Consider the following 52,301-nt stretch of genomic DNA (forward strand, 5'->3'; position numbering starts at 1 on the left):
GTCGGAGGCAAAGACCCAGTTCGCCGTCATCTTCGGCGAGCGGTTCGTCATCTGATGACGATAACGGCCTCCCGCACAGAATTCCTGACACTCCCTGGACAACGTCTTCATCGAGCGACTCTGGCGCTCCCTGAAGTACGAATGCGTCTACCTCCATGCCTTCGAGACCGGTTCGGAGCTGAAGGCTGGTCTTGCTCGATGGATTACCTATTACAACACCCAGCGTCCGCACTCGAGCCTTGCCGGCAGAACGCCGGCCGAGGCCTATCGACGGAACGGGCAATCAGATCATGGGGGGCATGCCCCCCATGATCTGATGATCAAGCAGGCGGCATGAACGACAACCGGGTTTAGCTTAACTCAGCCGCCAAACTGTCCAAGAAGGCGGGACCACCTCAGATCGTCCTGAGCTTGTCGAGCTTATCGGCGTAATCGTCGAGCGTGTCATCGAGCGCTTCCGCAAAATCGCTCGCGACTTCGGCCTGGGCCTGTTCGTCGTTCTCGATTGGCTCGCTTCGATCGAGCCGCGCGGTGGAAACATAATCCAGATACTTCTCGCGAGCGCTTTGCAAGGCAGCCGTTTCAAGCGAGAGCATCGTGTCTCGAACGTGATCCTTGTTCCAATGCATGACAACCTCGTTTGATTTCGCTTGCGTAGACCGAAGAGAGCAGCGAGCTGCTCGCCGCACCAAGTCCGCTACTCGTCTGTGACGACATCTTCGCCCTGGTACGGGATGCGGATGAGGCGCGGGTCACGAATGATGCTCGTGACCAGCCATACGTAGGTTTGCTCTGCGGTGTCGAAACCTAGGATGCTGAAGGCGCCGCCGAAGGGGCAGGCAGGGAAATCCGGAAAGCCTTCGCGCAAGACGTATCGCTCGGGATCGCTGTCGAACTCGGCCTTGTAGACCTTGCGTAGACCGTGCTTGCTCGGCACATCTTCATCGCCTGCCGGCATCGTTTCGCGCTGCTCTGAAAGACGTTCGGCCAGATCGCGGTAGCAGATTTCGTCGAAGACATCGAAGGCATCGATCAGCAACCCCTTGTGCTGGGTTGCGGGATCGGTGATCGCGTAAATGTTGGAGGCGTCTTCGGCATCGTCGCCACTTTCCAGACGCAGTGCGGCATCTACCTGAATCGCGCAGGCATCCAGGGTCGATCCGAGCTCGAGATCGACCAGGCGTCCTTCCTTCACGCGATACTCCCGATCGTAGCCCTTCGCGACGAATGACTGCACGGCTTCCAAAACGTCGGAGACCTGAGAATTCATGAGTGCACCTTTGCCTCTTTTATGATCCGGATCGCGTGAGCGTGCGCCGCACCTTGGCAGCGAGCGCAGGTGAAGGAACGTGCTTGAGCGGCGCTCACAGCCATTTCACCTTTTTGAAGCGCAGGAACAGGAAGACGCAGAACAACGTCATCACCCCAAGCACGACGAAATAGCCATAGGCGGTGTCCAGTTCGGGCATGTGCTTGAAGTTCATGCCGTAGATTCCGGCTATCGCCGTCGGTACGGCGAGGATCGCCGCCCAAGCTGCGAGTTGACGGGTGATAACCCCGGTCCGCTGCGCTTCCAGCAGGCTGCTGAACTCGAAAACGGACGACAGGACCTGCAGGAGGCCGTCGACCATGGTCTGCACTCGCGAGACATGATCCGCGACATCGTTGAAGTACGGCCGGACCTCGGTGCTGATGCAGGGGAAGTGCCCGCGGACGAGCTTGCGCACGAGCTCCGCCATCGCGCCCAGGGTCCGCTGGAATCTTGTCAGCTCGCACCTCAGGCCGAAGATGCGAGCGACTTCCTTGCGGCCGAGGAAGTCGTCCAGCGATTTGCGCTCCATGGCCAGAACGTCGTCCTCGATCATCTCGAAGATCGGGAGGTACTGATCGACGATGCGGTGCAGGATCGCGTGCAGGACGTAATCGACGCCTTTGCCGAACAGCGTCGGCGAGGCTTCAAGCTGCTCCCGGAGATTCCCCAAGGCGCCAGGCGTGCCGTGTCGCACGGTGATGAGATGATTGTGGCCCATGAAGATGGCCGTCTTGCCGTAACGGATGCGGTCGCCGTCCAGTTCGGCCGTTTTGGCGACCACGTATAGCTCGTCGTTGTAGACCTCGAGTTTTGGAGGACATTGCGGGTGCATCGCGTTGTCGATGGCCAATGGATGCAGGCCGTAGGTTTCCTGAAGCGAACGGAGTTCGCCCGTCGTCGGTTCACTCAATCCTATCCAGCAAAAGCCCGAACGGCTCTTATCCAGCGCGACACATTCGTCGATCGCGACTTCTCGTACGCGCTTTCCTTCGTTGTAGTAATAGCTGGCGATGACGCTCATGCGGTTCTGGCCGGAACGAGCAGCCCGCGCTTCACCGCCGGCCGCGCGAGACCGCGCTCGAGCCAGGCCTCTATGTTCGAGAAATCGCTAAGTCCGAGAAGGTCGCCGGCGTTATATGTTGTGACGAGCGCGTTCACCCAGCCGAGCGTCGCAATGTCAGCGATCGAGTATTCGCCAACGATCCAGTCGCGGTCATCCAGCCGGCGATCGAGGATCTCGAGCAGTCGCTCGGACTCATCCGCGAAGCGCTGCTGAGGGCGCTTGTCCTCGAAGTCCTTGCCGCCCCATCGCAGGAAGAAGCCCAACTGACCGAACATGGGCCCGATCGCCGACATCTGGAAGAATACCCAACTCAGCGTCTCGTAGCGCGCAGCCGGAGCGATCGGGATGAACTGGCCGGTCTTCTCCGCCAGATAGACCAGAATGGCTCCGGACTCCCAAACGCCGATCGGCGTGCCGCCCGGGCCGTGGGGGTCGATGATCGCCGGTATTCGGCCGTTCGGATTGAGCGATACGAAGGCCGGGTCCTTTGACTCGTTCTTGGAGATATCAACGAAATGCGGCTCGTAGGCGAGCCCGGTCTCCTCGAGCATGATCGAGACCTTCACGCCGTTCGGCGTCGGTGCCGCGTAAAGCTGCACCCGGTCTGGATGTGCCGCTGGCCATCGCCGCGCGATGGGGAACGAGGAGAGTTCTGGCATACGGCTGCGATCCTCGGGGCAGGCTTGGTCCGAATAGGTGCCGGTCAGGCTTCAATTCGAGGACCGCATCGCACGGCGATGCGGTCACGAAGTATGCGGCCTCAGTCGGCGATGGCGCGTGAGGGCTGCGGCCTATTCCGCTCGGGCAGCGACCGCGGCTTGCGCATCGCCGTCATTCTGGCGCTTCGGAAGCACCCAGTCTTTTCGCTCGAAGTGACAGGTGTAGCCACCCGGACGCTTCTCGAGATAGTCCTGATGCTCCGGCTCGGCTTCCCAGAAATCGCCAACGGGCTTGACCTCGGTGACGACCTTGCCGTTCCACAAGCCCGATGCATCCACGTCGGCGATCGTATCTTCGGCGACGCGCTTTTGCTCCTCGTCGACGTAGTAGATGCCTGAACGGTAGGAGAGCCCGCGATCGTTGCCCTGACGGTCCCTCGTGGTCGGATCGTGGATCTGGAAGAAGTATTCCAGGATGTTTCGATAGCTCGTCACCTCTGGGTCGAAGACGATCTCGATCCCCTCGGCATGCGTGCCATGGTTGCGATAGGTGGCGTTGGGGACGTCGCCGCCGGTATAGCCCACGCGGGTCGAGATGATGCCGGGTTTCTTGCGGATCAGATCCTGCATGCCCCAAAAGCATCCGCCGGCGAGAACAGCGCGCTGTTGCATGTTAAGCCTCCTCTATCTGGTCGAGATATTCGCCGTAGCCTTCCGCCTCCATCTCATCGCGCGGGATGAAGCGGAGCGCTGCCGAGTTGATGCAATAGCGCAGGCCGCCCCGGTCGGCGGGGCCATCCGGGAAGACGTGGCCAAGATGGCTGTCGCCATGCACCGACCGAACTTCCGTCCGCACCATTCCATGCGAGCTGTCTCGCACTTCGTTGACGTGCGCCGGAACGATCGGCTTGGTGAAGCTCGGCCAGCCGGAGCGCGAGTCGAACTTATCGGTCGAAGCAAAAAGCGGCTCGCCCGAAACGATGTCAACGTAGATGCCCGGCTCCTTATTGTCGTTATACTCGCCAGTGAAGGCCCGCTCGGTGCCGTGCTCCTGGGTAATGCGACGCTGCTCGGGAGTGAGGCGGTCAATTGCCGCCTGTGTCTTCTCAAACTTCATGATCCGATCTCCAATGCTAAGTCTAGAGGGCCAGGCGCACTATGTTCAGCTTGACTGATCTGTCGTCACATCAACTATCGCAGTGACGACATCACTTATCCAATACGCTGTAAGCATAGTTTCCATAGCTTTGACGCTTTGCTCCGCGTGGCTCACTGCCACACATGTCGGGCCGCGAGCTGCGCGACCTTCCGGATTTCGACCGGAGCCGTCGAACCGGAAACCGTTGCGATCACCACCTCTCTTTCCAGGGTGAACCCTTCGATCGGTCGCGTGACCAGACCGGTTTCTGCGGCCGATCGTTCCGGCACGATGCATATCGCGCGACCTTCGGCGACGATGCGGTGAACCCAGTCTTCCCGTTCTGCACGGAAGCGCGGACGCATCACCACGTCGCGTCGTGCAAAATGCTCCAGTATCTGATCACGAAACTCACACTTCAGACGATCGACCAAGGGATATCTCGACAAGTCCTCTCCACGAACGACGTCCACCGTGGCCAACGGATGCTCGACCGCGCAGGCGAGCACGAACCGCTCTCGAAAGAGGGTGCGGACATCGAGCTTGCGATCCGGGCGAGTTTCACGCGGCAGAATGCAAGCGTGGTACTTGCCGGACAAGACCTCCGACGTGTCTTCGCTCGATTGAAGCGAATGCAGCCTGATCTCGATCGACGGCACCTTGTCCAAGGCAACTTCGAAGAAAGCTGCGAACGCCTTGGGTCCGACGGTAGGCGCCACGGCGATGTCCAGGACGCGGTGCCGCCCCATCGTCCAGTTCTCGGAATGATCGCGCACGCTCCTCAACGCCAGGAGCATCCGCCGGAATTCTGCCTCGACATCCTGGCCCAGCCCCGTGAGACGGCTGTTCTTTCCGTCACGATGGATCAGCGCACCGCCGAGTTCCTCTTCCAGGCGACGGATGGCGCGGGTCAGGCTTGGCTGAGACACGCCGCTCAGCCGAGCTGCCTCGGTGAAATTCAGCGTCTCAGCCAAATTAATGAAATAGCTGACCTGATTGAGTTCCATCACCCTTCGGCCCATGTGTCTGCAACACGCTTTCCCGCAGCGCCGACCTGGACCGGCCGCTTTGGAAAAGTATGCGTGACGCATATAGTTTTTGGGTTAGGGCTTGTCTATATGCGTGACGCATATAAAAAGCATGTCCTGTGGTGATAGGTGCCGATGCCCGATGCTGTGCGGCCCAATGAAACGCGAGGCGGTGGCGATGCCCCTCTCGCGGGCTGGCAGAGATCGTCGATCAGCGCCCTGATATGACGGGAGGTATCGACGTGCCGGGCAGATCGTTCACGTTCGAAAACGAAGAGGGCAGGCTTCTCTCCGGGCTCCTGGAGTCGCCGGAAGGGACGCCCCGTGGATGGGCAATCTTCGCCCATTGCTTCACGTGTGGGAAAGACAGCCGAGCGGCTGTCCATATATCCCGTGCGCTTTCGCGGGCGGGCATCGGCGTCCTGCGATTCGACTTTGCTGGCACCGGGATAGGTGGCGGCCAAGGCGAGGCAGTCAGTTTTGCCTCGGACGTCACGGATCTCAAATCCGCAGCGAACGCGATGACGGCCGCGGGAATGACCCCTTCCCTCCTCATTGGGCATAGCCTCGGTGGAACTGCCGCATTGGTGGCTGCGGCTGATCTGCCGGATATCGTCGCCGTGGCGACCATCGGCGCTCCGGCGGAGCTCCAGCATATCCTGAAGGTCTTCAAGGCCAGCGATCTCGACACGGTCAGGCGCGATGGAGAAGCATCAGTCGAAATAGCCGGCCGGCCCTTTCTCATTCGTCGCAGCTTCATCGACGCCGTCGAGGAGGTGGACGTGGAGAAGACGGTCGCTGCCCTGCGTCGCCCCCTGCTCGTTCTGCACTCCCCCGTTGATCAGGTGGTCGGGATCGAGCATGCGTCGCGCATCTTCGTCGCTGCTCGCCATCCGAAGAGCTTCGTGTCGCTCGATATGGCCGATCATCTCCTCGCCGATGCGGCCGACGCGAACTTCGCTTCAGCGATGGTGGCAAGCTGGGCGAACCGCTACCTGCCGCCCCTCGTAGCCGAGCTTCCGCAGGTTGAGGCCGCGGGCGGGGTCGAGGCCATCGAAACGCTGGCAGGCAAGTTCCAGCTCAAGGTCCGCAGCGGCGAGCATACGATCTACTCGGACGAGCCAGCCTCGGTCGGCGGACTGGGGAGCGGTCTGTCGCCATATGAGCTGGTCTCGGCAGGTCTTGCTGCCTGCACCGTGATGACGATGCGCCTCTATGCGAACCGGAAGGGCTTTCCGCTTGAACGGGCGAGCACGAGGGTGGAGCACAAGAAGGTGGCGGACATGATGCCGCCGGACAGGTTCACGCGCACGATCATCCTCGACGGCCCTCTCGATGACGAACAGCGCGCTAGGATACTCGAGATCGCCGATCGCTGCCCTGTCGATCTGACGCTCATTCGCGGATCCGATGTGCAAACCGAGCTCGTCGATGCGCCCAGCCGCGATCCCACCTCACAGTCGGTCGCATGACCATGGCATCCGGCGAGGAGCACCATGATCGATCAGGAAGCGAGCGGTCTGTGAGCGACGGTGTTGCCCGAGGCGGGGCGAGCCGTACGGAGCGAGCGATACTCGCCGGCGGCTGCTTTTGGGGCATGGAGGATCTGCTGCGCCGAGAACGGGGGGTCATTTCGACACGCGTCGGATACATCGGCGGGGAGACGGCGGACCCGACCTATGATGATCATCATGGTCACGCGGAGGCTGTGGAAGTGGTCTTCGACCCGGCCGTCCTGAGCTTTCGCTCACTGCTGGAACTCTTCTTTCAGATCCACGATCCCACGACGTACGAGCAGCAAGGCAGCGACGTCGGTCCGAGCTATCGCTCCGCAATTTTCTATACCGACAAGCGTCAGATGGACGTCGCCCTGGCCACCATCGACGAGATCGAGGCGTCAGGACGATGGCCAGGGCCGGTCTTGTCCGAGATCAATCCAGAAGAGCCTTTTTGGGAAGCCGAGCCGGAGCATCAGAAATACCTCGTCCGGCACCCAAGGGGGTATAGCTGCCACTTCGCGCGGCCCAATTGGCGCCTGGATCGATAACGGTGAGGATGTGGCAACGCCGCCAGTCACGCGCGCGTTCGATCGCCGGTGGATGCACAAGCGAGCGATCCCGCGCCTCGCCATCATCTGAAGGAGGCTGAGCGTCAATGGGCTCTCCTGTTTCCCCGATCCCTGAGTACGTTATTGCCGGTCTGTGGGGCCTGGTGTCCGGTAGCGGGCTGCTTTTGGGCGCGATCGTTGCGGACGCCTTCTTCGGCAAGCTCAGCCATCGGATGGTTGCGGCCGTCATGGGCTTTGGCGGCGGGGTCTTGTTTGCCGTGATAGCCACTGAACTCGTCGTCCGGCCGGATGCGGCTGGGGCGGATTTGTGGCCAACCGTCGCCTTGCCGGCAGGTGCGGCGGTTTTCAGCAGCATAAACTGGTATCTCGCCAGCCGCGGCGCGAAGAACCGGAAGCGCTGCGGCGAATGCGTCGAGCAGCCGAACGAGGCAGAGCATCACGGCAGCGGATCGGCGATCGCAGTAGGCAGCGTGCTTGACGGCATCCCTGAGGCTCTGGTGATCGGGATGTCAGTCGCCGGCGGCGGCGCGATCAGCCTGGCGGTGATCGCGGGCTTCTTTCTGGCGAACGTGCCCCAGGGGCTGTCGAGTACCTCGGGCATGAAGCAGGCCGGCCGCTCGCGTCGGTACGTCTACACGATTTGGATCGGGATACCGCTGCTCATCGGGGTCGCCGCCGCCATCGGGAATTTCCTGCTCGGTTCGGCGTCGGCGCAGGAGCCGGCGATCCTCCTGTTCGCGGCCGGAGCCGTACTAGCAATGCTGGCCGAAGCCATGATCCCCGAAGCATTCGAGAATGCGCCTCCCTTCATAGGCCTGATCACGGTTCTTGGCTTCCTGGCCGCGTACCTGATCGCGCAACACTAAGCCGGCACGTATCCGGAAGGAGGTGGCCCCTACTCGCGGTCCTGCCCCCGCTCGTGCAGCTCGGCGTCGATAGGGCAATCGGTACAGCCTTTGTAGCAGCACAGGCGGCAGATGCGATACGAGTGCTCGAGGTTCTCCAGGCGGGCGCGCAGCACGCGCTCGGCGATGTCAGCCAGAAACTTCATTTCGCCCTTGTTGAGGATCGACAACCCCTCGGCGATTACCTCATCTCTCGCGGCCAGGACCGCGGCGCTGGCCTCCTGACCGGCCGAGGTCAGATACAGGGAGCGGACCCTCCCGTCGGTCGAAGTCGCCCGGCTCTCGATCAGTCCCTGGTTGGTGAGGCGATCTGCAAGTCGGACCGCCGCCGCGTGCGACAGGCCTACGCCAATCGCGAGCATTCTGACCGAAAGCCCGGGCTTGTGCGCAATCAGCGCGAGCGCCGAAGCGGCAGGTCCTTCTTCGGGCGCCCGCGATGAACTAGCGCGAACGATGTCCTCGCTGATCATGAGTGCGAACGCCCCGAACACGTTGCGGTCTCGAGGTCCATCCATCCGCGCCGTTATATGTGCGTGGCGCATAGACAGCAAGCTTCGCCGCGGTTTGACACACGTGGCTCGAATGCGAGTAAGTGCAATAATATCAGGCTTTTACGTCGATTTGGCAGCCGTCTGGCTCTCCAGAATTTGCGACGGGCTGTCGAGCGGCGTGATACGCGGCGGCTATGACAGCTAAGTGAACGCCTGGTCTCGTGCGGTTTTCCTCCGCTTCGTCGACGATGTGGCGGTGTGATCGATCGATGCAAGCCGTCGGGTTGGCTTCACGACCGCTCCGCGTGCCGGAGCTCGACCGTGCCGCCGCGGGCAATAACGACGGTGTCGATCTCAGAGAGGAAGAGGCCGTGTCCGGCGACGCCCGGAATGCATGAAATCGCGAGCGCGGTCTGCTGACAATCCGCAATAGACCCAAGCGCAACGTCCAGGATGTGGTTGCCCTGATCGGTCAGGAATGGATGGCCGTCCTTCATTCGGAGAGAGACCTGGCCTCCGAGATCAGCAAGGCGCGTTCCGACGAATTCGGTAGCAAATGGAAAGGCCTCGACCGGTAGCGGAAAGCGGCCCAGCCGCGTCACAAACTTGCTGGAATCAACCACGGCTATGACGCGGGCCGACGCGGCAGCGATGACTTTTTCCTGCAGCAGGGCGCCCCCGCCTCCCTTGATCGCCTGCAAACGCTGATCGATCTCGTCGGCGCCGTCGATCGTGAGGTCGATTGAGCTGAGACCTTCCATGGAGGTCAGCGGTATGGCCAGTTCGTGGGCCAAGACTTCGGTCATTCGGGAGGTTGCCACCGCCGTGATGCGGAGCCCGCTGGCAATCCGTTCGGCCAGGCATCTTACCGCATAGTTTGCCGTGCTGCCTGTCCCTAAGCCGACAAGCATGCCGTCCTGGACTTCATCAACCGCTCGTCTGGCCGCGAGAACCTTTTCTGCTTCAAGGTCAGACACCACTCACGTCTCCTGTTCTGTCCTCGGGCCATCACTTCGCGTGATGCCTGCCAGCGCAACGGTAGCGAATGAGCTATCGGGCGTTCGCCTCGGTCGTTCGTCCGCCTTGCGATATTGACCTGCTAGGCGCTGACGATTAGGTCTATGCGTCACGCATATATATACTGCGTCGGCTCAAGTCTCAAATCTCTTCCGAACGGTGGCGAGGCGATGCCCGCTGCCAGCGACCATTTCTCGGCAACTGAAGGAAATGCGCATGACGGTCAGGGTCGCGATCAACGGTTTCGGGCGCATCGGTCGCCTGACATTGCGCTCGATGGTCGAGCTTCGCCGTCAGGATATCGAGGTGGCGGCAATCAACGACCTCGCATCGGTCGGCACCCTGGCGCACCTTCTCAAGTACGATTCCATTCATGGTCCCTTCCCGGGCGAAATCGAGATCGGCGCCGACTGGATCGACGTCGGCTCCGGAAAGATCGAAGTTACCATGGAACGCGACCCTGCGGACTTGCCTCATCAGCGGTGCGGGGTCGACATAGCGCTGGAGTGCTCGGGCTTCTTCACTTCAAAGGACAAGGCGAGCGCACATCTTCGCGCCGGCGCGAAGCGTGTTCTCGTCTCCGCGCCCAGCGAGGGCGCCGACAAGACGATCGTCTTCAAGGTCAATCACGATACGTTGACCCCCGAGGATGTGATTGTCTCGAACGGGTCCTGCACGACGAACGTGCTCGCACCCGTGGCGAAGGTTCTGAACGACCTGTTCGGTATTGAGCGCGGTTACATGACGACGGTCCACGCCTACACCGGGGACCAACCCACGCTGGATGCCGTCCACTCGGATCCATATCGAGGCCGTGCTGCCGCTCTCTCGATGATCCCGACGTCGACGGGTGCGGCGAACGCCATTGGCCGCGTACTGCCGGAGTTGAAGGGCAGGTTGCACGGATCGTCGATAAGGGTTCCGACCCCCAATGTGTCGGTCATCGACCTGGCTGTGTCCGCCATGCGCGACGTCACCGTCGAGGAAGTGAACGAAGCCATCCGGCATGCTGCCGATGGATCGATGCAGGGCGTGCTGGCCGTCACGACCGAGCCGCTGGTCTCGATTGATTTGAGCCATCGGACCGAATCGTCGATCGTCGCACTCCCCCAGACCGACGTTGTCGACCGGCGATTGGTTCGTGTGCTCGCTTGGTATGACAACGAGTGGAGCTTTGCGACCCGCATGGCCGACACTGCGCTCGAGATGGGTCGATTGGACAGCTGACCGGACGACGAGACGCCGACGCTGAACACACACGGTCCGGCCGTCGTCTCTGCGCCCGGCTCGCGATCCTCAAAAAGCTCATCCGACGAGAGGTGTTCCGAACAATCGGCGCAACTATTTCCGGTTCTAACTCGACATGGGCTGATTGAAAGTGTATGCGTGGCGCATATATCCCGTCGAGTCATGCTGATGATGGACGAGCCCTCAGATCGACTGATCAATGTCTTCGGCGCGCTCTCTCAGGCCGTGTCCGATCGGGTGCGGATCGCGATAGCCGAGGCGTTTACCGCGGGCGGGGAAACCGCAGCCGCGCTGATTGCGATCGGTCACGAGCCGGGGATGTCGATTGACCAGATCAGCCGGATTCTTCGCCTCTCGCACGCCGGAACGGTTCGCGTGGTCGAGCGGCTGGATGATCAAGGCTTTGTGGGAAAATCACAGTCGCCGTCCGATCGCCGCGTCGCCCATATCACGCTGACGCGGCGGGGTCAGGCCGAACGAACCAAACTTCTCGGTCTGAGAAATGCAGCGGTCGCCGGCTTGTTGGTTCGAGTTCCCGAAAACGACCGGGCGGTCTTGGAACGGATCGCAGACACCATTCTCACATCGCTGCTCGACGATCCGCAGAGCGCACTGTCGACATGCCGCTTCTGCGATCAGGCACGATGTCTCGGCTGCCCGATGGGCGCGCGGCGCCATTGATTCACTCGTCCCACCATAACCGACATAATATTTAATGAGGAGTTTCAGATGCCGTTTCTGAACCGATATCGCTTTCATGTTGCTGAGAAAGGCCGAAAGGACCTGGCGCTGCTGAGATGGGCGCTCGTCCTGGTCTTTCTGTGGTTCGGTGGCATGAAGTTCACTATGTACGAGGCTGACGGAATCGCTCCGTTCATCGGGCACAGCCCGCTGATGAGCTGGCTCGGCATGTTTGGAACGCAAGGGCAGAGCTACTTCATCGGGATCATCGAACTCTCGACCGCTGCGGCACTTGCTATCGGCGCGTTTCGGCCGATCTTCTCGGCACTGGGTGCGCTGATGTCCGTTGCCACCTATCTGATCACGCTGACATTCTTCGTGACGACGCCGGGCGTCGCCGAAGCCAGCGCGGGAGGCTTCCCTGCCATTTCAGCCGCACCGGGCCAGTTCCTGCTAAAGGACGCCGTCCTCCTCGCAGCGTCGCTCGTTCTGTTCTTCAACTCGGTCGAGCGGCGACCGGCGCAGTTGGCGTGACGGACGCCTGCTCGCGCTTCAGGTCATAGGCCTGAAGCGCGTCAGCGCGTGTACAAGACGCTGGGAGACGGTTCGTCGTGATTGAAGGGCCTGGCCTCCTTCAAAGTCTGAGCGGCGCCTGGCAGCTTGATCGCGACATCAAAGCTGCCGGCGCGCAGCTACGGGGCGAGGCGATCTTCGAGCCCGAACCTGATGGCGCCTTCGGATACCGGGAGTGTGGAACGCTTCGATTGCGAGACGGCCGGGAGTTGTCGTCTCACCGGCGCTACACCTATCGGCCCTCCGAAAGAGGCTTCACGGTCGCCTTTGCCGATGGGCCGGCGATAGGCAGCGACTTCGTGCGCCTGATCTTCGATGCCTTGGACGGCGAACGCCTGGTAGCTGACGACGTCCATCACTGCGGTGACGACATTTACGAGGTTCGTTACGTTCTTGCGCTGCCGAGTGCATTCGAGACCGTCATCGACGTGACAGGACCAGCCAAGGCCTATCGTCTGATCAGCAGCTATGTTCGGTGAGGATCGATGCGCCCGCCGCGGGTCAGTCTGCGGCGTCCGATCAAGCCAAGCAATATGGTAGCGGTCATCGTGAGGACAGCCGCGAATCCGGCTGGCGACAGCGCAGGTATCGCCGACAGGATCAAGCCGTCGTTTCCGCCGGGGATGAGTGCGATCCCAATTCCCATGAGAAGGCCGCCGCCGAAGGTGCGGACGAGGTCACGAGCCGAAGGCGTCTGCAGGCGGATGGTGCCTTGACCCACCGAGGCGGCCAGTGCGCCCAAGACCGACGCAGCAACGGCCGGAAATGCGAAAATTCCGGTGCGCATATCTCCGAGCAGAAGGCTGTGCTGCAACAAGTGCGCGAGGGTCCAGGCTGGCGACAGCGCAAAAAGCGCGCCGCCGGTCGTTCCAAGGACCAGCATCGATAATGCCAGTGGCCATCGTGTCCTAGGTAGCAGAGGCTCGGTGGCCGTTAGCTTGATCGATGCCAGCGTCAGGACGATCAGAAAGCTCAGCAGGCAGACCGTACCCAGCAAGCTCGGCGTCGAAAGCGGGCTCGGCCACGTCGCGAAGGGAGCAAGTCGCGCTTGGTCAATGAGCAGCATGCCGGCCGACAATCCGAAAGGCAGTGCCAAGAGCCGTATTTCCCCGTCCCCTAAACGAGCGAGCGAACCCAACAGGCACGCGTCGTTGACGAGGGCTCCGATGCCGAAGGCAGCGGCTCCCGCCACGAGCGGAATATGGATGCTGGCTGCGGTGATCGATGGTCCGTCGGTCGCCGCGGTCCATGCGAGCGGCACGGCAGTGAGGCCGGCAGCCGCAGATGCTGCGATAAGTCCGATGAGAACTCTTGGGGGGCGTCGTCGGACCAACTCGTCAGCAGCCGCGACCAGGCACGTGCCCCCCTGGTTGGCGGAGAAACCGAAGCCGAAGGATAGCGCACACAGAGCGACATCGAGCCACGACAGCATCATGCTAGGCCCCGCAGTGCAAGCGGCGCATTTTCGACCATGGGACGCCGATCAATGCAATCTCCTTAAGCGCGGAAGAGCCCTTGCGAGCCAGGGTACGGCAATGCCGCGCCTCATATGGGCGAAACTATATGCGTGGCGCATAGACATTGCTCGCTAATGGGTGTATGCGTGACGCATATAAATCGAGATTTGCGACATGGCTATCTTGCCGTGCGGGATGTTCCCTCGTCCCGCTGAACGAAAGCGGCGCGCTCCTCGCGATATGCTGGTCAGCCAGCGTAGTGGAGGCCGGGCGCTAGGCCGATGGGCCGTCGTCGCGCTCGAAAGGCGCGTGACGTTGCGGATGAGTAGCAGCTGGCTCCTACATACAGAAAAGCAGCATACGGCGAACGGCTCGGCGAGCGGCACTCCTGTTGACCGGCGCTAGCGTATGTCCAGGGACGACCTAGCTGATCTGGTTGCCTTCGCCGCGGTGGCTGAAATGGGCAGCTTCACGAAAGCCGCATCGCGGCTTGGCGTATCGCAGTCGGCATTGACCCGGGCAGTGCAGCAACTGGAGGGTCGGCACCGGATTCTGCTGCTTGAACGGACTACCCGTCGTCTGTCGCTAACTCCTGCCGGGGAGGCACTGCTCGACGTCGTTCGCCCTGCGCTGCAGACCATTCAGAACCAGCTCGCGCTTCTCGAAAGTCAGCGGGAGCTGCCTTCTCCTTGAGGCGGCGGTTACGCTGGCTTTGCCCGCGCAACGAGACGCCAGCCGGCAGCCGATTTACTGGCGCTGGATGGTAGGTCGATTATCGGCGTAGGGCTGCGAGCGCGTCGGGTACGATCGTATAGACTGCCTCGCGCTGTGCCCCACGGTTTTCATGATCGACACGGTAGCCTTGATAATGGCGCCGTAGCAGCCCGGCCCGAACAAGGTCAGAGACTGCCCGGCTGACGTTGCAACGACCAGAGCGGCGGACGCGCTCACGCACCTTCTGCTCGATGAGAAGATCGGCTTTGGTGGCATCAAGAGGAAGCGCGTTCGACTTCTCGAGGTCCTCGCGCACCGCTTGGACCGTTGAGCGTCGGCGTGCGTCGCGCTGCGCCATCGGGACTAGACCGTCGCAAAGCCAATCCCGCACCGGCATCGCCGCGCCGTTGACAGCAACGCTCGGACCTGCCTGGCCTTTTTCGTCGGCAATCTCAGCGATCAGCTGAAGAAGCATGTAGGCGAACTTGGGTCGCTGCGAGGCGCCGGCGATCGTCGCCAGCAGCATCGGCGTATCCATGGCGCGCCTTGAAGGCCGCAGCTGGTCGAAAAGGTCTGCCTGATGGAACATAGCAGGAATCTACGCGACGCCGAGTCGCGTGTGAATCCCCTTTGTCGCCTTGCTCAGGCTTTCTTGCGCGCCTTCGCACAGGTGAGCCGGCGAGCGTTGCCGGTGGCGCTGCGGTGGACAGGGGCGAGCGCCCTCCCCGCTGCCTTGGCGCTCCGCTCGATTATCGTCGCCGTGCGAGACGTCATGGTCCCGACCTCGGCCGGCGTAGCTGCACGGCCTTTGAGCGCTATGCCCATCATCATCTGCCAGTTAGCGATCGCCTGCGCTTGGACCGCCTGAAGATCGTCGACCGCGGAAGCCCCGGCCCTTGCGAATGCCGCGACCTTTTCCGGCACCATCCGGCTGAGCTCGGCATAGTCGCCGTTCAGGGGATCGCGCGACGCCGCCAACATCGCCTGTGATCGGGTTTTGATGACGGTGCGCGATGCATCGGCCATCTGCGCCATCTTCATGCCGGCGTCGGCCATCGCCTGCCCGCTACGCCACATGCCGGTCCAGAAGTCGAAAGGGGTCAAAGCCGTGCTCCGCTGGTGCTCCCCTCCTAACGACCAGCACTGCCGGATGGCTTCAACCCGGCTTCACCAAAGTACGAAATGTGATCGACCAACGCGCTTCTTCGAGCGCAGCGATGCTGTGTTCCCACAAATGGCGGGCCTCACCGGTCAGATGGTAGATCGAGCGCGGCAAGAGCGGCGCGATTGCGCGCGTAAACCCGGCAGCACCGCGCTGCCGAAACCGCATCTGAGCCGTCGCGCCAAGCGAGATGCCGATGATGTGCTCGAACACCGGACGATCTCTGTGCCACCCGATGCCGGCACCCGGGTCGTAGCGGATGAGCAGGGCCTGGGCGATGTCAGTGGGCTCGAGGCCGGCGAAGGCGGCTGCGCGTATCTTGAGGGGTTCCAGCCATTCCGGGATCGGTTCGGCCGTCCCGAAGCGGCCGGTTTCGAAGTCGTAGGACCATCCATAAGAGCAGGTCAGCCGCTTGCCGGTCCATTGCTGGAAGCGAAACGGGGATAGCTCGGCGCCATCGATGTGGGCGATCAACGCCTGTTCTTCGGCTTGCGCGAGGAAGTCGGCTGCTAAAGCCAGACCAGGCAGCAGCGGCGGGGTGAACAGGTCGGTCTGCATCGCCCCGCTCATCGGCCGCCCTCAAGACCACCGCGGCCGCGCAATAGATTGCCGAGCGGACGCCCGTCCAAGCTGCAATGCGCCACAACGCGGTCATAGCTCCGTCGGCCGGCGTGGCAGGTGAGAGACCGCCCCATGACGATGCTAGCGAGCAATCGCTTCGCACGCTGGCCACCTGGCTCGTTCAGCTCCGGGGCGTCGAAGTCGGCGAGGCGCACCTCGATCCACCGGTCGGGCCGTCCCGCAGGTCCGATGCAAAGCCCGTCGCCATCGCCGACATAACGAACGACACCGGAGAAGGCGGCGCCGCGAGCGGGCAGAACACCCTCGCACGGATCGGCCAATGCGGGTGTCGCCCAGGAAAATGAGGCAACGACCACGCCGAGGACCAATGCCCGACGCAGATTAGGAAAGTTCGGCTCGAACCGTCTCGGATACATCACCACGGTATGTCGTCGTCCGTAATCGCATCGGTCGCCTCCGGCGCGGAGGGTTGGCCAGGCCAAAGGCGTACGCCCGCGTCGGCACGGCGCCTCAGCTCGGCTATGATAGCCACAGCCATGTCCCGATCGCCGTCGTAGCTCGCTATCGTTCGCTCGAATGACGCGGCGAGGTCGGCGGGGGATGTTTGAGGATATTCGAGCAGGATCTCATCGGCCTCTTGGGTCAGCCAATCTTCTACGTCCGCTAGCGCGTCCATGCTCATCCTCCTTTCTTTTCGGTGGTCACAGGGCGAGTTCCGATTGGCTGGTCCCGCCGCCTAGGAGCCGCTCGACGAGGAATGTCCGCTCTGGCGGCGTCTGCAGCAGGTCGATCTCCGGAACGGTAGCGTCGAGCCATTGCATCCGGTGCCGTCGTTCGATGATCGCGCCATGCCGTTCCTGGTAGCGTGCAACCTCCGCGTTCGCCGCGACCGTGATGATACGGAAGCTGAGCGGCCACTCGCCCATCGCCGGCTCCCAGATGGCGGCAAGATAGAAGAAGTTGCCGCTTTCGAGGGTCGCGCGGTAGCGCTTGTCCCCCACGCGCATGTGAAACTCGCTGGCTGGAACCAGGCAGCGATGGCGCGGGAAAGTGCGGCCCTCCGAGCGAACGAACCGCAACGAGGCACCATCGCTGAACCGGGGGTTCGACCCCCATGCCGCCTCGACCATCTCGATTTCGCTGGCGTCATCCGGATTTCGCCTGATGATGGGACGTCTGCCCCCCGGCGGGGCATCGATATCAAATGGTATGGGCGACTCCATCGCGCCGGAACATACTGGGAACGACGACAGGTCGCAAGAAAGGCTGGGGCGCGTGTGCAATGACTATCGGCTTGAGGTGGACGTCGCCTCGATCATGGAGGACTTCGAAGACCTCAAGATCAAGATCAAGACCCCCGAAGGCACGCCAAACGTGGCAGCTCGTGAGGATATCAAGATCAGCGATTCAGCCCCGATAGTACGCGGTGTCGATGGCGAACGTGGCGTGGGCGAGCTGGTCAGTCGTAGATGGAGCTGGCCAGGGCAAGGCGGCAGGCCCGTCTATAACTTCCGCAGCGAAGGTCGCGAATTTTCCTCCGGCCGCTGCCTAATCCTCGCCGATGGCTTCTATGAGTTCACCGAACCGCAGCCAGGTCAGAAGCGCAAAACGAAGTGGCTATTCACGTTGAAGGGACACGACTGGTTCTGCATCGCCGGCATCTGGCGCACAGCGCCATCCGGCGAAGCCTGGACCATGCTGACCATGGAGCCGGGCGAGGATGTCGCGCCATATCATCATCGTCAGATAATGCCACTGACACGCGACCAGTGGGCCGACTGGCTCGATCCGTCGGTGCCGGCGAAGGATGTGCTGCGAGCGTTGCCGAAAGGCAGCTTGCCGGTCACGCGCGTGTTCCCGGCCGCAGAACCGGCGCTGCTCTGACATGCCGGGGACCAACTCGCTCGACCGCTTCGTCGAGGCTCAAACCCTCAGCTACAAGACCGCGCTCGCCGAGATCCGGCGCGGGGCCAAGCGCTCGCACTGGATGTGGTATGTTTTTCCACAGTTCGCCGGGCTCGGGCGCAGTTCGACCGCGCAGCATTTCGCCGTCCGGTCGCTCGAAGAGGCCCGCGCTTATCTCGACCACGCCGTATTGGGTCCGCGCTATCTCGAATGCGTCGCTGCGCTGCAGGATCTCGCGACAAGCAATGCCGAGGCTGTGTTCGGCGACATCGATGCCACGAAGCTGCGCTCATCGCTCACTCTGTTCGAGGCAGCCCGTCCCAACGCGCTCATCGCCGCGGCGCTCGACCGTTGGTTTGGCGGCGAGCGCGACCCGTTAACGCTGCGGCTGATCGGGGACGAGGCGCCCACAGGCTAAGCCGCTACATGTTAACGCCCGAGAGACGGATAGCTTGGGCGATCGAACCCGCGAGTTGCGTATCGAAGTCATGCGGCTTGGTAATCAATCATCCGGCTTGACGAATCCCAAGAGTAAGCGGAACATAAAAGGAACAAGTGAGTCGATGCTGACCGATGCCCGTACCTTCGTCGTCCCCCGATCGGCCCGGTGCCGATCAAATAGCCGCGCTTCGCGCGCAGCTTGCGCAGGCCCAGAGCCAGCGCGGGCCGGTGCTGGCGTTCGGACTGGAAGCGGTCGATAGCCAGATTGCCGGCGGCGGGCTCGACGGCGCCGGGCTCCACGAGATAGCCGCTGCCACCGCCTCGCTGAACGACGACGCGGCCGCCACGCTGTTCGCAGCCGGTATCGCCGCCCGATTCGCAGCACAGCCAGGATTCACAGTGCTGTGGGCGCTGAGCCGCTATGACCTTTATGCGCCGGGGCTGGAACAGGTCGGGCTCGGCCCTGAGCGTATTTTCCACGCCGAGGCGGGCAAGGATGCCGAGGTGCTGGCATTGGCCGAGGATGCGTTGCGGTTCGGCTCGCTTGCCTGCGTGGTCGCCGAGGTGAAGTCGGCCGACCAGACCGCGACCCGCCGGCTCCAGCTCGCCGCATCGGATGGCGGGACGCCGATCCTGCTCTACCGCCGGCATCGCTCGCTCGATCGCTGTCCGCTCGGTCAGCCCTCGTCGGCGATGACCCGCTGGCGGATCGGCTGCGTGTCGTCAGCCAGGCTGCCCTACCCCGGCGTCGGTCGTCCGCGCTGGTCGGTCGAGCTGGTCCGGCAGCGCAACGGTAATCCCTTCTCCCTCGAACTCGATGCGTGTGATGACCAGGGTCGCCTCGCTCTACCTGCCCCAGCTCGCCATCGAGCGGTTGCGGCGGTCGGAGCGGCCAGCCAAGCTGCCTGAGGCGCTGCCGGCCCCCACACGCTCGAGGTTCGCACCGCCGATCGATGACGATCCTGGCGCCTGCTCGGTGCCGCGCGGCGGCGGCTGGCGGCCGGGCGCCCGCTGGGCGCTCGTTGATCATGGCGCCGCGGCCTGGCCACGCGACGGCGCTCCGCCGCGCGCGTCGGTCGAGGACGCGATCGCCTCGCTGCCCGCGCATCAACAACCGCCCAAGCGCATGCTCGGCCGGCGCAGCGAACCTGCCGATCATCCGTTCAAGGCAATGCCGCCCGACGAAGGTGCCCCGGCGCGCAGGCCTGCCATGCCGGCCCCGATCGCTCAGACATGGGGTCGCCCGACCGTCCTGATCGAGCGGATCGGCCAGAAGGACGTGTTGACCGCCACGTGCCCGGCCGCACTCGAGCTGGGCCTGCGCCCCGGCATGGCTGCGGCCTATGCGCGCGCGCTCGTCGCCGATCTCGACGTGCGCGACGCCGAGCCCGATGAGGATCGCGCTTGGCTCGACCGGCTGGCGCTTCATGCGGTCGGCCATTGGACGCCTTCCGCCAGCGTCGCCGGACCGGATGGCTTGTGGCTCGATCTCACCGGCACCACCCATCTGTTCGGTGGCGAGCCGCACTTCTGCCGCCGGTTACTGCGCTTCCTCCAGCGCATCGGCTTCACCGCCAGCATCGCGATCGCCGGCACCCCGGGCGCAGCGCATGCGCTGGCGCGCTACGGCGACAAGCCGGCCACCATCCTGCCACCTGGCACCGAAGCCGAGACCCTCGCCGACCTGCCGCTTGCCGCGCTGCGACTGACGCCGGAGGCGTTGCATGCGGCCGCCAGGTTCGGGCTGGAGCGGATTTCCGACCTCTATCCGATGCCGCGCGGTCCGCTCGCGCGCCGGCTCGGCATGGCGACGGTCACTCGCCTCGACCAGGCCCGCGGCATGGTCGCCGAGCCGATCGTCCCGGTGGTACCCTTCGAAGAGCCGCGCGTGATGCGCCGGCTGCTGGAACCGATCGGTACAGCTGAGGCGATCACCCAGGTGATTGGCGATCTCGTCGACGACATGGTGGCGGTGCTGCAGGCACGGGGGCTCGGTCTTCGCGCCGCGGTGCTGACCTGCTTGCGCGTCGACGGCGACGAGCAGCGTATCGGTCTTGGTACCGCGCGGGCAACGCGCGACGCGAAGCATCTCACGCGGATGCTGGCGATGCGGGTCGAACGGATCGATCCGGGGCTGGGTATCGAGGCGGTGGCGCTTGCCGCCCCGAGGATCGAAGATCTCGCACCGGTGTCGCTCGGTGCGGCGCTGGTTGGCGACGATCGTCCCGCCGACATCGCGCCGCTGGTCGACCAGCTTGCCGGACGCGTCGGTGAGGCCGCATTGTTCCGGGTTGGCGCAGAGGAGAGCGACGTACCCGAACGCGCAACCCGGCGGACAGACGTGCTCGCGACACCGGTTGGCTGGCCGACGTGGAAGCGGCCCGTGCGGTTGCTACGTCGACCAGAGCTGCTCGGCGACGTCGTCGCGCTGTTGCCGGATCAGCCGCCGCGGCGGTTTGCGTGGCGCGGCAGCGGCTATCGCGTCGTCGCCGGCGATGGCCCGGAACGCATCCATGGCGAGTGGTGGCGCAACGAGCGCGAGATGTGGGCGGTGCGGGACTATTTCCGGGTGGAAGCTGAGGGCGGTGAGCGCTTCTGGCTGTTCCGCCGCGGCGACGGCGTCGAGACAACGACCGGCGACCTCAGCTGGTACATGCATGGGCTGTTCGGGTGATGGAGAGGCCCGCGGCGACTTATGTCGAGCTTCAGGTGACGAGCCACTTCTCGTTCCTGCGCGGCAGCAGCTCGCCCGAGGAACTGTTCTCCGCAGCCGCGCTGCTCGGTCATCATACGCTGGGGTTGGTCGATCGGGGTAGCGTCGCGGGCGTCGTCCGCGGCTGGGATGGGCAGAAAGCTACCGGTGTGCGCATGATGCCCGGCGCCCGGGTCGACCTGACCGACGGCCGCGCGGCGCTGCTTTATCCGACCGACCGCACCGCCTGGTCGCGGCTGACGCGCCTCCTGTCGATCGGCAAGGCGCGCGGCGGCAAGGGCCGTTGCGTCCTCGACTGGAACGACGTCGCAGCGCATGCCGACGGGCTGGTGGCGATCCTCGTGCCGGATATGCCAGACGACGCCACCGCCGCTCGCCTTGATGAGCTGCGCGCGGTGTTCGGATCGCGCGGCTATCTCGCACTGTCGCTTCGCCGCCGGCCCGATGATGCCCAGCGACTTTACGAGCTGGATGCGATGGCGCGTGCTGCGGGCGTGCGGAGCGTCGCTACCGGGGATGTGCTCTATCACACCGGCGAGGCGCGGCCGTTGCAGGACGTGATGACCGCGATCCGCGAACGGACGACGATCGATGCGCTCGGGTTCCGGCGCGAGCGCTACATGGACCGTGACCTGAAGTCCCCCGCCGAGATGGAGCGGCGGTTCGCCCGATTCCCGGACGCTGTTCGGGCCAGCGCCGACATCGCGGCGCAATGCCGGTTCGACCTTGGCGAGATCCAGTATCAGTACCCGTATGAGCAGATCATAGCCGGGCGAACGGCGCAGGAGGCGCTAGCGGCACTAACCGAAGAGGCGGCCGCTCGCATGTTTCCCGGCGGCGTGCCGCAGGCCTATCGGTCCCAAATCAATCACGAGCTGAGATTGATCGCCCAGCTAGGTTACGCGCCCTACTTCCTCACGGTAAACTCGATCGTCGGCGAGAGCCGCCGCCGCGGTATTTTGTGCCAGGGTCGCGGAAGCGCGGCGAACAGCTGTGTCTGCTTCCTGCTCGGCATCACGTCGATCGATCCAATCAAGCACGAATTGCTGTTCGAACGCTTCGTCAGCGGCGAGCGCAAGGAGCCGCCCGATATCGACGTCGATTTCGAACATGAGCGACGCGAAGAGATCATTCAGTGGATTTACGAGACCTACGGACGTCATCGCTCCGCCCTTACGGCCGTGGTAACCCGCTACCGTACCCGCGGCGCGGTCGCCGACGTCGGCAAGGCGCTTGGCCTGCCGCGCGACCTGACGAAGATGCTGACCGGGCTCGTATGGGGCTGGTCGGTCGATGGCATTACCGATGAGCAGATTGCCAGTCTCAACCTCAACGCCGGTGATCACCGGCTCAAGCTGACGCTTCAGCTTGCCCGTCAGCTGATCGGTCACCCGCGCCACCTGTCGCAGCACCCCGGCGGTTTCGTGCTGACCCAGGACCGGCTCGACGATCTCGTGCCGATCGAGCCTGCCCGGATGGAGGATCGTCAGATCATTGAGTGGGACAAGGACGATATCGACGCCCTGAAATTCATGAAAGTCGACGTGCTGGGCCTGGGCATGCTCGGCTGCCTCAACCGCGCGTTCAACCTGTTGGAGCAGGAGAAGGAAATCAGCGTTGGAATGGCCGACCTTCAGGACGATGACCCTGACGTCTACTCGATGATCCAGAAGGCCGACACGCTCGGCGTCTTCCAGATCGAGTCCCGCGCCCAAATGAACATGCTGCCACGCATGAAGCCCAAGGAGTTCTACGATCTCACCATCGAAGTCGCGATCGTGCGGCCGGGGCCGATACAGGGTGACATGGTCCACCCCTATCTTCGGCGCCGCGAGGGCAAGGAGAAGCCCGAATATCCCAAGCCCGAGCTGCGCGCCGTCCTCGAGAAGACCCTCGGTGTGCCGCTCTTTCAAGAGCAGGCGATGAAAGTCGCCATCGTCGGCGCCGGTTTTACTCCGCAAGAGGCCGACCAGCTCCGCCGCGCGATGGCCACCTTCAAACTCACGGGCGGCGTCAGCCACTTCTATGACAAGTTGGTCAGCGGGATGGTGGCTCGCGGCTATCCGAAGGACTTTGCGGAAAGGACGTTCAAGCAGATCGAGGGTTTCGGTTCGTACGGCTTTCCCGAAAGCCATGCCGCCAGCTTCGCCAAGATCGCCTATGCGTCGTGTTGGATGAAGCACCATCATCCCGACGTGTTTTGCGCGGCGCTGCTCAACGCGCAGCCGATGGGATTCTACGCTCCCGCCCAGATCGTCGACGACGCCCGCAGGCATGACGTCGAGGTGCGGCCCGTGTCGATCAACCACAGTCACTGGGACTGTACGCTTGAGCCAACCGGCAGGCGCTATATGGCGGTGCGGCTCGGGTTCGGGCAAGTCCGTGGGCTCGCCAACGTTCACGGTGCCACGATTGCTGCGGCACGCGGGCCAGCGCCTTACGAAAGTGTCGAAGAAGTCTGGCGGCGCGCCGGCGTGCCTCGTGCCGCTATCGAGCGTCTGGCCGAAGCCGACGCATTCCAGTGCCTCGCTAAAAACCGCCGCCAGGGACTATGGAAGGTGAAGGGGCTCGGCGAAACGCCGCTGCCGCTGTTCGCTGCCGCTGACGCGCGTGAGGACAGGTTCTCGCCCGAGGGGCTGGAGCCGTCGGTGGCGCTCCGCGCGATGACCGATGGCCGCGAGGTGGTCGAGGATTACCGATCGCTTCAGCTATCGCTGCGCGGCCACCCGATAAGCTTCCTTCGCGGTCAGCTTGATACGATGCGCGTCCTGCGCTGCGCCGATCTCGCGTCGGTGCGCGACGGCCGCAACGTAGAGGTCGCCGGCGTGATCCTCGTCCGGCAGCGCCCAGGCTCCGCCAAAGGAGTCCTGTTCATCACTATCGAAGACGAGACCGGAATCGCCAACGGCATCCTGTGGCCCGACCGGTTCGAGATTTACCGCCGCCAGGTCATGTCCGCCTCGATGATCGCGATGCGCGGCAGGGTGCAGAAGGAGGGCGAGGTCATCCACATCATCTGCGACCGAATCACCGACCATGACGACATGCTGCGATCGATCGGGAAGATGGATTTCACCGTTGCGCCGGGACGCGGCGATGGCGCCAAGAATGGAGCCGGTCCCGATCCACGCGATCCGAGCTGGCCACCGCGAGGGCGAACGCTCGCCTATCCGCCGTTCAATGCCGTTCCGGACGAGGAAGAGCTGATGCGCATCCGTAGCCATGACTTTCATTGACCCTGCCGGAACCACGTCAACTCTTAGCTCTTCGAGGCTGTCATCAATGACACTTTACCTCTCGCTTCCGGGTAAAGTGTCACGGATGACAAACCGCTTAGCGAGATTGGGGTATTGGCTCGGCCGCACAATCTCGGTTGGCGGTTGAACCGCAGTATGGGCTCTTGCCCAACCGGCAGGCGGTCAAGATCATCTTGCCAGCCCAGCTATGCCCCCCTCGGAAACCTTCCCGAAGCCACCTCGTTTCTGTCAAATATCGGAAGGAGAGGAATCATGGACTGGAATCGCGTTGAAGGTAATTGGAAGCAGCTAACAGGCAAGGTCAAGGAACAATGGGGCAAGCTGACCGATGACGATCTCGATGTGATCGCTGGCAAGCGTGATCAGCTCGAGGGTAAGATCCAGGAACGCTACGGCTATGAGAAGGATCAGGCCAGCAAGGATGTCGACGACTGGTACAACCGCCAGACCTGGTAATCGGCCGACGTCTCGCCATGGAGGAGCCCGCCCAACGGCGGGCTTTTTCATGCCGGTAGACCAGTAGAACCGTCGATAACGGCCCGGCCTCGAAGTGCCAGCGATACTCGCGACTGCACGGGTTAGCATCATCATCGGGTCTATAGTGTCAATGCTGAGCTAGATCGGCGCCGGTCCCTTTATCATCGTTCTCGTTTTCAAGTTACCATCGGGTCGGCGATTGAGGTCAATGAAATGTCCACTTCGTGCTTCGAAGGTCATCAACTCGGCGCCGGTCTCGTAGGAGGTGTTCGGGCCGAAATAGCGTTTGCTACCGTGCCAGTTCCTGCCTTCGATGAATCGCATTCGGAACGTTCCGGCCGGCGCAGGCACGGTGATGCGGTTATGTCCGGCGACGAATACTGAAAGGATATGCACGTCGGTCCGCGGGTCGAAAAATTGAACCACTGCATTGGCCCTGCTCGTGACGACGGTCAGCGAGCTGGTGATGTCTCGCGGTTTGATCGATCGCATGACAGTCACGGAGCCTGTCTGAGGAAACGGCTCGCTTTTCTCGAAGTCGGGAACCCAACCTCGTCTCTGAATCTCTCCATAAAAGGGAAACAGGATCGTCGCAGCCGACAGTAGCATATCCAACGCGGCGCGGTATGCGGCTTAAGTCTCGAGGACCAAGCCCCGTCATGCCCGAACCGCTGTTTACCGGTGGTCCACGATGAGCTGCCTGCCCATGCCTTGACTTCCTTGCGCCGCCGCTCGCGCATATATTCACGGTCGTCTAGACCCATCTCATCTTCCTTTGGTAAGCAAGTCCGAGGTCAGAACCAGCCGTCCTTGCGCCCCTCATTGCTATCGCGCAGGCTTCGGCCGTCGACGGCGGAGCGGCGGATCTCGAGCTCGACACCGTCGCCCTTCCGCCGGGTCCGAAAGTCGGCATTGCTCAAACCGTTACGCCGTGCGTAGTCCTCGGCAGCCTTCTCGCTGCCGAACTTGCCGCCTTCATCGAACTCCCATCCCATCGGTCGTCTCCTTCGTCTGCCGGCACCGCGCCGGCTGTTCGCTTCACAAATCGAGTCCGAGGCTGCGCTCCGGCAGCGGCGGCAGCAGGTCGCCCTTGTCGGGCTTGAGGTCTGCAAGGGCCTTGAGGTCGCCGCTCTTCAAAGCGGCTGCGGGCGCAGCGCCCGGCACGAGGGGTCCGTCGGGAAGGGGCGGCAAGTCGGTGAGAAGGTCGGGCTTGTCGGCCAGATTGATGCCGTCGATCGGACCAGGATCGAACTTCTCCGGCGCAGCCGGCCCCTTCTTCCCGTCGATGTCGATGCGGCCAAGCGTCTCGAGCGCCGAGGTCTTGTTGCCGGGATTGAGGTCGAGCTGGCGCTCCAGCTTCTCCTTGTCGTCGACCACCATGACGAGCTCGTCGCGCACACGGGTGACGCCCACATTGAAGAGCCGCTGGTTGGACAGGTTGCGCTCGTGGCTGTCCATGACCGTGATGGCTTTGTCGGTCGTGATGCCTTGCGCCATGTGCATGTTGAGCGCGTAGGCGAGATCGAGCCGCGACAGCATCGGATCGCCGAGATCCAGCGTGAGCGTCTCCTTGCCCGCGGTTTCGACCGTCACCCCCGCGGCGTCCACCGACAGCACGCGCGCGAGCGCGGCGTTATGAAGGTCGCGCGGCTTGTCATTGGCGGTCCACCGGATGCGGTCGCCCTCGCGGACGTGGAGGTCCTTCTTCTGGGTGAGTTCGAGCCGATCCCGCTTCTCCGTGGGCGACAGGCTCTGGGGATCGAAGCGGATATGCCGTCGCCCATCGCTGAGCTCGACCTTGCCGCTCGGCAGCACGCGCGTGACATCGTAGCGCCCCTGCTTGAGACCGATGTCCTGCGCGCCGCCGCGGCCGACGTCGAGCGTCTGGCCGACCTGATAGGTCGAGGCATAGCGCAACTCCTCGCGCGTGAGATTGACGCGCTCGTAGACCGTGAGGTGGATACCCTGCCCGCGCACCGTTCCGTCGGCCGCAAGGCCATCCTGGATGCGTTGGTTGATGATCGCGCGTGACGCGCGGCCCGACGCGAACACGGCGGTGGCATCGCGGTCTTCGGCCGATAATGCGAGCCACATGTCGGCTGCCGTCTCGGGCGCGCTGGCGCTCTCATGAACATTGTCGCCCAGCACCTTCATCGCCTCGCCCGCGCGGCCGACATTGGCGAGCGCGGCGACCGTCCGCAGCGTGTCGGTACGCTGGCGGATGTTCTCATCCATCCGCGCCATCGTCCCTCCGGCCGCCTGGATCATCGCAAATGATTTGCCGGCGTCGATCGAGGAGAGCTGCTGACGATCGCCGACCAGCACCAGCTTGTCGACGCCGAGCGCCTCGGTGATCCGGTGCAACGTCAGCATGTCGCTGCTCGAAACCATCGAGGTCTCGTCGACCACCAGCAAGGCGCCCGCCAGCTGGGCCCGCGCTTCCTCGTATCGGGGCGTATCGCATTCGGTGACGAACCGTTCGTTAGCGAGGACGAAGGACGCGATCGTCTGGCTCTTGATGCCGGCACCCTCGGCCAGATCCGCGACCATTTTGTTCTGGAACGCGAGGCCGAGCACGGTTCGGCCCTCGGCTTCTGCGATCCGGGCCACTGCTTGAAGCATCGTCGACTTGCCGGCGCCGGCGACGCCCTGGATCGTGACGGTGCGGTCGGTCGACGACAGGATCAGGGTCGCGGCGGCGAGCTGGCCGGCATTGAGCGGCCGATCGGCAACGCTCTGCAGACGCTCGGGTGCAGCACTCGCCGAGACGACCGGATCTGCCTTGCCGGCGCCTGCCGCGACGCTTTTCAGGATCGCTTCTTCGGTGCGCAGCGCTTCCTGCGTGGTCACCATCTGGACGCCCCTGTCGCCGGGTCGCGCGACCCCGGGAAGAAGCTGGCGGGTCTCGAGGAGCTGGCCGATCCGGTGCTCGACCGTGTCGATCGTGACGCCCTTCAAGCCGAGGTCCAAGGCAGTCTTCGCGAGCAGATGGACGTTGAACGCCGCCTCGCGCTCCGCCAGGATCCGGACTGCCGACGCGACCGCGAGCTGCGAGCGCGCAACCGCCGGCGACTGGGTAGCGCGGGCGAGCCCGCTGTCGACGAGAGGATCGCGTGGGCGCAGGAGCCCGCCGACCGACGTACGAGCGCTCGCGATCGCATCGCTCACCGCGCGATATCCGCGCTCTATCCGCCCCGCCCCGAGACGCTGGCCGGCGCGGGCTTCGGCCGCGACGAGGAGGCTCTTGCCGTCGAAGCCGAGCCCCGCCGCCTTGTCGATCCAGCCTTTAACGAGCCCGTCGCGGTCCTCGACGTTGAGCTTGGGATCGCGGGTCGTGGTAGTGACGCCGTCGCGACCCTTGGCCGAGACGATCCCGAGCGCGGCAGCCTTTTCCAGGATCGCCTCGCGCCGCTGGCTGAAGGCATCGATTACCGCCTTCGGCACGCCGAGAATCTCGAAGGTGCCGTGCTTGCCCTTCAACTCGACCTGGTAACCCATCTTCTCCAGCCCGGCCCGCAGATAGGCGTGATAGATGGCGCCGATCGTCGCGTTGTGGCTCCAGATCTTGTCGGCATGAAGCGCCTGCCATTTGCCGTCCGGCATCCGCGTCAGGTTGGCGACTACGGCATGGACGTGGGCCTGCGGATCGAGCGCGCGGCTGGTGTCGTGCTGGAAGAGCGCATAGACGAGATTGCCGGTCTGGACCGGCACCTTGCGCCCCTCGACATCCTTGCGCCCCTCGGCGAGATTCTTTTCGACCCACGCCATGGTTTTCTGGACGGCTGCCATGTTGGCGGCGAGCACGCGCTTGTCGCCGGCGACATAGGCCATGACCGAAACGGACTTCGGCGCCGAGAAGGTGAGATCGAGGCCGTGACGGCGGTTCTCGACCTGTGCCACGCCCTCGCCGCTTGGCAGTATCCCGCTCAGGACCGCCTCGAATGATTCCCGCGAAACCTCGCCTTCCAGGCCGAGCGCCTCGGCCCCTGCCCCGCCCCAGCTGTTGACCTCCGAGGCGCCGTCGGCGGTGTAATAATTGTCCTTGAAATCGTCCTTCGCGAAATAGTTCGCGGCACCGGATGCGGAGCGGACCGAGGCGATCGAGTGCATCGATCAAATACCCATGTCGAGATCGCTGTCGTCGCGGCCGACGGCGATGCCGTGGCGGAGTTCAACGAGCGTCTGGTTCTCGACCTGGCTAATCTGTGGCGGCGCGGCGCGACCGTCGCGGCGCTCGTCCGACGAGCGGTTTGCTGATTCGTGTCCCTCCGCCTTCTCGCGTGCCGCCTGGGCCTTGTCGGCAGCGTGGCCGGCGGGGGTCGACTGTTCGTTCTTGTCGTCGGCACGCTGCGCCGCCCGATCGGCTTCCGTAATTTGCTCGGCGGCTGGCATCTGCAGGATGCGCGCCGCCATCTCCTTGGCGAGATTGGTCGTATCGACCACCTCATCGACGATCTGAACGGCGCCGTCGCGACCGCCCGCCTCACCCCCCTCGTCTGCGAAAGCCTCCTCGCCGCGGCGCGAGCGGACGGGCTGCATGGAGGGTCTGGCGACGAACCCCGGTGCGACCTGGGGATAGTCCTTCCACTCGAGCAGAATCCGAGCGGCCGGGAAGCCGTCCGGGAACTTCACGAAGCCGTGCATCGAAGGCAGGTTGGTGATGTCGTCGGCGATGACGAGCGGCTCGACCTGCTTCCTGGGTGTCAGCGTCGAGGCGTCGCGATTGTTGTTGTAGCCGTAGCTATAGGCCTCATCCATCTGGCGGACTTCACGGTTGCCGATGTAGCGCGCGCACTGCTCGGCGGTGTCGAGGTCCGCGGTCGCGAGAATGAGCTTCGAGCGGGCGAGCGACGCGAGATTGCGGGCGCCCTGTTCGCCATAGACCTCGACCAGCTTCTCGAAGCTGTGAATGCCCAGGATCATGGCGCCGCCGAACGCGCGGGCGGTCTGCAGGCCGTTCTCGATGGCGGGCAGTTTGTGGAGCGCGCCGAGCTCGTCGAACATGAACCACATCCGCAGCGCGCGGGTGCGCGGCATGGTCATCAGGCGATTGATGCACAGGTCCATCCAAAGCGTCAGCAGCGCCCGGTTCATCGGCAGGTCGACGTAATTGGAGGTGATGAAGAGGATCGCGCCGGGCTGCTTTTCGCCCGTGATCCAGTCGCGGATCGAGAACTGCTCGCCCTCGTCGGGGAGGAAGCGCAGGACCTGCGCGTTGGTGTTGAACACGGCGCGGATCGACTCCGCCATGCGAGCGGCTTCCGGGGCGGTCAGTGGATCCGCGATGGTGTTGGCGAGGAAGCGGTGGACCCGCTTGAGATCCGCGGTCATCAGGTTCTCGGACAGCGCCAGATTGGTGGTCTGACCCCGTTCCTGAAGCCGGATGCACATCTCGATGAACAGGGTGCGTGCGGCCAGCGCCCAGAAGGGTTCGGAGGACCCGCCGTCGGAGGGAATCAGCGCGGCCGCGGCGGCGGTGAATTCGCTGTGCGTGCGGCAGTCGTTGAAGATCGACCAGGCCGGGCAGCGCTGGTCCATCGGGTTCAGGATCGTGTCGCGGGCGGGGTCGAAAAAGGCTTCGACATAGGCCCCGGTCAGGTCGAAGATGACGGCATTGTCCCGGCGGTCGCGCATCTGCGCGACGAGGCTGCGAAGCTCGGTGGTCTTGCCCGATCCGGTCGTCCCGATCAGCATCGTGTGGGACTGCTCCATGCGGTGCGGGTAAGGCACGCCGGCGAGCGAATAGGGGTGATGAATGCCGCCCGCCTTTCGCTCCTGGAACGTCAGCCTCAGCACGGCTTTCGGCGAGAGCGCGGGAAAGAATTTGCGCGCATCGTCCTCGAAGCTGGCGAGGTTGTGCTGGGCGATTTCGGATTGAAGCACGACGTTTTCGACGAGCATGGCGCCACGTTCGTGCCGCTCCTGAAGGATCGTCTTGCCCCGCCGGCGCGAGAGATCGATGAACCAGATCGCCAGCGGCGCGACGACGAAAAGCGAGACCAGCAGAGATCCGATCAAGGCCCGCATCGTCGTCGCCCAAGCCTGCTGGACCTCGGGAATGAACGGCACTGCCGGCATGATCGTGCGCATGATCTCGCCGTTGGGCAGCGTGACGTTGACGCGCTTGTTCGGGTTGAGCTCGATCCAGTTCCAAAGCGTCGCGTAGAGCTTCATGCAGACGAGCTGGAACCCGTGCTCGTCGAGGCGGAATGACAGGATCGCAACCCAGGCCAGAAGGAAGGCGAAGAACCACGCGATGACGGGCAATCGCGCGCCCGAGAACCACATCAGCATTTCGTGGGTCAGGAGCTGGGAGCCGCGGGTGAAATTGCCGGAGTTGCGTTGCACGCGACCGCGCGCGGAATGATGAGTGAGCGGGATATTCTGCCCGTTCGAGCGGATGTCCTCACGCGCCATGATATTGCACCAGGCGCTTGTCAGTCTCGGCCACCAGACGGTCGCGCAATTCGGGGTATTGCTCGCGGATGATGACATCGAGCGCGAGCTGCTGAAACTCGCTGATGCGGGCCAGGCGACGCTGGCTGGCGGTCAGCAGATCGGAGGAGGAGAGGAAGACGTCGAGCGCCGACCGGATGATCTCGGCGACGGTCAGCTTCTGATCGGCCGCGATCGCGCTGAGACGATCCCATTGGGAGCGCTCCAGGCGGATGTTGTAGTGCCGGTAATTGGTAGCCAAGACCAACCTCCTAGCAGGGAGGCTGGTGGGGACTGAAGAATGGCGACGCTTATACCTCGGCGGCAGGGCAGCGACAAGCCGGTCTTCTCACTCGCCCGCGCCGTAGTCTCGAGTAGTACCAGAGAATGGCGGAAATCTGCGACTTTCACGCTCCCCCGCCGCCGTACTACAGCGTACTCCCATTCCCTTCCGCGCTAAGCCGTTGTGCAGCAACGGAAACCCTGCACCTTCAGGTGCGTAGGGTGTGCATCTCCTATGGGGCCGATCGTTGGTCCCGGTTCCGATCCAGCGATGTTGGGAAGTGCCCGCTTCCGGTTCCGGCGGGGCATGAGTCCGCCGCCAGGCGGAAGTGCCGACGGGAAAGCGTCGAGCCCTCGGATTGTCCGGCCAACCGTGCCGTGCCGGCGGGAAAACTACGGCCTGCCTCCGGGCGTCTCAGGTGCAATGGCGGCCGAAGACGCCATTGACCAGGCGAGGATCGTGACCCGCATGGGCGGAGACGGGGCGCCAGCCTTGGCTCCGTGAGGTTAGGTCGCTTGCCGGCCTGAAGGGTCGGCACGGGACCTTAGCGAATAGAGCCGTGTTCGGGCGGCAGCTCGATCCGCCCAAGCTCCCTGAAACGCCTTTCGGGCCGCGACCGTCATCGGTATAACGGACCGGTTCATAGCCCGATTAGCCTTCACAAGAGGCAACTATGGCAAAGACCTTGGAACAGGAGCGTTTGGCGCTCGAGGAAGATGAGCGCCGGCTGGATGAGCGGCGGCGAAAGCTGGAGGAACGCGAGCGTGAGCAGGCGATCGCGACGGTTGAGAAGTCTGGCCTGCTCAAGCTCGATGCCAGGCGGCTGGCGGACCTCGCCGATCGCATCAAGCGACTTGGTATCGAGGAAGTCGAGAAACGATTGGCGGCCTGAATCCGCACCTGCCGCGGCATCGCCGCGGCGCGGTCATGGGGGGTTCGATGCCCCCCATGACCGCACCTCTCCAAGCAAAAAAAGGGGAGAGGCCGCAGCCCCTCCCCGACGCTCAGAATTCGTCGGACATGCGTCCCGGAACCGTGTGTACGACCCGGTCGATGAGCATCATCGGCAGCGCGTCATAGTCGCCCTCGTCGATGGCGACGTAGCGCCCGTCCCCCTCCTCGATGACGTGCTGGTCGAAGAAGCTGTGAAGCGCGCGGCGCTCGGCGAATGCGAGGGCGGCGAGGTAGTTGGCGGCGTCGGCGTGGGCGGCGGTCGAGATGGTCTGCATGGAAGCCTCCTGTCGTCTTGAATGACAGGGGAATGGCCGTCGTTGAGGGAGCCGCCGGGTCAGGGACGCCGGCAACGCCGGCGCCGCGCAGCGGCGGTGGGGGTCACGATTTTCTTCGGCGGCCACTGACGCTGAAAGATGGGGACCGGCCTCGATCCGCCGAAGAAAATGGTGGGGCCCCGCCGTCCTTGACGCGGCGGCTCCCTCAACGACATCCTTGGAAGTCTGTGAGAGATTTTTATCCCCCCGGTTGGGGGACTGGCGCGAGGCCGTGATGCGAGAGCCTGGTTCCGTGCCGTGATGCGGGGCGGCGTGCCGATCGGCCACACACTCGCAGCCTGATCGGGGTCCCAGCGGCAGGCGAGCCATCCGGCTCCAGCGTGCTGCCGGGTGCGCGCGCTTGCGGGGAGAAAGCGTTAACCGAACCGCGTCAGAAGCCCGGCTGTAAGTTCTCCGAGGTCACCGTGGCCGGTGGCCTCGGCAGGCCGTCGCCTGAGTCTTCGATCCACAAATTTATGGTTCGATGTCCGGCCACATGTTAGTCCGCTCGGGCGCTGCGAAACGGGCGGCGCCGGGACTGGTAATCCCGTCGAGAACGGCAACTCGGGGTGAGTGATCACGCCGGGGTGCCTGCGCATATGTCCAGGTGCCTCGGCACTAAAAGCGTAGGCGCATGTCTCGACGTGTTACCAGCCCCGGCTCCCGCGCCTAGCGCGCGGGAGTTGTTGGCTGGGCGCACCGCCGACTGCCGCTGGAATCACCTTCGCGCTCGGGATCGGGACATGGAAACGAACCCGTCAGAGCAGGTCGTCGCGCGTGCGCTGGCGCTGGCGCTGCTGCGCCAGTCGCTGGTCTATCTCGGCACCGCGGAGGAGGTCGCGGCTGCCAGCCATACGCAGCGGGCGATCGACGCTTTGCTCCGCCAACCGGTGAGCGAGGACGACCGAGCATTGCCGCGGAACTGAGGGCCGGCTGCGACCGGGATCTCGGGCCCGCCAAGCAAAAAAATGGGCGCGCCGCCGGAGCGACGCGCCCTGCGCTGTGGAGTGGATTGGACGGAGGCTATGCCCATTCCAGCCGGGGCGCATCATCGGGATCGGCGGTGGTCAGAAGCCGATCAAGTCGATCGAGATACACGCTGGTGCCTTCTATCGCGGCGCGTCGGCGAACAGCCGGATGCGCGAGTCTCGCGCGAACCGCATCCACCGGGATTTCACCAACGCTGTCTGGTCGGAGACCGAGGCTTTCGAGCAGCGCAAAAGCGTTGCTCGATGCGAGGTCGAGTTCGTGGCCGAGGTCGGACGTAAGGGCAACGCGCATGGCGAGCACGCCGGCCTGGTTGACAGGACAGACGCTGATGCGGCGGCGGCGGAACTGGGCTTCCTCGACGACGGTGATGACCGCCTCATCATAGTCGAACAGCCTGGCGATCGTGGCGAGCGCCAATGGGCAGACCCGCGCTTCAAGATGGTTGGAGAGGAAGCCGCCTTCCTCCGGATCGGGGTCGGCGAGGACGATGCCGGAGCGTTCGCCCTCGTCGCGAAGGAGGGCGCGAAACGCGGCGAACTGGCAGGTGCTGATGGCGGCGGTCGGGCCGTCGCGGTCGTCGGCGGCGGTGGCGATGCGGAACGTGACGGACATCTCGTCCTCCCCTGTTGATCCGCAACCGCCCTCCCCCTCCTCTTTCGCCGCCACCGGCGGGGTCGCAGAGCGAGCGCGCACGCGCCCGGTCTCGCGGCGCGAAGGGGCTCGATGCCCCTGAGCGCCGCACGTCGACGCAGAGAAGAGAGAGAGGCTCCGGCTTGCGCCGGAGCCTCTCGGACAAGCGCCTCACGCGGCGCGCTGGCTGCGCTGCTGGGCGAGGCGTACGATGTGCAGCGGGACACCTGCCTGCCGCAGTTTCTGAGCGAGGTTCTGCTGAATGCCCGAGCCCTCGCAGATGACCGCTTCGACCGGCTTGAGGTTGAGGATGCGGTCGTTGCGCACGAACGCTGCCCGGTTGCCCTGGCTGCGATCGAGCCGGAACTGAATCACCTTCACGCCGCGCGAGGCGGCCCATGCGTGCGCCACGGCATCGCACCCCTTGGCCTGCGCGGTCGTCGCGAGGATCATCTCCGGGATGCGCGCCTTGATGCTGTCGAGACCCTTCCAGAGCAGGTCGCCGTCTTCCCAGACCTGACCGCCGGAGAAGGCCACCACGGGTCCCTCGGGTGCGAACTGTTCGCGGCGCTCGCGGGCGCGTGAGGCGAGATAGTCGCGTGCATCGATCATCGAGGCGTTGAGCGCGCTCGACACCCGGCTTCCCCGGACCGGCGAGAAAGGCTTGCCGGTTTCGACGCGGTAGACCTCGGCGGCATGGTCGCGCATGCACTCCATGGCTTCCCGGCACCCCTGCAGCGTCTGGCAGAGGAGCTGCGTGTCCTCCAGTTCGGTCGCGTAGATCTCGGATGGGTCGTAGGCGCGGGCGAGTTCGCCGAGCTTCTTGGCCGCGTCATCCTCCCGGCCTTCGATCCGCTTCGCCACGACGTGGAAGCTGTTGGCGAAACCCCAGGCGAGATCGGTCGCGAAGGCCTCCATGCGCGTGTCGCGCAGCACATCGAACATCGTTTGCATCATCATCTCGACGGCGGCCCGGACCTGCTCGGGATCGGGCATGTCCAGCGCTTCCGGCGCCTCGACAATGCTGAGCTTCGCCATCTCGCTATGCTCGATGAAGGCGCCTTCGTAGGTCTGGGTCAGGTCCTCGTTCTCACGCGCGGCGGCAATGTGGCTGGCGAGGTCGGCGAAGTTGGTGAAACTGGTCTGCATGATAGCCTCCTTGGATTCTCATCCACTCGATGAGGCTTCTCATTCGACGTGCGGTGGTCGTGCCGGTCAGGGACGTTAACCGGGAAGCCGGCGCCAGCCGGACCCTGGTTAACGCCGCGAAGCGGGGAGCGGGGGAGCCGATTTTCTCGGGCTCGGAGCGAAGCGCAGGGATCGTGAAAATTGGGGGAACCGCTCATCCTTGACGGGCTCGGATCCCCGCACGTCACAACTAGGAATTCAGAGAGAGAGATTTTTGGTCACCCACCTCTCCCACGCACCCGCAAGGTGATCGTTACCCGTGTAAGGGGCGGAGACCCGGCGGAGACGGGGCTCCGGGAGCCGCAGGCGAGTAGAGCGCCGGTCCCGCCCGCAGGGTGGGATGCGTCGAACCCCGGTGGCGGTGCAGATCGGTTCTTGAAATGTTGGTCGCTCCGGGCGTGTCGATCTGACAGAGTTGCCTTCATGAGGACCAACCCTTTTGGCCTGCCCGAGAGCGCCACCGACCGCTTCCTTCGCGAGGAACGGGAACGCGCCGCCCTGTACCGCAACGCGCTCGGCGGCAGCGCAGTCGCCGACGCGATCAGACAGGCGAAGACCGCCAGTGAGATGCTACGCGGATTTGACTTCGACGCGCCCTATCGCGGGATACTCGACACGCTTGAGCAGGATCGCAAGCAACGCCAGAGCCTCAAGCACCTGACCAGCAATGCCTGGGCACTGTCGGTCACCGACACGGCGCGCCGAATCGCCCAACAGGACAGGTCATTGCTCGACCAGCAGCGGCATCTGGCCTCGTCGGTGCTCGATACGGTGCGTGCGTTCGAAACGAGCAAGTCGCTGGTTGCATCGGCTATCGCTTCCGCCAGTGCTGGCGAGACTTACAGGCGCATGATCGCCGAGGCGCTACCGAGGTTCACAACCTTCAGCGCGATCGCCGAGCGGATGCTCGTGATCGATACGCTAACCCTGCGCGCCAGCGACGAGGAGCGGGAAACCCCGACCGCATTCGCGGCGCGCACCGTGATCGAGATGCAGCAGGTGGCTGCGGCGATCGTCACTGCGCAAACGGATGAAGAGACGGCCCGGCTGCAAGGCTCGTTGTTCGATCTCGTCCTGAGCTTCTTTCAGGGTCTTGGTCCCAACACGTTGCCGGAGTTGCAACGCATGGGCCTGGTCGGTTTCATGAGTTTCATTCTGACGATCTTGGGCGCCTACGCGCTGATACCGCAGCAGCAGACGATGAGCCCCGATGAGAAGGCAGCCTTCAGCTCGTTGAACGAGAAGATCGATCGGACGCAGGCAGAACATCACAGATACCACGAAGCCGCAGCCCAGTCCGAGGCGGCCCTCCTGGCGCAGCATCAGCGCGCCTATCTGACGCGGGCTGCGACATTGCGAGACGCGCCGTCGCGCAGTGGAGCCGTCGTGTGGAAGGCGCCGCAGGGTACCGAGATCGCGGTGGAAGAGAGCAAGGGCCGATGGCGCAAGATCCTGTTCCGAGACCCGCTCTCCGGCCAGCTTGCAAGGGCTTGGGTCTATGCGACCGCGGTGACGCCGCTCGCAGCTCCGCTCGCCGCAGATGGAGAATAGGATGGGTCTGCCTGTGGCGTGAACCATGCTATAGCGTGACGACGGGCAGCGGTGCGACATGAGTCCCGTGCCTGCCTGCAAGCACCAGCATCAACGACGCGGGGCGCGAGATGGACGAGGCATTGATCAAGGAAGCGGCCTTGGCATTGACAGCGCGGCTCAAGAATCTGCTCGACGCGAGCATGGCGAACGAGATCATCTTGACGCGAGAAGAGGCGCTGCTGGCGCAGGGATTTGCGCAGAGCGTCGCGGACCTGCTCGTCGCTCCGCCGCGTCACGGCTGAAGTCTGCCGGCCCGGGTCCGCTCTGGTGACGAAGCGGCGCCGGAGCGCCGCCCGCCGAATGTCAGAAGAAGTCTATCTTGTCGGCCCAGATTTCGCATCCGTAGCGAGTGACACCGTCGCGGTCGTCCCAGCTCGAATAGTGGAGACTGCCCGTGATCGCGACAACGTCGCCTTTCTTGCGTGATGCGCCGGATCGCGCGAGCCCGTTGAAGCAGGTCACCTTGTGGAACTCGGTGTCCTTGGCGGTGTAGCCGGTCGCCTCGTCGACATAGGTCTTGCCGTCCTTGAGCTTCAAGCGATCCGTCGCAACGATCAGGGTGGTGACGGTGGCGCGCGTTTCGGGGTCCTTCGCGACCCGGCCGGCAATGTTGACGTTGTTCATGGGACTGCTCCTCGTTGGGACCAGCGGCCTTTCCGCCGGTGACGCCGAAGAGCGGCGTGCGGGAGCGCGCCACACCGGTGCGCGTAGCGCGCAGGGAAACCCCTGGAGAGAGCAGGCGCGGGCAGCTGCGAAGCGGCAACACGGGCGAACGGATGGGGTTGTGGCGGGCGCCCGTCTCGCCGCAGGTGTCAGGAACCGGCGACGGAAAGCCGCTGGCCCATAGGATGAATGCGACCCGCGACGGCAATGCCCGGTCGATCGCGCGACCGACCAGGACTGCGGCGCCCGCTCACGGAGTCGCTGCGCCTTGGAGCGCAGCAGGTCAGGACGTGCGTTTCACCTGGGCGATCTTCCCGGCGTCGTAGGCGGCAAGCCAGCGCGTGCGGATGGTCTCGTAAAGGCTCGCCGGGAGCATACCATAGGCGACGTCGCCCGCCGGATCGCCGGGCGTCGGTCGCAGGTCGGGACCGGGCCATTGGAAATGATTGAGCTCGGTGAGGATAACCCATGATCGCTCGTCATCGAGTCCAAGGCGCGCCTTCGTCGCCGCCGGGATCTCCACCGCGAATTTCGGGTCAGCCGGAGGTGTGTGCGTCACCGGAAGGACGGTGACCATTTTGGCGTCAGCCTTTGTGGTTGCTGCCAACAGAATCGCACAGGGGCGATCCTTGCTGCCCTCCTCGTGGCCGGCCTTGGCTTCGTGACTCCAGAGATAGGCGTAGCGGATGACGAGACCTGGAACCGGTTCAGGAATCGCCACGCGTCAGGACCCGACCTCGTTATCGAAGGCGGCGGCCTCGGCCGGCGCCCGCGCGGCGCGCACGCCCTCCGCGATGTCGTCCGGAACGTCATCGAGCGTGTAGACCTGACGATCGCGGCTCTTGAGCCGCTGATATTCGGCATGCGACAGGAGCACGAGGCTCTCGTGACCATGATGCGTAATCGTAAGCGGGCTTTCGAGGGCCTGGCGGCTGAAGCGGCCGAACGACTTCGAAACCTCGACGGAACTGGCGGTCTGGGGCACGGTGATTCTCCTATCCGGAATGTACGGAGTTTCCGGATAGATTGCAAGATAGGCCGGTAGGCGAGAACAAGAATAGGGCCCGCTTCGCCGGGGGAGCGAAGCGAGCCCTGTCAGACACCGCACGCCTGGTGGACGCGCGGTGGGAAGATCAGTCGGCCATCTCGGGCTGACGGCGACGACGACCACCAGATGCGGGCTCGCCGGCGGACGCGGGCGCGCCGCCGAACGCGCCATCGGCCGAGGACTCGCCCAGCCCGTCGGTACCCGCCCGCGCCGCAGGCTCGCCCGCACCCGGCAGCGGCGGCAGGCCGTCGTCAGCCGCCACCGTGTCGGTGGGCGCATCGCGACGGCGCGTCGGGCGCGACCAGACGATGTTGTACGAGCCGTCCTCCTGGCGGAAGGCCGAGATGTAGAGCGGCTTGTCGAGGCTCGGATCCTCGATCTTGCCGTTGAGGAAGGTCTCGCCGGTCGAGTTGGACGAGAGCTCGAACAGCGCGCCGACCTGCACCCACTGGCGAGCGGCCGAGAGTGCGAGGATCTCGAACTTGGGCGCGCGCGGATTGGCAGAGTGAACGGTGCGCAGCGCGATCACGATCGCAACCGTCAGCGTCGAGATCTTGCCGGTGTAGGTGCCGCTGTTGTTCTGGGTGATGGTGCCGATGTTCACGGGTCGTCTCCTTGAGAAAGTTCGCTCGAACCCCTTGTCCGAACACCTTCTCTGACCCGCTCCTCTCCTCGGCCGTTCGGCCGAGTAAGGCGCGCCAGCGCCGCTCCGACGAGCGCCACTTCGGCGCCGTCGGGTCGATCTTCTTCGTCCTTCGGAAGCGTGGGCGGATCAGCTCTCGCTGGGCGGCGCTTCGGCGGCCTGTGCCTTGCGGCGTCCGGTCCGCTTGGGCGCTGCGGGTGCGGCGTCCGCGCCTGCCTTGCGACCGTTGCGGGGCTTAGCCGGCTCGACAGCCGGTACCTGCGCTTGGACCTTTGGGACGTCCGCCGATGGTGCAGTTGCCCTCGGTTTGCGGCCTAGACCCAGGCGCTGCGCCACCTCGCGCCGCTGCGCGGAATAGCCTGGCGCGACCATCGGATACTCGGCCTTGAGACCATAGCGCGCGCGGTACTCGGCCGGGGTAAGTCCGTGGCGGCCTAGATGGCGCTTGAGCGACTTGTAGGGCTTGCCGTCGATCATCGACAGGATGTGATCCGGCGAGGCGAGGCTCTTGCGGACGGTCACGGCCGGCGTGAACGCCGCCTCGGCAGGCGGCGCGTCTGCGGTCGGTGGCTCGGCTTCCCTGGAGATCCCCGATATCGCTGCATGTGTCTTGGCGATGAATTCCGGCACGTCGTCCGGCCGAATGTTATTGTGCGCGACGTAGCTCGCGACCACTTCGATCGTCATCGCGACGAGATTGTTCTCTTCCGACATCGTGCCCCTTTCGATCTGAGACTAACCGACCAGCGGCCCGGACGGTGAGGCTTGTGTAATGGGGCCGATCAGGCCGGTGCAACTTTTCGCGCTCGATAACGCAGAGATCACTCAGGTCCCTGCCCGACTGGGTTGCGCCAGCGTGCGATGATGTCCTGCATTTCTTCGGCAAAGCCAAGGCTGTCGATGTAGACGGCACCCCGGTCGTTCTGACCGAGAAAGCCGATCACGCTCGCGATGTCGTTGGCGACGGCGATGTCGTGACCGAAAAGATCGGCAATCTCGAAATGGCCAAGGTCTGGACCATTCCACCAGGCCATCAGGAAGTTCGCGACGCGGCGGGCCTGGCCGGTGTCGCTCATTGCAATCGGGATCAGGCGCGTCAGCGCCGCGCGCGCGGAATCATAATCAGTCGGGATCGAAGTCATCGGCGGCCTCCCAGATGACAGGCTATAGGTGTGTGCGCGCGACGCAAAGGACTTCCCGCTGCCGCTCAGATGCGCAGTGGCGCCGGCATCGCCATCCATTCGGGTTGATCGTCCGCGAACGGGATGTCGAAACTCCCGGCCTCGGCCTCGCTGAAGACCGTCGCTCGGGCAAGGCTGCCAAAGCCTCCCTCATTGTTCCAGAAGCTGAGACCGTACTCGCCATCGCGCTTGGAAAGGACGTAGCCATCCGCGCCCCCGTCGATCATGCGGGCGATCGCCCGATCGAGAAGCGGCGACGTGTGACAATAGTCAATTTCAGTGGCGCTTATGGCGACATAGCCGCCGCCGAACTCGCCGGCGCGCAGCCTGTCGCAATCCGATGCCCACTCGAAGCCAAATGGCAAAGCGGACCGGGCGCAGCGCTGGATCAGCTTGGCGGCGGTTTCGACGCCGAACTGTTCGCCTGAGAAGAACAAGGCGACCCGGCCGTCTGCGTCGGCTTCCCCGAAGTCGATCTCGAAATCGAGAATCGGAAAATTCTCGTCCGGGAAAAGGTCTAGAAGCCCGTCGAGCGGGCTCTCCGGCGTGCGCGGGAAGATCGCGGCGAAGTCTTCGCCCATGCCATGAAAGTGCGCTTCAAGCGCCTCGAGGCCGATTTCTACATCGCCGACCAACTCGATCGCGCCGATGACGCGACGCAGCAGATCGGCTTCGGGACTGGTGACGACGATGCCGAAAGCGGCCTTGGTGTAGCTATTGGACATTGCCGGCTCCATGGATGGCCGGGATGTCGGCGGCGGAAGTGCTGACTATCAGCGGGGGCACGGCGAACTCGGCACCGTCGAAAAAGGCGATGACGGCCTCGAGCGAACCAAGCGTTTCGACCCTGCTGCGGCTGACGACGACTTCGTCGTCCTCGGTGACCGCATAGGAGACCGCGCTGCCGTCGCCTGTCGCAACGACTCGCTCCGGCCCCCACTGACCGGAATAGCCGCCGCACCACCGCACGAAGACGACGCGCCGCGAAAGGCACCAGCTTTCCAGTTCGTCGAAGCTGCCGCCTGCCACTTCGTGAGCGAAAAGACAAAGCGGTTCACCGGCGACATGGTGGTGCGGTTCGAAAGGCTCGCCGTCCCATTCGATGGCGAGGCCTTCGCAGGCGATGATCTCGATCAACTCGGCATAGGCGCTCGCGCTGAGCACACCCCCTATGCTGATCGAAGCGGATACGCGGTCGGCCATGGAAAACTCCTCAAAAACTGCGCAGCCGAGCGTGCCGCCGCGAACGCGGCTGCGACGGGTTGCTGCTGCGATTGGGAAACCTGCCTGGGCAGGTGGTTCAGCTAGTGAATCGATCCGAACAGGCGGCGCTTGGATGTGGCCTGGTGAAGTCCGTCCTTGATGCCGCTCGTTGCGCGCATCTCGGCGGTAAGCTGCTCGGCAAGTCCGGCGGGCACGATCGCATGCGGCGCGACGATGGCAATCGCGGCCTCGGCGGTGAGCAGTTCCCCTGGCTCCATGCCGGTCCAGATCAGGGGCTCGCCCTCGGCGGGCTCGTCTTCCGTGGTGAAGAAGACCTGCGCAAAGAATGTCTGGAGCGGGCGGTCCCAGCCAATCACGGCCCGCACCACGTCGATGCTGTCCGGCCTCGGCTCAAGATCATGACGGCTCATGCGTTGCTCCTTCGAAGCCGGTGCTGAACGTGGCGTGCTGCACCCTCGGCGCTGCTGATCGCCTTTCCCGCTGCCGACGCGGCCTGACGGGCGCCTGCCTGACGGAGCAGACTACGGGCTTCGCGCATTCGCTCAACCGCAATCGCGATGGCCTGGCCGTGCTCGGGCGTGGCCGGGGTGATCCGACGCATAAAACCTCCGATTTGGATGCAGGGGCGTGCTAAGGCCTAGTCGTCTTCCGGCAGCATGATCGTCATGACCCGCGTCGTGACGTCTGGGTCGGCCGGGTTCTCGGAGCCCACTCGATCGAGCCATCATAATAGTCGATCGCGAAGCGGATCTGCCGCCCTTGGAACGTGACCTCACCGCGGCGGCGCTCGACGCGCTCGTCTGGCGCGAAGTCGCAGCGATCGATCGCCATCAGCAAATCGCCGTAGCTGCGAACGGTCTCGTGGCGGTCGTTGCCATCGGCAAGCGCCGCCGCGCACGCTGCGGTGATGACGATGCGCGCCCTCGGATCGAGACCTTGGCGGACACGGTCGTTGAGCGCGGCAATGCGAGAAATCTGGTCGGTCATGCTGTCTCCATAGGGCTGGCGCGATTTGTCCGGGACACGCCGATGCTCTCGGCCTCGGCGGCAAAGAGCGGCAGCGTCGGATGCTGGACCGGAAGCGCTTTTGGATAGGGCAGCCGGGGGAGTACGCGGCCGCGGCGGCGGGCCTCGCGGGTAAGCTCGAAGCAATAGGCGAACAGCCCGGCTTGTTGGTGGGCAACGAGGTGCCGCTCGCGTTGTAACCGCCAGAGCCAGTGGCGCGGCTCTTCGCCGATGGCCGGCCTCGGGACCCCGAGGGCAACGAGCTGGTCGATCGCGCCAGCATGGCCTTGCTCACCGAGACGGATTTTCGAGAGCGTCCTACCTGAAACCGTGATGTCGCCGACGCGCAGGACTGAACGCGGCCTCGTGATCGCTCGGTGCGCGGCCGAGAGCGCACAATAGATCCGGCCGATATGACCCGCGCCGGGATCGCTGTAAGATACGACGGCCTCGATCACTGGGCGTTCCCGGCGGAGGTGCCGGAAGGCGCGCGCCAGGAAATAGCTTTCACCGTTCTGGGGCACGGCATCGGTGAGAATGAAGCGGGCCAGGACGCAGCCGCGCGCAGGGTCGTCGAACCCGGTATGACGCGAGATAACGGCCCCGGTGGTCGGGACTGCGAACACCGCCACGCCTTCGAGGACGCCAGCGGCACCGAACAGTCCAACAGCGACTTGAGCTGCCGGATAGGACCGGAGGTAGTGATGGCGCGCGATGAACGCGCGTGCCTCGCCATGCTCGATGACATCCACATGGTAGGCGCTTGGATCGATGAGCTCGAGATCGCGCGCCCATACCGAGCGCCGCTCCCGCCATCGCTGGCTGCGGTCTGTCTGCATGATATTGGCCCGCAGCGTCAGGCGAAGAGTCGCACCGCCTGCGCGACCGGAAGCGAAAGCTGCAGGTCACGCCGAAGCTGCGCTGCGAAGCGATCGGGCGAAAGCAGCAAGGTGATCGACGCGAAATGGTTGCGCTGGCCACAATAATCCGTGCGGCCGCTCACGCGCCGGTAGAGCACTTCCCGATCCTGGCCGAGCCCGCCCAGTGAGAGCTGGACATAGACTTGGTCACCATGAAGCGTGATCTCGCCGGAGACCGCAGGGCCGCCCTTGTTGGAGCGGACGGAGTAGCTCTCGGCGTCGAGGCCCAGGGCCTCGGCGAGCCGGCGCATCGCGGTTCGCCCTTCGGCATGGAAGGTGCGCTTCGCGGCCTCGTCATAGGCGACGCCGCGATAGGCGAGCGTGCGCAGCACAGGATGTCGGCGGATCTCGGCGATCTGGTCCATGCAGGTGCGGCGCAGAACCATGCTGTCCGGGCGGCGCTCGGTCACCGATACGAGATGCCTCACGAGCAGTATGACGGCAGCGTCGCACTCGGCGTCCTTCCCGGCATTGCGGCAATCGGTGATCGCGGCGTGGATGGCGTGCAAGCCCGTGCCGATGGTAGTCAGGGCGCTGGGGTCGAGCGCCTGCTGGTGGCGCATCGCGACATCGTAGGTCATTGACGGGGTACTCCGGTCTCAAGCGCAAATCCGCTCGACCAGCCCCTTCCCCTCTCTTCTCCTTCACGCCGCTAGGCGTCGACGATCAGGCAGCCGCCGGCAGAGGTATCGGGGCGCAGCGTCCGCTGCCGAGATTGATAAAAGCACCCGCGTGACCGATTGATCCGCGACCGAGCAGGTCGAACAGGAGTGACAGCGCGTGGCTTGCTACGATGCGGTTCACGAAGAGCGATTGTCGCTCCAGGGCCTCGGCGACCGAGCAGGATGGCGCGTCGTCGTCCGGCAGGCTCTCGTCGGCGAGTTCCGGGAAATATTCGAGGACGGTGGGCAAGCGGCGCTCGTGCCGCTGATTGGCAGCGGCGGGGCAGCCGATGATGAATTGGCCATCGCCTGCGCGGTTGCCGAGGTCCAACCAATAGAATGGTACCTTGGACCCTCGACCGAACGCGGCGCCGAGGGCGCGACGAGCTGAGGCGGTATCGACGCAGGTGATCAGAATGTCGGCCGCCGACACATCGATCGCCTCGGGCGCCCGGCCGTGAACGGCTCGCCACGCAAGACCGTGCGCAAGGTTGATCCGCTCCGTCAGCGTATGGGCTTTGGAGTTGCCGAGATCGCAGCGGTAGAAGGGCTGACGGCCAAGGTTGGCCTCGGTTACGACGTCATCGTCGACCACGATCACATGCAGCGATCGCGACGAAATTGCGCGCAACGCCGTGTCGAGCGAGGCGAGGCCCATCAGCATCTGGGCGCCGTTTCCCCCGCACCCGATCAGAACGACATTGATTACGCGGTGGTGGAGCCCTTCCGGCAGGAAGTGGCGATCACGGGTCTCAGACGGCATGGCCGGATCTTTCGAAGGGGCTGCGCGGAAGCGGAAGGAACATCCCGCCGGCGCAAAGCCGCGTGGCAAACTCGGGCTCGCCGGGCCCACCGAGCCGGCCGATGACGAGCGCGATCTTGGTGGTGTGAGCGTCATCGGTATCGTCCGTGGCGCTGAAGAAGGCCCGGCCATGGCCGTGGCTGTGGATGTCGCAGACGATGTGGCGGTTCCCGGGCAGGACAGGTGTCCGATAGACCAGGCGCGACGGCGTCGCCTCGTCGATCTGCGGGAAATCGAGAAGGAAGCGCCGATCGTCCTCGTCCCACACGATGAAGGCCGCCGCCTCGTTGGGCAGCGCCGCGCCGAAATGATCGATGATCTGGGCCAGGAACGCCCGTGGTATCAGGCCGCATCGAAGGTTGGCGCGAGGCTCGCCCACGCTACCATAGGGCAGGTAGGCGGCAATCGGCGGCGTGACAGGCACATCCAGCTCGAGCCAAGGGCGCCTGATAATCAGGAAGACGCCGTCTCGGCCGATCGCGAGGCAATGGCCCGCGCGCGAAGCCCGCACCGCGTCCAGGCCGGGTGAGCTGCCGCTCGGCGGCGCAGGGAAGCATGGGACGGCCGCTAGCAGGGCAGCCGCCGTGGGGTCATCGGCGAGCGCCGTCATCGTCTCGTCCTTTCGATGAGTTGGCCAAGCGTCAGCGGCTCGATCGCCTTGCGGGACGGTGCCGCAACTGACCGACGTTTGACGGCGAAAGCCTTGAGACGCCTGACCGGGAAGCGGGCGGCGCGCCGCGCCGCAAGGTCGTCCCAAAGGGAGATGAGCCCACCCTTCCCCGAGACCGTCTGGTCCTGCCCGTGATTGGGATGGGTCGACCAGGACTCGAACAATGCCCGTTCGAACTCCGGGATGGCGGAGACGGACAGCGTTCCGGGCTTCGGAATATTCCCCCAGCATAGCGTGCCGTCGGCGTAGACATTGAGGATCGGCGAATGGAAGACGATGGAGTCGGCAGTCGGCCGCTCATCCTCTCGAAGCGCGTAGACTCCCAGCGCTCGTCTCGTGGCAACGAGGAGGTGGGCCGGATAAGGGACCGAAGCCACGGTTTTGGTGGAAAGGGCCTTCAGGCCGGGATGCGGCGTGCTCAGATTGAAGTAGGCCGGCCGAACCTTCGCCGGGATCCACCACGCGAGGAGATCCTGGTGCGCAACGAGCACGTTGTGCGGGAGGAGCTCGGGCGCGGCGGCGCGGCCCAACGCCTCCGACCATTGGCGCAGGTGCGCCCGCGTCAGCGGCGTGCCGGCGGCGATCCTCGGCCCGGCGTCGTCGTCATGCTCGATGTGATGAAGGCTGGCGAACGCCCGCCCCTCCTGGCCGGGAGCGCCGTAGCGCGTGCCGCTTCTCGCGGCCTCGGTTCGATAAAGCAGGATGGCGTTGGTCAGCACCAGACCGCCAGCGGTGGCTTCGAATTGGGTCGAGTGCTTTGACATTGCTGCCTCACAGGGTGTCGGGATCGAGCTGGATCAGCTCTTGGGCGGCGAGCAGAAACCGGGCGCCTGCCTCGAACGATGCGAACCAATCGGTGACGCGAGCGGCGTCCGGCAGCGGGCAGAGACCGGCGATGTCCATGAAGCCGTATTCCATGCCGTGGCGTGCGACATCGTCGACTTCGCGCGCGAACTGCTCGACAGGCACGAGCGTCAGGGGCGGCAATGACGAGCACTCCTCCAGATCCGGCAAATATTCGTGGATGGTCGCGCCGTCGAAATGCCAGGCGTTGTGCTCGTCAGAGACGCGCCGCAGGGCGTTGTAGCTGCGGCGAAGATTGCGAAGCGCGCTCCGCAATCCGCTCGGCAGCGATCCTGGCGGTGCCGCGTTCGCGGCGAACATCCACTCCGGCCTTCGGTCGTTCATGTCCGAGGGCAGGATCGTGTCGTCGAGATCTTCGGGATCGAGGCCCTGGTAGGTGACGAGCGCATGGCGAGCGGCCTCGTCTTCGGTTTCCCCGTCCCAATAATACATCGAGATCTCGTCGAAGAGATCGTCGTAGCCGAACACGGGGAGCGCCGAGCCGATTGTCTGAGCAAGCGCGGTATAGGCGGCGGCGCGCCAGCCGGTCTGGGCGTCGCTGGTCTCGATCCAGCCAAGGTCGAGCTGGCCCATGCTATCGCAGACGATGGCGATCGCTGGCGCGTCCATGGCCTCGCTGTTCAGGACGGCGACGCGCAGTTCGGCCAGTTCGAGCGGCCTGAGAATATCCAGGACCGCCTTATCGAAAACGCGCTCGATGCGGCGCCGGGCCTCGGCGCGCGTACAATGTCGTGCCGTCTGGTCGCGCGATGCGACCCAACCGCCGATCAGCTTGTGATGCCGCGCGAGCGGCTGATCGAAGCTGACCGGGATCTCCCGGGACAAGACGACCAACCGCCCGGCCAGGTCAGCCGAGCGGGGGCAGTCGCAAGTCGTTGGGAGACTGGAGGGGCTCGGCCGGTTCGCCGTGTTGCGATGCCGGGTCGATGAGGATCTTGAGGTGGAGGGCCTGGGCCTGCGGGTCGCAGGGTGGTCCGGGAGAGCGGGTAGCGTCGCCATCGTCGAACTCGATCCATTCGAGGAGTGTCTTGCGGGATGCGGCGGGAAGGACCGCGTCGGCCTTGCGCGCCACGGCTATCCCTTGGTGCCGACCGCGCGGCGGTACTCGGTGACATGGGTACCCGCGGTGACGCCGGCGTCGACCAGTTCGGCGTTCAGGATCGCGGGATAGAGGGTGGCATGGTAGGCGCGCAGGCCCTGCGGGTCTTCCGCAAGGTGGGGCGGGACCGGAAGGTCGATTCCGTCATATCGATAAGCGCGCGCAAGGTGATTGATCTGCATGGGGCTTCTCCTGAGAGATTGAACACGGGCCGATGCGGGCGTCGTCACCAGAGACTTGCCGGCTCGTTCGATTTGGCCTCGGCCGGGAGCGCGTTCGGAGCTTGTGCCGGCGACGCGGAAGTGGTCGCCGTCTTTGCCGGCGCCGGTGTCGCCCTTGACTTGGCGGCCTCGGCGGACGCGGCCTTGGCGGCCTCAGCGGCTAGACGTTGGTCGGCGATCTGATCGGCGAGCGTCTTGCGCGTCGCGATAAGCTGACCGAGCGCGCCGTCGGCGCCCCGCGCGAGTTCCGCGTCGATTTCCGCTGCGCTTGCGGTGATCGAGATGGGTCGTGTCTCGCCGACCTCGAGGGCGGCCGTCGTGCCCTCGACCTTCCGAGGGATGACGGTCAGAGTCACGGTGTCGTCCGGCCCGGCGACAAGGTCGAACCCTAACGAATAACGGTGGAGCAGCGGGAGCAGGTTTGCGATAAGCATGGTCGTTCGTCCTTGTTCGGATGCGAGGAAAGTGGATCAGGCGGCGAGCGCATCGACGCGGCGGCTGGACGCCGGGGCGGCGCCGGGCACCGCGCCATATTGCCCGTCGAGGGTCATCGCGCTCGGCAGCCGGCCCGCCCAATCGAAGCCGGCGGCGTTCAGCATGCCGGTGACCAGATCGGCCTTCTTGGAGCCGAGAAGCTTGGCGAAGGCCTTCTCGCCCATGTGCGAGATCAGTCCGCACTCCCGGGCGACGAACTTCAGCTCGTCCTTGGTGTATCGCTCGAGAAAGCCGCGATCGACCTGCCAGACCTGACGGATGTCGACGTCGAACGCCCTTGCGAGATCGGCGACATGGCTGAACGATTGCACGTCGCGGGCGTAGGCGGCGCCGATCGCCGAGAGCGCGGTTGCCGCCTGGGCCTCGGAAAGCTCGCGAACCTCATCGATTTTGCCCCCGAAGCCCAGATCAGGGAAGGACGGGTTGACAAGGAGGCCGGCTCGCGCCGTCAGCGTGCTCGACTTGATCTGGGAGAGCGTGCCGGTCAGCGCGGCGACGAGGATGGCGGTTCGAGCATCAGAAGCGTTGTCTGCGAGCCCGCGCGCCAGCGCGGTGCGCCAGGTTGCCTCCCGCAGATCGCTTGTGCGGCCCGCGATCGATTTCGCGGTGACGCTGGGGCCATTGGCGTTCGCGTTCGATCGCCCCGTCGCCCGACCCGATGGAGTTCCCGGCGCGAGCGCGGCTCGCCGAGCGGTCGCCTCGACCCCGTCCGCTCGCTCATCTTCGTGATCCTCGGCCTCATCAGGCTCGTCGAGATCGTTTTCGTCGGCGGCGGCGTCGGCTGAAGCGGAACGATCCTGCTCCTCCTGACGGGCCTGCTCGACCGCGTCCGTCTTGAGCTGGAAGCATGCCGCGTTGGTGCAATGACCATCGTCGACGTGGGTCTCGAAGAGCGCGCGTTGGGTCCCGGAGTTGAACGGACAGGTCGTGCATTCGGACTTGTCGAAACAGGCGTCGGCAAGGCTCTGGGTTACGCGCATGAGGAGGTCGCGGGTCTTCCCGATGTCGAGGCCGGCTCCCAGGATGGTCTCGAGCGCCTTGTCCTGCTTGTCGGCCGGCACGGCGGCGAGCAGCTCGGCGTGGCCGACCTTGATGCGGCGCTCGTCGAGCGCGAGCTTCACTGCGTCCGAAAGGTTGGCCAGCGCGAGGCGGCGGTCGAGCTTGGCGCGCGACCAGCCAAGACGCCGGCCGGCCTCGCCGCGGTCGTTCTGGCAGGCGGCGAGGACCCGGACCGCGGCATCGGCCTGTTCGGTTTCGGAGGCGTCATCCCGGATATCGTTTTCGTCGATCGCCGCCTCGAGCGCTTCCTGGTCGGTCATCTCCCGGATGATGACCGGCGCTTCGCCGTCCGCACCGAACGCTTCGAGCGCGGCGCGATACCGCCGCCCGCCGGCGACGATGATGTAGCGATCTTCGCCGTCGTCCGCCGGACGCACCAGAATCGGCTGAAGCATGCCGCGCAGCCTGAGCGACGCGACAAGTTCGTCGTGCTTCTTGCTGTCGAAATAGCGGCGCGGGTTGTAGCCGATGGCTATCCGGGCGAGTGGGACCATGGTGGTTCCGGTGGGCTGGGGTGCGGTCACGGCCGATCTCCTTGCAGGGTAGCGGGGCACCTCCGTCGGGGATGGGCGCCTCACTCTGGCGAGCCTCATGCTCACCCCATTCCTGCCCCCCCTCCCCTCTCATCAGCCGGCGAGCCGTTCGCGGTAGATGTCAGCCGCCCATTGCTCGATCCACGGAGCCGTAATCTCGTCGTGATCGAGATCCCCGCTCTCGATGAGCTCGCGGATCTCGGCTCGGGCCTGCGCGATCGCCGTTTCCCAAGGGGCCGTCGGGACGGGATCGGGTTCCGCAGGCCGATGGTGCGGCAGGCGCAAAGGGTGGCTGGCAAGACGTTCGTGCTGTGCGCCCACCCACCGCGCCATATGGTCGGCCACGAAGCGGTCGCTCTTGGACACACGGGCCTGGCGGGCGGCCTGTCGGGCGCTGATGCCGTATGCCTGGCTGTCGATCGACGCGACCCGGTGCTCGAACGGAAGCAGGTATGGCAGCGCCGAACCCTTCACGCCAAATGCGTGCAGCCGGACCCCCCTGGGCAATATCTGATCCAGATGGTCGATGACGGCGATGACCCCCTCCGGACCATGGACGTCTCTCCGGCACATGCTGCCGACGCCGATCAGCGACCCGGGCTTCAGCGATCCCCACAGCGCATCGATACAGCGCTCATAGTCCTCCGGACGGCGGCCCTGGATGACCGGCATCAGGGTCTCGGCGATGCCATGATCCTGGGCGAGACGGCGACAGTCTAGATTGGCGCGAATCGTGCGCGAGAGGCGGTCTATGACCTCTTGGCGGTCCCGAGCGATTTCTGCCTCGACGCAATAGTCGGCGCTCGCCCACCACCGAAAGGGGTAGGCCGCAGCAAGCGCGACATAGTCGGCGAGCGACCAAGGGAAGCCGCCGTATCGAGCCGCCGCGACGAATCCGGCCGAGTCCAGGCAGAGCGCCGTCAGTCCCCTGGCATTCCTCAGCTGGGAAAGCCGCCACCCGTCCCATTCCCGCCACCCGCGGCGGTTGGTCCAGCGAGACAATCCATTCGCGGAAATGAGCGCGGGCTGCTGCAATGCGCGAGCTTGGGCGAGGATCGGTCCCTCGCTTAGGTGCGGCAGCCCGACGATGATCTCAATCGGCATAGCGGAATCCTTGGACTTGGTGATATTGACGGCTCGGCGCGTTCACGATACGTTCCGTGGCGCAGGAGATTTGCCATGACCACGACACCGTTCCGCGAGCGCTTTGACCTCGACATCACGCTGCGCGATGCGGCGCTGGATTCCGAGAACCGGCCGACGCGCCGCATGATCGCAAACGCATCGATCGGGATGCACGTCGAGGACGCCTATTATTCGGTTCGTGAACTGCGCGAGGCGGTGAGCTGGGTTCATGAGGGCATCCCCGCCGGCAAGGGGAAGCTGTCCGAGATCCTCGCCAACGACGGTGCGGACGACTTCCAGCGTTGCGTCTATTTCTGCCTGGCCGGGCGCGGCGTGGTGGCGATGCTCGACGATCTGGAATGGCTCGAGGATCTGCTCGAACGCCGCGGCCGTGTCGCGGGAGAGCAGGCGCGGCTGAAGGCGACGCGGATGCCGCTCACCAACCCCTATGTCGCCGACGCGCCGGACGGTCCGATCGTGAAGCTGGATGCCGCCTTCGAGCAGGGCCCGTCATGGTGGACCGATCCGACCTTATCCGTCTGAGTGGAGGTCGGTAGTCGTACCTCAGGCCTCGAAAGGGCTCCTGCCACGGGCCGGCGATGGCGCCGCCCTCCTCGTTTTGGCGAGCGCGAACGCCGTCTCTTAGCGCCGCGCGCGCCGGATCGTGCGTGAGCTTGGTCAGCACGCTCCGGCGATCAGAACGCTGGGCTTCAAGCTAGCGTCCGCGTTCGTGGTGTAATTTCCCGGTGTAGATGGCGGTGTATGCCGGGGTGGGGCCAAGGCCCCACCCCGGCATCGGCGTCTCGGTG

At 64.5% G+C, this 52,301-nt stretch carries 63 protein-coding genes and 1 pseudogene; 20 read left to right on the plus strand and 44 right to left on the minus strand.

What is annotated here, in order from left to right; genetic code table 11:
- Positions 1–94 precede the first annotated feature (94 nt).
- Positions 95–337 (plus strand): annotated as a pseudogene (locus J2Y58_RS17495) (integrase core domain-containing protein); the annotation flags it as partial.
- A 58-nt stretch (positions 338–395) separates the two neighbouring features.
- On the opposite strand, the gene J2Y58_RS17500 reads toward J2Y58_RS17495, so the two are convergent.
- The 7 genes from J2Y58_RS17500 to J2Y58_RS17530 form a co-directional block, all read right to left on the minus strand.
- Positions 396–629, minus strand: a complete 234-nt coding sequence (locus tag J2Y58_RS17500; protein ID WP_310105981.1) for a hypothetical protein — start codon at positions 627–629, stop codon at positions 396–398.
- Between the two features lie 68 nt (positions 630–697).
- On the minus strand, positions 698–1,270 hold the full coding sequence (locus tag J2Y58_RS17505; RefSeq protein ID WP_310105983.1) for a hypothetical protein: 573 nt from the start codon (positions 1,268–1,270) through the stop codon (positions 698–700).
- A 94-nt stretch (positions 1,271–1,364) separates the two neighbouring features.
- Positions 1,365–2,333, minus strand: coding sequence for a magnesium and cobalt transport protein CorA (locus J2Y58_RS17510; RefSeq protein ID WP_126001412.1), 969 nt, complete (start codon positions 2,331–2,333; stop codon positions 1,365–1,367).
- Entirely contained in the window at positions 2,330–3,034 is a 705-nt protein-coding gene (locus J2Y58_RS17515) for a glutathione S-transferase N-terminal domain-containing protein (RefSeq protein ID WP_310105987.1), read from the minus strand. Before J2Y58_RS17515 ends, J2Y58_RS17510 begins: the two co-directional genes overlap by 4 nt.
- 132 nt (positions 3,035–3,166) lie before the next feature.
- Positions 3,167–3,706, minus strand: coding sequence for a peptide-methionine (S)-S-oxide reductase MsrA (gene msrA, locus J2Y58_RS17520; protein WP_310105990.1), 540 nt, complete (start codon positions 3,704–3,706; stop codon positions 3,167–3,169).
- A gap of 1 nt (position 3,707) precedes the next feature.
- Positions 3,708–4,151 (minus strand): peptide-methionine (R)-S-oxide reductase MsrB, encoded by a 444-nt coding sequence (msrB, locus tag J2Y58_RS17525; protein WP_310105993.1) that lies wholly within the window; start codon positions 4,149–4,151, stop codon positions 3,708–3,710.
- A 152-nt stretch (positions 4,152–4,303) separates the two neighbouring features.
- Entirely contained in the window at positions 4,304–5,179 is an 876-nt protein-coding gene (locus J2Y58_RS17530; protein ID WP_126001408.1) for a LysR family transcriptional regulator, read from the minus strand.
- Positions 5,180–5,424: 245 nt separating this feature from the next.
- Between J2Y58_RS17530 and J2Y58_RS17535 the strand changes: the two genes are divergently transcribed.
- The 3 genes from J2Y58_RS17535 to J2Y58_RS17545 all read left to right on the plus strand — a co-directional run bounded on the left by J2Y58_RS17535 (position 5,425) and on the right by J2Y58_RS17545 (position 8,134).
- Positions 5,425–6,672 carry an alpha/beta fold hydrolase gene (locus tag J2Y58_RS17535; protein WP_405053124.1) on the plus strand — a complete coding sequence of 416 codons (1,248 nt, stop codon included), beginning with the start codon at positions 5,425–5,427 and terminating at the stop codon, positions 6,670–6,672.
- Positions 6,669–7,247, plus strand: a complete 579-nt coding sequence (gene msrA, locus J2Y58_RS17540) for a peptide-methionine (S)-S-oxide reductase MsrA (RefSeq protein ID WP_310105998.1) — start codon at positions 6,669–6,671, stop codon at positions 7,245–7,247. The genes J2Y58_RS17535 and msrA (J2Y58_RS17540) overlap by 4 nt, the downstream gene beginning before the upstream one ends.
- A gap of 107 nt (positions 7,248–7,354) precedes the next feature.
- A complete protein-coding gene (locus J2Y58_RS17545) occupies positions 7,355–8,134 on the plus strand; it encodes a ZIP family zinc transporter (protein WP_310106001.1) in 780 nt (259 codons plus the stop codon).
- Between the two features lie 29 nt (positions 8,135–8,163).
- Here J2Y58_RS17545 and J2Y58_RS17550 read toward each other — a convergent pair whose 3' ends face one another.
- The gene (locus tag J2Y58_RS17550) at positions 8,164–8,643 is read right to left on the minus strand and encodes a MarR family transcriptional regulator (protein WP_310106004.1); all 480 of its coding nucleotides are present in this window, start codon (positions 8,641–8,643) and stop codon (positions 8,164–8,166) included.
- A 311-nt stretch (positions 8,644–8,954) separates the two neighbouring features.
- A complete protein-coding gene (rpiA, locus tag J2Y58_RS17555) occupies positions 8,955–9,641 on the minus strand; it encodes a ribose-5-phosphate isomerase RpiA (RefSeq protein ID WP_310106007.1) in 687 nt (228 codons plus the stop codon).
- 256 nt (positions 9,642–9,897) lie between these two features.
- On the opposite strand from rpiA, the gene gap reads away from it, so the two are divergent.
- The 4 genes from gap (at position 9,898) to J2Y58_RS17575 (ending at position 12,662) form a co-directional block, all read left to right on the plus strand.
- On the plus strand, positions 9,898–10,908 hold the full coding sequence (gene gap / locus J2Y58_RS17560) for a type I glyceraldehyde-3-phosphate dehydrogenase (protein WP_310106009.1): 1,011 nt from the start codon (positions 9,898–9,900) through the stop codon (positions 10,906–10,908).
- A gap of 189 nt (positions 10,909–11,097) precedes the next feature.
- The gene (locus J2Y58_RS17565) at positions 11,098–11,610 is read left to right on the plus strand and encodes a MarR family transcriptional regulator (protein ID WP_310106012.1); all 513 of its coding nucleotides are present in this window, start codon (positions 11,098–11,100) and stop codon (positions 11,608–11,610) included.
- A 48-nt stretch (positions 11,611–11,658) separates the two neighbouring features.
- Positions 11,659–12,144, plus strand: a complete 486-nt coding sequence (locus J2Y58_RS17570; protein ID WP_310106015.1) for a DUF417 family protein — start codon at positions 11,659–11,661, stop codon at positions 12,142–12,144.
- A 77-nt stretch (positions 12,145–12,221) separates the two neighbouring features.
- Positions 12,222–12,662 carry a DUF6314 family protein gene (locus J2Y58_RS17575; RefSeq protein ID WP_241213384.1) on the plus strand — a complete coding sequence of 147 codons (441 nt, stop codon included), beginning with the start codon at positions 12,222–12,224 and terminating at the stop codon, positions 12,660–12,662.
- Here J2Y58_RS17575 and J2Y58_RS17580 read toward each other — a convergent pair.
- On the minus strand, positions 12,650–13,618 hold the full coding sequence (locus J2Y58_RS17580) for a YeeE/YedE thiosulfate transporter family protein (RefSeq protein ID WP_310106022.1): 969 nt from the start codon (positions 13,616–13,618) through the stop codon (positions 12,650–12,652). The two genes, J2Y58_RS17575 and J2Y58_RS17580, sit on opposite strands and share 13 nt — an antisense overlap.
- Positions 13,619–14,048: 430 nt before the next feature.
- Here J2Y58_RS17580 and J2Y58_RS17585 point away from each other — a divergent pair, with 430 nt between their 5' ends.
- Complete coding sequence (locus tag J2Y58_RS17585; RefSeq protein ID WP_310106025.1) at positions 14,049–14,333, plus strand: LysR family transcriptional regulator; 285 nt, start codon at positions 14,049–14,051, stop codon at positions 14,331–14,333.
- A 79-nt stretch (positions 14,334–14,412) separates the two neighbouring features.
- Here the strand turns inward: J2Y58_RS17585 and J2Y58_RS17590 are convergent, their stop codons facing one another.
- The 5 genes from J2Y58_RS17590 to J2Y58_RS17610 form a co-directional block, all read right to left on the minus strand.
- A complete protein-coding gene (locus J2Y58_RS17590) occupies positions 14,413–14,880 on the minus strand; it encodes a hypothetical protein (protein WP_310106028.1) in 468 nt (155 codons plus the stop codon).
- Between the two features lie 116 nt (positions 14,881–14,996).
- Entirely contained in the window at positions 14,997–15,458 is a 462-nt protein-coding gene (locus tag J2Y58_RS17595) for a hypothetical protein (RefSeq protein WP_310106031.1), read from the minus strand.
- Between the two features lie 52 nt (positions 15,459–15,510).
- Positions 15,511–16,074, minus strand: coding sequence for an alpha-ketoglutarate-dependent dioxygenase AlkB (locus J2Y58_RS17600; protein WP_126001398.1), 564 nt, complete (start codon positions 16,072–16,074; stop codon positions 15,511–15,513).
- Between the two features lie 439 nt (positions 16,075–16,513).
- The gene (locus J2Y58_RS17605) at positions 16,514–16,774 is read right to left on the minus strand and encodes a hypothetical protein (RefSeq protein ID WP_310106035.1); all 261 of its coding nucleotides are present in this window, start codon (positions 16,772–16,774) and stop codon (positions 16,514–16,516) included.
- A 25-nt stretch (positions 16,775–16,799) separates the two neighbouring features.
- A complete protein-coding gene (locus tag J2Y58_RS17610; RefSeq protein ID WP_310106037.1) occupies positions 16,800–17,228 on the minus strand; it encodes an SOS response-associated peptidase family protein in 429 nt (142 codons plus the stop codon).
- A 34-nt stretch (positions 17,229–17,262) separates the two neighbouring features.
- On the opposite strand from J2Y58_RS17610, the gene J2Y58_RS17615 reads away from it, so the two are divergent.
- The 6 genes from J2Y58_RS17615 to J2Y58_RS17640 all read left to right on the plus strand — a co-directional run bounded on the left by J2Y58_RS17615 (position 17,263) and on the right by J2Y58_RS17640 (position 24,870).
- Positions 17,263–17,982 (plus strand): SOS response-associated peptidase, encoded by a 720-nt coding sequence (locus tag J2Y58_RS17615; RefSeq protein WP_405053125.1) that lies wholly within the window; start codon positions 17,263–17,265, stop codon positions 17,980–17,982.
- A gap of 1 nt (position 17,983) precedes the next feature.
- A complete protein-coding gene (locus J2Y58_RS17620) occupies positions 17,984–18,421 on the plus strand; it encodes a DUF1810 domain-containing protein (RefSeq protein ID WP_126001395.1) in 438 nt (145 codons plus the stop codon).
- A 155-nt stretch (positions 18,422–18,576) separates the two neighbouring features.
- Entirely contained in the window at positions 18,577–19,353 is a 777-nt protein-coding gene (locus tag J2Y58_RS17625) for an ImuA family protein (protein ID WP_206431137.1), read from the plus strand.
- Positions 19,271–21,118 (plus strand): DUF6504 family protein, encoded by a 1,848-nt coding sequence (locus J2Y58_RS17630; RefSeq protein WP_126001394.1) that lies wholly within the window; start codon positions 19,271–19,273, stop codon positions 21,116–21,118. The genes J2Y58_RS17625 and J2Y58_RS17630 overlap by 83 nt, the downstream gene beginning before the upstream one ends.
- Positions 21,118–24,393 carry an error-prone DNA polymerase gene (locus tag J2Y58_RS17635; RefSeq protein WP_310106046.1) on the plus strand — a complete coding sequence of 1,092 codons (3,276 nt, stop codon included), beginning with the start codon at positions 21,118–21,120 and terminating at the stop codon, positions 24,391–24,393. The genes J2Y58_RS17630 and J2Y58_RS17635 overlap by 1 nt, the downstream gene beginning before the upstream one ends.
- 273 nt (positions 24,394–24,666) lie before the next feature.
- The gene (locus J2Y58_RS17640; RefSeq protein ID WP_310106049.1) at positions 24,667–24,870 is read left to right on the plus strand and encodes a CsbD family protein; all 204 of its coding nucleotides are present in this window, start codon (positions 24,667–24,669) and stop codon (positions 24,868–24,870) included.
- Between the two features lie 159 nt (positions 24,871–25,029).
- On the opposite strand, the gene J2Y58_RS17645 is transcribed toward J2Y58_RS17640, so the two are convergent.
- The 5 genes from J2Y58_RS17645 to J2Y58_RS17665 form a co-directional block, all read right to left on the minus strand.
- Positions 25,030–25,506, minus strand: coding sequence for a hypothetical protein (locus J2Y58_RS17645; protein WP_310106052.1), 477 nt, complete (start codon positions 25,504–25,506; stop codon positions 25,030–25,032).
- A gap of 179 nt (positions 25,507–25,685) precedes the next feature.
- Positions 25,686–25,886, minus strand: a complete 201-nt coding sequence (locus tag J2Y58_RS17650) for a hypothetical protein (RefSeq protein WP_126001390.1) — start codon at positions 25,884–25,886, stop codon at positions 25,686–25,688.
- A 43-nt stretch (positions 25,887–25,929) separates the two neighbouring features.
- On the minus strand, positions 25,930–29,001 hold the full coding sequence (mobF, locus tag J2Y58_RS17655; protein ID WP_310106058.1) for a MobF family relaxase: 3,072 nt from the start codon (positions 28,999–29,001) through the stop codon (positions 25,930–25,932).
- Positions 29,002–29,004: 3 nt separating this feature from the next.
- Positions 29,005–31,308 carry a type IV secretion system DNA-binding domain-containing protein gene (locus tag J2Y58_RS17660; RefSeq protein ID WP_310106061.1) on the minus strand — a complete coding sequence of 768 codons (2,304 nt, stop codon included), beginning with the start codon at positions 31,306–31,308 and terminating at the stop codon, positions 29,005–29,007.
- On the minus strand, positions 31,298–31,588 hold the full coding sequence (locus J2Y58_RS17665) for a hypothetical protein (RefSeq protein WP_310106064.1): 291 nt from the start codon (positions 31,586–31,588) through the stop codon (positions 31,298–31,300). Before J2Y58_RS17665 ends, J2Y58_RS17660 begins: the two co-directional genes overlap by 11 nt.
- 694 nt (positions 31,589–32,282) lie before the next feature.
- Between J2Y58_RS17665 and J2Y58_RS17670 the strand changes: the two genes are divergently transcribed.
- Positions 32,283–32,501, plus strand: coding sequence for a hypothetical protein (locus J2Y58_RS17670; protein WP_310106066.1), 219 nt, complete (start codon positions 32,283–32,285; stop codon positions 32,499–32,501).
- Between the two features lie 112 nt (positions 32,502–32,613).
- Here J2Y58_RS17670 and J2Y58_RS17675 read toward each other — a convergent pair whose 3' ends face one another.
- Positions 32,614–32,838: a hypothetical protein gene (locus J2Y58_RS17675; RefSeq protein ID WP_310106068.1), complete on the minus strand. Its 225-nt coding sequence runs from the start codon at positions 32,836–32,838 to the stop codon at positions 32,614–32,616.
- A gap of 782 nt (positions 32,839–33,620) precedes the next feature.
- On the opposite strand from J2Y58_RS17675, the gene J2Y58_RS17680 reads away from it, so the two are divergent.
- Positions 33,621–33,803 carry a hypothetical protein gene (locus J2Y58_RS17680; RefSeq protein ID WP_310106071.1) on the plus strand — a complete coding sequence of 61 codons (183 nt, stop codon included), beginning with the start codon at positions 33,621–33,623 and terminating at the stop codon, positions 33,801–33,803.
- Positions 33,804–33,900: 97 nt separating this feature from the next.
- On the opposite strand, the gene J2Y58_RS17685 is transcribed toward J2Y58_RS17680, so the two are convergent.
- Positions 33,901–34,533, minus strand: coding sequence for a hypothetical protein (locus J2Y58_RS17685; RefSeq protein ID WP_310106074.1), 633 nt, complete (start codon positions 34,531–34,533; stop codon positions 33,901–33,903).
- Positions 34,534–34,668: 135 nt separating this feature from the next.
- Complete coding sequence (locus tag J2Y58_RS17690; protein ID WP_310106077.1) at positions 34,669–35,646, minus strand: DUF2493 domain-containing protein; 978 nt, start codon at positions 35,644–35,646, stop codon at positions 34,669–34,671.
- Positions 35,647–36,108: 462 nt separating this feature from the next.
- Here J2Y58_RS17690 and J2Y58_RS17695 point away from each other — a divergent pair, with 462 nt between their 5' ends.
- Positions 36,109–37,236 carry an SH3 domain-containing protein gene (locus J2Y58_RS17695; RefSeq protein WP_310106080.1) on the plus strand — a complete coding sequence of 376 codons (1,128 nt, stop codon included), beginning with the start codon at positions 36,109–36,111 and terminating at the stop codon, positions 37,234–37,236.
- Between the two features lie 110 nt (positions 37,237–37,346).
- Positions 37,347–37,520, plus strand: coding sequence for a hypothetical protein (locus tag J2Y58_RS17700; protein WP_310106083.1), 174 nt, complete (start codon positions 37,347–37,349; stop codon positions 37,518–37,520).
- A 61-nt stretch (positions 37,521–37,581) separates the two neighbouring features.
- Here J2Y58_RS17700 and J2Y58_RS17705 read toward each other — a convergent pair whose 3' ends face one another.
- The 21 genes from J2Y58_RS17705 to J2Y58_RS17805 all read right to left on the minus strand — a co-directional run bounded on the left by J2Y58_RS17705 (position 37,582) and on the right by J2Y58_RS17805 (position 51,471).
- Positions 37,582–37,902, minus strand: coding sequence for a single-stranded DNA-binding protein (locus J2Y58_RS17705; RefSeq protein ID WP_310106086.1), 321 nt, complete (start codon positions 37,900–37,902; stop codon positions 37,582–37,584).
- Positions 37,903–38,224: 322 nt separating this feature from the next.
- Entirely contained in the window at positions 38,225–38,662 is a 438-nt protein-coding gene (locus tag J2Y58_RS17710) for a type II toxin-antitoxin system PemK/MazF family toxin (RefSeq protein ID WP_310106088.1), read from the minus strand.
- A gap of 3 nt (positions 38,663–38,665) precedes the next feature.
- Positions 38,666–38,926, minus strand: coding sequence for a type II toxin-antitoxin system Phd/YefM family antitoxin (locus J2Y58_RS17715; protein ID WP_164521750.1), 261 nt, complete (start codon positions 38,924–38,926; stop codon positions 38,666–38,668).
- A 148-nt stretch (positions 38,927–39,074) separates the two neighbouring features.
- A complete protein-coding gene (locus J2Y58_RS17720) occupies positions 39,075–39,593 on the minus strand; it encodes a DUF736 domain-containing protein (RefSeq protein WP_310106095.1) in 519 nt (172 codons plus the stop codon).
- Between the two features lie 168 nt (positions 39,594–39,761).
- Positions 39,762–40,346: a MucR family transcriptional regulator gene (locus tag J2Y58_RS17725; RefSeq protein ID WP_310106097.1), complete on the minus strand. Its 585-nt coding sequence runs from the start codon at positions 40,344–40,346 to the stop codon at positions 39,762–39,764.
- Between the two features lie 107 nt (positions 40,347–40,453).
- Positions 40,454–40,774: a hypothetical protein gene (locus J2Y58_RS17730; RefSeq protein WP_310106100.1), complete on the minus strand. Its 321-nt coding sequence runs from the start codon at positions 40,772–40,774 to the stop codon at positions 40,454–40,456.
- Positions 40,775–40,839: 65 nt separating this feature from the next.
- Positions 40,840–41,538, minus strand: a complete 699-nt coding sequence (locus tag J2Y58_RS17735) for a hypothetical protein (protein ID WP_310106103.1) — start codon at positions 41,536–41,538, stop codon at positions 40,840–40,842.
- On the minus strand, positions 41,528–42,016 hold the full coding sequence (locus tag J2Y58_RS17740; protein WP_310106106.1) for a hypothetical protein: 489 nt from the start codon (positions 42,014–42,016) through the stop codon (positions 41,528–41,530). Before J2Y58_RS17740 ends, J2Y58_RS17735 begins: the two co-directional genes overlap by 11 nt.
- A 101-nt stretch (positions 42,017–42,117) precedes the next feature.
- A complete protein-coding gene (locus tag J2Y58_RS17745; RefSeq protein ID WP_310106108.1) occupies positions 42,118–42,447 on the minus strand; it encodes a hypothetical protein in 330 nt (109 codons plus the stop codon).
- A 227-nt stretch (positions 42,448–42,674) separates the two neighbouring features.
- Positions 42,675–42,749: a DUF3768 domain-containing protein gene (locus J2Y58_RS20995; RefSeq protein ID WP_405053126.1), complete on the minus strand. Its 75-nt coding sequence runs from the start codon at positions 42,747–42,749 to the stop codon at positions 42,675–42,677.
- A gap of 271 nt (positions 42,750–43,020) precedes the next feature.
- Complete coding sequence (locus J2Y58_RS17755) at positions 43,021–43,881, minus strand: hypothetical protein (protein ID WP_310106114.1); 861 nt, start codon at positions 43,879–43,881, stop codon at positions 43,021–43,023.
- Positions 43,882–43,898: 17 nt separating this feature from the next.
- Positions 43,899–44,543, minus strand: coding sequence for a hypothetical protein (locus J2Y58_RS17760; protein ID WP_310106117.1), 645 nt, complete (start codon positions 44,541–44,543; stop codon positions 43,899–43,901).
- Between the two features lie 85 nt (positions 44,544–44,628).
- Positions 44,629–45,387 carry a PRTRC system ThiF family protein gene (locus J2Y58_RS17765; RefSeq protein ID WP_310106120.1) on the minus strand — a complete coding sequence of 253 codons (759 nt, stop codon included), beginning with the start codon at positions 45,385–45,387 and terminating at the stop codon, positions 44,629–44,631.
- Entirely contained in the window at positions 45,377–46,036 is a 660-nt protein-coding gene (locus J2Y58_RS17770; RefSeq protein ID WP_310106123.1) for a PRTRC system protein A, read from the minus strand. Before J2Y58_RS17770 ends, J2Y58_RS17765 begins: the two co-directional genes overlap by 11 nt.
- Positions 46,033–46,860 (minus strand): PRTRC system protein B, encoded by an 828-nt coding sequence (locus J2Y58_RS17775; RefSeq protein ID WP_310106125.1) that lies wholly within the window; start codon positions 46,858–46,860, stop codon positions 46,033–46,035. The genes J2Y58_RS17770 and J2Y58_RS17775 overlap by 4 nt, the downstream gene beginning before the upstream one ends.
- Positions 46,861–46,867: 7 nt before the next feature.
- Positions 46,868–47,785 carry a hypothetical protein gene (locus tag J2Y58_RS17780; RefSeq protein ID WP_310106130.1) on the minus strand — a complete coding sequence of 306 codons (918 nt, stop codon included), beginning with the start codon at positions 47,783–47,785 and terminating at the stop codon, positions 46,868–46,870.
- 22 nt (positions 47,786–47,807) lie between these two features.
- Entirely contained in the window at positions 47,808–48,032 is a 225-nt protein-coding gene (locus J2Y58_RS17785; protein WP_310106133.1) for a hypothetical protein, read from the minus strand.
- Between the two features lie 2 nt (positions 48,033–48,034).
- On the minus strand, positions 48,035–48,241 hold the full coding sequence (locus tag J2Y58_RS17790; RefSeq protein WP_126001481.1) for a PRTRC system protein C: 207 nt from the start codon (positions 48,239–48,241) through the stop codon (positions 48,035–48,037).
- A 44-nt stretch (positions 48,242–48,285) separates the two neighbouring features.
- Entirely contained in the window at positions 48,286–48,714 is a 429-nt protein-coding gene (locus J2Y58_RS17795; RefSeq protein WP_310106138.1) for a PRTRC system protein E, read from the minus strand.
- Between the two features lie 36 nt (positions 48,715–48,750).
- Complete coding sequence (locus tag J2Y58_RS17800; RefSeq protein WP_310106141.1) at positions 48,751–50,358, minus strand: PRTRC system ParB family protein; 1,608 nt, start codon at positions 50,356–50,358, stop codon at positions 48,751–48,753.
- Positions 50,359–50,460: 102 nt separating this feature from the next.
- Positions 50,461–51,471 carry a hypothetical protein gene (locus tag J2Y58_RS17805; RefSeq protein WP_310106144.1) on the minus strand — a complete coding sequence of 337 codons (1,011 nt, stop codon included), beginning with the start codon at positions 51,469–51,471 and terminating at the stop codon, positions 50,461–50,463.
- 75 nt (positions 51,472–51,546) lie between these two features.
- Here J2Y58_RS17805 and J2Y58_RS17810 point away from each other — a divergent pair, with 75 nt between their 5' ends.
- Complete coding sequence (locus J2Y58_RS17810; RefSeq protein WP_310106147.1) at positions 51,547–52,035, plus strand: hypothetical protein; 489 nt, start codon at positions 51,547–51,549, stop codon at positions 52,033–52,035.
- Positions 52,036–52,301 lie beyond the last annotated feature (266 nt).

Origin of the sequence: Sphingomonas sp. BE138, assembly GCF_031456125.1 — a bacterium.
Lineage (GTDB): Bacteria > Pseudomonadota > Alphaproteobacteria > Sphingomonadales > Sphingomonadaceae > Sphingomonas.

Bases quoted from the DNA above. Each gene is read 5' to 3' on its own strand.
- J2Y58_RS17500 (WP_310105981.1), bottom strand. From the start codon at position 629: ATGCATTGGAACAAGGATCACGTTCGAGACACGATGCTCTCGCTTGAA.
- J2Y58_RS17505 (WP_310105983.1), bottom strand. From the start codon at position 1,270: ATGAATTCTCAGGTCTCCGACGTTTTGGAAGCCGTGCAGTCATTCGTC.
- J2Y58_RS17510 (WP_126001412.1), bottom strand. From the start codon at position 2,333: ATGAGCGTCATCGCCAGCTATTACTACAACGAAGGAAAGCGCGTACGA.
- J2Y58_RS17515 (WP_310105987.1), bottom strand. From the start codon at position 3,034: ATGCCAGAACTCTCCTCGTTCCCCATCGCGCGGCGATGGCCAGCGGCA.
- msrA (WP_310105990.1), bottom strand. From the start codon at position 3,706: ATGCAACAGCGCGCTGTTCTCGCCGGCGGATGCTTTTGGGGCATGCAG.
- msrB (WP_310105993.1), bottom strand. From the start codon at position 4,151: ATGAAGTTTGAGAAGACACAGGCGGCAATTGACCGCCTCACTCCCGAG.
- J2Y58_RS17530 (WP_126001408.1), bottom strand. From the start codon at position 5,179: ATGGAACTCAATCAGGTCAGCTATTTCATTAATTTGGCTGAGACGCTG.
- J2Y58_RS17535 (WP_405053124.1), top strand. From the start codon at position 5,425: ATGACGGGAGGTATCGACGTGCCGGGCAGATCGTTCACGTTCGAAAAC.
- msrA (WP_310105998.1), top strand. From the start codon at position 6,669: ATGACCATGGCATCCGGCGAGGAGCACCATGATCGATCAGGAAGCGAG.
- J2Y58_RS17545 (WP_310106001.1), top strand. From the start codon at position 7,355: ATGGGCTCTCCTGTTTCCCCGATCCCTGAGTACGTTATTGCCGGTCTG.
- J2Y58_RS17550 (WP_310106004.1), bottom strand. From the start codon at position 8,643: ATGATCAGCGAGGACATCGTTCGCGCTAGTTCATCGCGGGCGCCCGAA.
- gap (WP_310106009.1), top strand. From the start codon at position 9,898: ATGACGGTCAGGGTCGCGATCAACGGTTTCGGGCGCATCGGTCGCCTG.
- J2Y58_RS17565 (WP_310106012.1), top strand. From the start codon at position 11,098: ATGATGGACGAGCCCTCAGATCGACTGATCAATGTCTTCGGCGCGCTC.
- J2Y58_RS17570 (WP_310106015.1), top strand. From the start codon at position 11,659: ATGCCGTTTCTGAACCGATATCGCTTTCATGTTGCTGAGAAAGGCCGA.
- J2Y58_RS17580 (WP_310106022.1), bottom strand. From the start codon at position 13,618: ATGATGCTGTCGTGGCTCGATGTCGCTCTGTGTGCGCTATCCTTCGGC.
- J2Y58_RS17585 (WP_310106025.1), top strand. From the start codon at position 14,049: ATGTCCAGGGACGACCTAGCTGATCTGGTTGCCTTCGCCGCGGTGGCT.
- J2Y58_RS17590 (WP_310106028.1), bottom strand. From the start codon at position 14,880: ATGCTGCTGGCGACGATCGCCGGCGCCTCGCAGCGACCCAAGTTCGCC.
- J2Y58_RS17600 (WP_126001398.1), bottom strand. From the start codon at position 16,074: ATGCAGACCGACCTGTTCACCCCGCCGCTGCTGCCTGGTCTGGCTTTA.
- J2Y58_RS17605 (WP_310106035.1), bottom strand. From the start codon at position 16,774: ATGGACGCGCTAGCGGACGTAGAAGATTGGCTGACCCAAGAGGCCGAT.
- J2Y58_RS17610 (WP_310106037.1), bottom strand. From the start codon at position 17,228: ATGGTCGAGGCGGCATGGGGGTCGAACCCCCGGTTCAGCGATGGTGCC.
- J2Y58_RS17615 (WP_405053125.1), top strand. From the start codon at position 17,263: ATGATGGGACGTCTGCCCCCCGGCGGGGCATCGATATCAAATGGTATG.
- J2Y58_RS17620 (WP_126001395.1), top strand. From the start codon at position 17,984: ATGCCGGGGACCAACTCGCTCGACCGCTTCGTCGAGGCTCAAACCCTC.
- J2Y58_RS17625 (WP_206431137.1), top strand. From the start codon at position 18,577: ATGCCCGTACCTTCGTCGTCCCCCGATCGGCCCGGTGCCGATCAAATA.
- J2Y58_RS17630 (WP_126001394.1), top strand. From the start codon at position 19,271: ATGACCAGGGTCGCCTCGCTCTACCTGCCCCAGCTCGCCATCGAGCGG.
- J2Y58_RS17635 (WP_310106046.1), top strand. From the start codon at position 21,118: ATGGAGAGGCCCGCGGCGACTTATGTCGAGCTTCAGGTGACGAGCCAC.
- J2Y58_RS17640 (WP_310106049.1), top strand. From the start codon at position 24,667: ATGGACTGGAATCGCGTTGAAGGTAATTGGAAGCAGCTAACAGGCAAG.
- J2Y58_RS17650 (WP_126001390.1), bottom strand. From the start codon at position 25,886: ATGGGATGGGAGTTCGATGAAGGCGGCAAGTTCGGCAGCGAGAAGGCT.
- mobF (WP_310106058.1), bottom strand. From the start codon at position 29,001: ATGCACTCGATCGCCTCGGTCCGCTCCGCATCCGGTGCCGCGAACTAT.
- J2Y58_RS17660 (WP_310106061.1), bottom strand. From the start codon at position 31,308: ATGGCGCGTGAGGACATCCGCTCGAACGGGCAGAATATCCCGCTCACT.
- J2Y58_RS17670 (WP_310106066.1), top strand. From the start codon at position 32,283: ATGGCAAAGACCTTGGAACAGGAGCGTTTGGCGCTCGAGGAAGATGAG.
- J2Y58_RS17675 (WP_310106068.1), bottom strand. From the start codon at position 32,838: ATGCAGACCATCTCGACCGCCGCCCACGCCGACGCCGCCAACTACCTC.
- J2Y58_RS17680 (WP_310106071.1), top strand. From the start codon at position 33,621: ATGGAAACGAACCCGTCAGAGCAGGTCGTCGCGCGTGCGCTGGCGCTG.
- J2Y58_RS17690 (WP_310106077.1), bottom strand. From the start codon at position 35,646: ATGCAGACCAGTTTCACCAACTTCGCCGACCTCGCCAGCCACATTGCC.
- J2Y58_RS17695 (WP_310106080.1), top strand. From the start codon at position 36,109: ATGAGGACCAACCCTTTTGGCCTGCCCGAGAGCGCCACCGACCGCTTC.
- J2Y58_RS17700 (WP_310106083.1), top strand. From the start codon at position 37,347: ATGGACGAGGCATTGATCAAGGAAGCGGCCTTGGCATTGACAGCGCGG.
- J2Y58_RS17705 (WP_310106086.1), bottom strand. From the start codon at position 37,902: ATGAACAACGTCAACATTGCCGGCCGGGTCGCGAAGGACCCCGAAACG.
- J2Y58_RS17725 (WP_310106097.1), bottom strand. From the start codon at position 40,346: ATGTCGGAAGAGAACAATCTCGTCGCGATGACGATCGAAGTGGTCGCG.
- J2Y58_RS17730 (WP_310106100.1), bottom strand. From the start codon at position 40,774: ATGACTTCGATCCCGACTGATTATGATTCCGCGCGCGCGGCGCTGACG.
- J2Y58_RS17735 (WP_310106103.1), bottom strand. From the start codon at position 41,538: ATGTCCAATAGCTACACCAAGGCCGCTTTCGGCATCGTCGTCACCAGT.
- J2Y58_RS17740 (WP_310106106.1), bottom strand. From the start codon at position 42,016: ATGGCCGACCGCGTATCCGCTTCGATCAGCATAGGGGGTGTGCTCAGC.
- J2Y58_RS17745 (WP_310106108.1), bottom strand. From the start codon at position 42,447: ATGAGCCGTCATGATCTTGAGCCGAGGCCGGACAGCATCGACGTGGTG.
- J2Y58_RS17755 (WP_310106114.1), bottom strand. From the start codon at position 43,881: ATGCAGACAGACCGCAGCCAGCGATGGCGGGAGCGGCGCTCGGTATGG.
- J2Y58_RS17760 (WP_310106117.1), bottom strand. From the start codon at position 44,543: ATGACCTACGATGTCGCGATGCGCCACCAGCAGGCGCTCGACCCCAGC.
- J2Y58_RS17765 (WP_310106120.1), bottom strand. From the start codon at position 45,387: ATGCCGTCTGAGACCCGTGATCGCCACTTCCTGCCGGAAGGGCTCCAC.
- J2Y58_RS17770 (WP_310106123.1), bottom strand. From the start codon at position 46,036: ATGACGGCGCTCGCCGATGACCCCACGGCGGCTGCCCTGCTAGCGGCC.
- J2Y58_RS17775 (WP_310106125.1), bottom strand. From the start codon at position 46,860: ATGTCAAAGCACTCGACCCAATTCGAAGCCACCGCTGGCGGTCTGGTG.
- J2Y58_RS17790 (WP_126001481.1), bottom strand. From the start codon at position 48,241: ATGCAGATCAATCACCTTGCGCGCGCTTATCGATATGACGGAATCGAC.
- J2Y58_RS17795 (WP_310106138.1), bottom strand. From the start codon at position 48,714: ATGCTTATCGCAAACCTGCTCCCGCTGCTCCACCGTTATTCGTTAGGG.
- J2Y58_RS17805 (WP_310106144.1), bottom strand. From the start codon at position 51,471: ATGCCGATTGAGATCATCGTCGGGCTGCCGCACCTAAGCGAGGGACCG.
- J2Y58_RS17810 (WP_310106147.1), top strand. From the start codon at position 51,547: ATGACCACGACACCGTTCCGCGAGCGCTTTGACCTCGACATCACGCTG.